At 66.1% G+C, this 57,671-nt stretch carries 43 protein-coding genes, 1 tRNA gene and 1 pseudogene (1 of these 45 running past the window's edge); 8 read left to right on the top strand and 37 right to left on the bottom strand.

The window, feature by feature from the left end:
• The 16 genes from ACFPAH_RS21155 to ACFPAH_RS21080 form a co-directional block, all read right to left on the bottom strand.
• Nucleotides 1-690: the 5' portion of a glycosyltransferase gene (locus ACFPAH_RS21155; RefSeq protein WP_379749301.1), read on the bottom strand. 588 nt of this gene lie to the left of the window's left edge; only the first 690 of its 1,278 coding nucleotides appear in the window; its start codon is at nucleotides 688-690; its stop codon lies beyond the left edge, outside the window.
• A 124-nt stretch (nucleotides 691-814) separates the two neighbouring features.
• On the bottom strand, nucleotides 815-3,133 hold the full coding sequence (locus tag ACFPAH_RS21150) for a heparinase II/III domain-containing protein (protein ID WP_379749299.1): 2,319 nt from the start codon (nucleotides 3,131-3,133) through the stop codon (nucleotides 815-817).
• Nucleotides 3,134-3,605: 472 nt separating this feature from the next.
• Nucleotides 3,606-4,370, bottom strand: a complete 765-nt coding sequence (locus ACFPAH_RS21145) for a glycosyltransferase family 2 protein (RefSeq protein WP_379749297.1) — start codon at nucleotides 4,368-4,370, stop codon at nucleotides 3,606-3,608.
• Entirely contained in the window at nucleotides 4,348-5,565 is a 1,218-nt protein-coding gene (locus tag ACFPAH_RS21140; protein WP_379749295.1) for a glycosyltransferase family 4 protein, read from the bottom strand. Before ACFPAH_RS21140 ends, ACFPAH_RS21145 begins: the two co-directional genes overlap by 23 nt.
• Before the next feature lies 1 nt (nucleotide 5,566).
• On the bottom strand, nucleotides 5,567-7,087 hold the full coding sequence (locus ACFPAH_RS21135; protein ID WP_379749293.1) for a lipopolysaccharide biosynthesis protein: 1,521 nt from the start codon (nucleotides 7,085-7,087) through the stop codon (nucleotides 5,567-5,569).
• Between the two features lie 222 nt (nucleotides 7,088-7,309).
• A complete protein-coding gene (locus tag ACFPAH_RS21130; RefSeq protein ID WP_379749291.1) occupies nucleotides 7,310-8,764 on the bottom strand; it encodes an O-antigen ligase family protein in 1,455 nt (484 codons plus the stop codon).
• Nucleotides 8,761-9,597: an exosortase-associated protein EpsI, B-type gene (gene epsI / locus ACFPAH_RS21125; RefSeq protein ID WP_379749289.1), complete on the bottom strand. Its 837-nt coding sequence runs from the start codon at nucleotides 9,595-9,597 to the stop codon at nucleotides 8,761-8,763. The genes ACFPAH_RS21130 and epsI overlap by 4 nt, the downstream gene beginning before the upstream one ends.
• Complete coding sequence (gene xrtB, locus ACFPAH_RS21120) at nucleotides 9,594-10,499, bottom strand: exosortase B (protein WP_379749570.1); 906 nt, start codon at nucleotides 10,497-10,499, stop codon at nucleotides 9,594-9,596. Before xrtB ends, epsI begins: the two co-directional genes overlap by 4 nt.
• Nucleotides 10,500-10,664: 165 nt before the next feature.
• Complete coding sequence (gene epsG / locus ACFPAH_RS21115; protein ID WP_379749287.1) at nucleotides 10,665-11,531, bottom strand: chain length determinant protein tyrosine kinase EpsG; 867 nt, start codon at nucleotides 11,529-11,531, stop codon at nucleotides 10,665-10,667.
• A gap of 12 nt (nucleotides 11,532-11,543) precedes the next feature.
• On the bottom strand, nucleotides 11,544-12,953 hold the full coding sequence (epsF, locus tag ACFPAH_RS21110; protein WP_379749285.1) for a chain length determinant protein EpsF: 1,410 nt from the start codon (nucleotides 12,951-12,953) through the stop codon (nucleotides 11,544-11,546).
• Nucleotides 12,954-12,968: 15 nt separating this feature from the next.
• Nucleotides 12,969-13,757 carry a polysaccharide export protein EpsE gene (epsE, locus tag ACFPAH_RS21105; RefSeq protein WP_379749283.1) on the bottom strand — a complete coding sequence of 263 codons (789 nt, stop codon included), beginning with the start codon at nucleotides 13,755-13,757 and terminating at the stop codon, nucleotides 12,969-12,971.
• Between the two features lie 43 nt (nucleotides 13,758-13,800).
• Nucleotides 13,801-14,865, bottom strand: coding sequence for an EpsD family peptidyl-prolyl cis-trans isomerase (locus ACFPAH_RS21100; RefSeq protein ID WP_379749281.1), 1,065 nt, complete (start codon nucleotides 14,863-14,865; stop codon nucleotides 13,801-13,803).
• A gap of 73 nt (nucleotides 14,866-14,938) precedes the next feature.
• Nucleotides 14,939-15,919 carry a GDP-L-fucose synthase gene (gene fcl, locus ACFPAH_RS21095; RefSeq protein ID WP_379749279.1) on the bottom strand — a complete coding sequence of 327 codons (981 nt, stop codon included), beginning with the start codon at nucleotides 15,917-15,919 and terminating at the stop codon, nucleotides 14,939-14,941.
• 293 nt (nucleotides 15,920-16,212) lie between these two features.
• Nucleotides 16,213-17,592: an undecaprenyl-phosphate glucose phosphotransferase gene (locus tag ACFPAH_RS21090; protein WP_379749277.1), complete on the bottom strand. Its 1,380-nt coding sequence runs from the start codon at nucleotides 17,590-17,592 to the stop codon at nucleotides 16,213-16,215.
• Between the two features lie 13 nt (nucleotides 17,593-17,605).
• Nucleotides 17,606-18,802 (bottom strand): XrtB/PEP-CTERM-associated polysaccharide biosynthesis outer membrane protein EpsL, encoded by a 1,197-nt coding sequence (gene epsL / locus ACFPAH_RS21085; protein WP_379749275.1) that lies wholly within the window; start codon nucleotides 18,800-18,802, stop codon nucleotides 17,606-17,608.
• A 384-nt stretch (nucleotides 18,803-19,186) separates the two neighbouring features.
• Nucleotides 19,187-21,103, bottom strand: a complete 1,917-nt coding sequence (locus tag ACFPAH_RS21080; RefSeq protein ID WP_379749273.1) for an ATP-binding cassette domain-containing protein — start codon at nucleotides 21,101-21,103, stop codon at nucleotides 19,187-19,189.
• Between the two features lie 237 nt (nucleotides 21,104-21,340).
• On the opposite strand from ACFPAH_RS21080, the gene ACFPAH_RS21075 reads away from it, so the two are divergent.
• Both ACFPAH_RS21075 and ACFPAH_RS21070 read left to right on the top strand, forming a co-directional pair.
• Nucleotides 21,341-21,415 (top strand) — tRNA-Arg (locus ACFPAH_RS21075).
• Nucleotides 21,416-21,591: 176 nt separating this feature from the next.
• Nucleotides 21,592-21,774 (top strand): annotated as a pseudogene (locus ACFPAH_RS21070) (Arm DNA-binding domain-containing protein); the annotation flags it as partial.
• 77 nt (nucleotides 21,775-21,851) lie between these two features.
• Here ACFPAH_RS21070 and ACFPAH_RS21065 read toward each other — a convergent pair.
• Genes ACFPAH_RS21065 through ACFPAH_RS21050 form a run of 4 tightly spaced genes read right to left on the bottom strand, consistent with a single transcriptional unit; the run spans nucleotide 21,852 to nucleotide 28,180 of the window.
• Nucleotides 21,852-22,118: a PAAR domain-containing protein gene (locus ACFPAH_RS21065; protein ID WP_379749271.1), complete on the bottom strand. Its 267-nt coding sequence runs from the start codon at nucleotides 22,116-22,118 to the stop codon at nucleotides 21,852-21,854.
• 3 nt (nucleotides 22,119-22,121) lie between these two features.
• Entirely contained in the window at nucleotides 22,122-23,609 is a 1,488-nt protein-coding gene (locus ACFPAH_RS21060) for a T6SS immunity protein Tli4 family protein (RefSeq protein WP_379749269.1), read from the bottom strand.
• Nucleotides 23,610-23,619: 10 nt separating this feature from the next.
• Nucleotides 23,620-25,416 carry an esterase/lipase family protein gene (locus tag ACFPAH_RS21055; protein WP_379749267.1) on the bottom strand — a complete coding sequence of 599 codons (1,797 nt, stop codon included), beginning with the start codon at nucleotides 25,414-25,416 and terminating at the stop codon, nucleotides 23,620-23,622.
• A gap of 19 nt (nucleotides 25,417-25,435) precedes the next feature.
• On the bottom strand, nucleotides 25,436-28,180 hold the full coding sequence (locus ACFPAH_RS21050; protein ID WP_379749265.1) for a type VI secretion system Vgr family protein: 2,745 nt from the start codon (nucleotides 28,178-28,180) through the stop codon (nucleotides 25,436-25,438).
• 603 nt (nucleotides 28,181-28,783) lie between these two features.
• Here ACFPAH_RS21050 and ACFPAH_RS21045 point away from each other — a divergent pair.
• Together ACFPAH_RS21045 and ACFPAH_RS21040 are read left to right on the top strand one after the other, a co-directional pair.
• Nucleotides 28,784-28,957 (top strand): hypothetical protein, encoded by a 174-nt coding sequence (locus tag ACFPAH_RS21045; RefSeq protein ID WP_379749263.1) that lies wholly within the window; start codon nucleotides 28,784-28,786, stop codon nucleotides 28,955-28,957.
• Between the two features lie 158 nt (nucleotides 28,958-29,115).
• Complete coding sequence (locus ACFPAH_RS21040; protein WP_379749261.1) at nucleotides 29,116-29,748, top strand: DedA family protein; 633 nt, start codon at nucleotides 29,116-29,118, stop codon at nucleotides 29,746-29,748.
• A 6-nt stretch (nucleotides 29,749-29,754) separates the two neighbouring features.
• Here the strand turns inward: ACFPAH_RS21040 and ACFPAH_RS21035 are convergent, their stop codons facing one another.
• The 5 genes from ACFPAH_RS21035 to ACFPAH_RS21015 all read right to left on the bottom strand — a co-directional run bounded on the left by ACFPAH_RS21035 (nucleotide 29,755) and on the right by ACFPAH_RS21015 (nucleotide 38,385).
• A complete protein-coding gene (locus tag ACFPAH_RS21035) occupies nucleotides 29,755-30,441 on the bottom strand; it encodes a response regulator (protein ID WP_379749259.1) in 687 nt (228 codons plus the stop codon).
• Between the two features lie 52 nt (nucleotides 30,442-30,493).
• Nucleotides 30,494-34,732, bottom strand: coding sequence for a hybrid sensor histidine kinase/response regulator (locus ACFPAH_RS21030; protein WP_379749257.1), 4,239 nt, complete (start codon nucleotides 34,730-34,732; stop codon nucleotides 30,494-30,496).
• Between the two features lie 190 nt (nucleotides 34,733-34,922).
• Nucleotides 34,923-36,719, bottom strand: a complete 1,797-nt coding sequence (ggt, locus tag ACFPAH_RS21025) for a gamma-glutamyltransferase (protein ID WP_379749255.1) — start codon at nucleotides 36,717-36,719, stop codon at nucleotides 34,923-34,925.
• A 99-nt stretch (nucleotides 36,720-36,818) separates the two neighbouring features.
• The gene (locus ACFPAH_RS21020) at nucleotides 36,819-37,577 is read right to left on the bottom strand and encodes a 3-hydroxyacyl-CoA dehydrogenase (RefSeq protein WP_379749253.1); all 759 of its coding nucleotides are present in this window, start codon (nucleotides 37,575-37,577) and stop codon (nucleotides 36,819-36,821) included.
• Between the two features lie 160 nt (nucleotides 37,578-37,737).
• A complete protein-coding gene (locus ACFPAH_RS21015) occupies nucleotides 37,738-38,385 on the bottom strand; it encodes a hypothetical protein (RefSeq protein WP_379749251.1) in 648 nt (215 codons plus the stop codon).
• 177 nt (nucleotides 38,386-38,562) lie between these two features.
• On the opposite strand from ACFPAH_RS21015, the gene ACFPAH_RS21010 reads away from it, so the two are divergent.
• On the top strand, nucleotides 38,563-39,861 hold the full coding sequence (locus ACFPAH_RS21010; RefSeq protein WP_379749249.1) for an acetyl-CoA hydrolase/transferase family protein: 1,299 nt from the start codon (nucleotides 38,563-38,565) through the stop codon (nucleotides 39,859-39,861).
• An 83-nt stretch (nucleotides 39,862-39,944) separates the two neighbouring features.
• On the opposite strand, the gene ACFPAH_RS21005 is transcribed toward ACFPAH_RS21010, so the two are convergent.
• On the bottom strand, nucleotides 39,945-40,139 hold the full coding sequence (locus tag ACFPAH_RS21005) for a DUF1059 domain-containing protein (RefSeq protein ID WP_379749247.1): 195 nt from the start codon (nucleotides 40,137-40,139) through the stop codon (nucleotides 39,945-39,947).
• Between the two features lie 85 nt (nucleotides 40,140-40,224).
• On the opposite strand from ACFPAH_RS21005, the gene ACFPAH_RS21000 reads away from it, so the two are divergent.
• On the top strand, nucleotides 40,225-40,752 hold the full coding sequence (locus ACFPAH_RS21000) for a DsbA family protein (RefSeq protein ID WP_379749245.1): 528 nt from the start codon (nucleotides 40,225-40,227) through the stop codon (nucleotides 40,750-40,752).
• A 168-nt stretch (nucleotides 40,753-40,920) separates the two neighbouring features.
• Here the strand turns inward: ACFPAH_RS21000 and ACFPAH_RS20995 are convergent, their stop codons facing one another.
• The 7 genes from ACFPAH_RS20995 to ACFPAH_RS20965 form a co-directional block, all read right to left on the bottom strand.
• Nucleotides 40,921-43,143, bottom strand: a complete 2,223-nt coding sequence (locus ACFPAH_RS20995; RefSeq protein ID WP_379749243.1) for a sodium-translocating pyrophosphatase — start codon at nucleotides 43,141-43,143, stop codon at nucleotides 40,921-40,923.
• A 295-nt stretch (nucleotides 43,144-43,438) separates the two neighbouring features.
• Nucleotides 43,439-44,095: an adenylate kinase gene (adk, locus tag ACFPAH_RS20990; RefSeq protein WP_379749241.1), complete on the bottom strand. Its 657-nt coding sequence runs from the start codon at nucleotides 44,093-44,095 to the stop codon at nucleotides 43,439-43,441.
• Between the two features lie 280 nt (nucleotides 44,096-44,375).
• Nucleotides 44,376-45,128 carry a 3-deoxy-manno-octulosonate cytidylyltransferase gene (gene kdsB / locus ACFPAH_RS20985; protein WP_379749238.1) on the bottom strand — a complete coding sequence of 251 codons (753 nt, stop codon included), beginning with the start codon at nucleotides 45,126-45,128 and terminating at the stop codon, nucleotides 44,376-44,378.
• A gap of 24 nt (nucleotides 45,129-45,152) precedes the next feature.
• Nucleotides 45,153-45,323, bottom strand: a complete 171-nt coding sequence (locus tag ACFPAH_RS20980; protein ID WP_379749236.1) for a Trm112 family protein — start codon at nucleotides 45,321-45,323, stop codon at nucleotides 45,153-45,155.
• Entirely contained in the window at nucleotides 45,304-46,338 is a 1,035-nt protein-coding gene (lpxK, locus tag ACFPAH_RS20975) for a tetraacyldisaccharide 4'-kinase (RefSeq protein WP_379749234.1), read from the bottom strand. Before lpxK ends, ACFPAH_RS20980 begins: the two co-directional genes overlap by 20 nt.
• 80 nt (nucleotides 46,339-46,418) lie before the next feature.
• Nucleotides 46,419-46,859, bottom strand: coding sequence for an ExbD/TolR family protein (locus ACFPAH_RS20970; protein WP_379749568.1), 441 nt, complete (start codon nucleotides 46,857-46,859; stop codon nucleotides 46,419-46,421).
• Complete coding sequence (locus ACFPAH_RS20965; RefSeq protein ID WP_379749232.1) at nucleotides 46,859-47,467, bottom strand: MotA/TolQ/ExbB proton channel family protein; 609 nt, start codon at nucleotides 47,465-47,467, stop codon at nucleotides 46,859-46,861. Before ACFPAH_RS20965 ends, ACFPAH_RS20970 begins: the two co-directional genes overlap by 1 nt.
• 1,356 nt (nucleotides 47,468-48,823) lie before the next feature.
• On the opposite strand from ACFPAH_RS20965, the gene xseA reads away from it, so the two are divergent.
• Nucleotides 48,824-50,191 (top strand): exodeoxyribonuclease VII large subunit, encoded by a 1,368-nt coding sequence (gene xseA / locus ACFPAH_RS20960; protein WP_379749230.1) that lies wholly within the window; start codon nucleotides 48,824-48,826, stop codon nucleotides 50,189-50,191.
• Between the two features lie 130 nt (nucleotides 50,192-50,321).
• Nucleotides 50,322-50,900 (top strand): superoxide dismutase [Fe], encoded by a 579-nt coding sequence (sodB, locus tag ACFPAH_RS20955; RefSeq protein ID WP_379749227.1) that lies wholly within the window; start codon nucleotides 50,322-50,324, stop codon nucleotides 50,898-50,900.
• Between the two features lie 257 nt (nucleotides 50,901-51,157).
• Here sodB and ACFPAH_RS20950 read toward each other — a convergent pair whose 3' ends face one another.
• The 4 genes from ACFPAH_RS20950 to czcI form a co-directional block, all read right to left on the bottom strand.
• Nucleotides 51,158-54,301 (bottom strand): efflux RND transporter permease subunit, encoded by a 3,144-nt coding sequence (locus ACFPAH_RS20950; protein WP_379749224.1) that lies wholly within the window; start codon nucleotides 54,299-54,301, stop codon nucleotides 51,158-51,160.
• A gap of 15 nt (nucleotides 54,302-54,316) precedes the next feature.
• Nucleotides 54,317-55,561, bottom strand: coding sequence for an efflux RND transporter periplasmic adaptor subunit (locus ACFPAH_RS20945; RefSeq protein WP_379749222.1), 1,245 nt, complete (start codon nucleotides 55,559-55,561; stop codon nucleotides 54,317-54,319).
• On the bottom strand, nucleotides 55,558-56,844 hold the full coding sequence (locus ACFPAH_RS20940; RefSeq protein WP_379749219.1) for a TolC family protein: 1,287 nt from the start codon (nucleotides 56,842-56,844) through the stop codon (nucleotides 55,558-55,560). Before ACFPAH_RS20940 ends, ACFPAH_RS20945 begins: the two co-directional genes overlap by 4 nt.
• Nucleotides 56,845-56,935: 91 nt before the next feature.
• Nucleotides 56,936-57,295, bottom strand: a complete 360-nt coding sequence (gene czcI / locus ACFPAH_RS20935) for a cation efflux protein, CzcI family (RefSeq protein WP_379749217.1) — start codon at nucleotides 57,293-57,295, stop codon at nucleotides 56,936-56,938.
• Between the last annotated feature and the right edge of the window lie 376 nt (nucleotides 57,296-57,671).

Below are 57,671 nucleotides of genomic sequence, written 5' to 3'. Positions count from 1 at the left end.
CACGCGCCCCAGGTAGAGCACGACGCGGCGGCCGTCGAGGCGCGGGTCGGCGCTGGGGACGATGGCGCCGCGCTCGAGCAGCGCGGCGTCGACGCCCATCGGCACGGCCGTCATGCGCGCGCGGGCGATACCCTGCCCTGCCAGCCAGTCGCGCATCGCCGCGCTCTGCACGAACACGTGGTCGGCGCCGGGCAGCACCAGCCGGTAGGCGGCAAAGCGCGCGGCCCGGGCGCGCGCCGCGTGCGCGAGCCAGAGCGCCCGCCCGCGCGTGCCCCTGGCGCCCCCGGCCAGCGCATCGCGCCGCGCCTCGAAGCCCTCGACGATCGGGAACGACATCCAGTAGACAAAGGGCACGCGCAGGATGCGCGCGGCCACCCGGGCGAGCAGTGCGCTGGCGACCTTGTCGCGCACCTGGATGCAGTCGGGGCGCGCACGGCGCGCGGCCCGCAGCAGGCCCAGCGCGTCCCATGCCGGTGCGAGCACGCCGGCGAAACGGCTGCGCAGGCTGCCGACGACATGCATGCCGCCCGCCCCCCAGGACGCGCCGCGGGCCTCCCCGCCCTGCCCGACCAGCTCGGTACGGATGCCGTGGCGCGGCATCTCGACGCCGAACAGGGTCAGCACGTCAGCGCGCAAGGGCGGCAGCGGATCGCGGACGATGAAGGCAATGCAAAGCGGACGGGTAGCCATGGGATCCCTGTCGAGGTGTCGCCGTCGATACTAGCGCAGCACCCGGCAGGAAGCCCCCGCGCACGCAAACGCGCGCCCGCCGGTTTGAGGGCGATCAAACCGGGCCGCATCCGCGCGCCGGGGCTCAGAGCGATGCCTGGGCCTCGGCGTCGATATCGATATGCACGCTACCGGTCGTGGAAAGCTGCAGGGCCGGCCGCGCGCCGCCGTCGAGCGTGACGGTCTGCCCGGCAACGGTCACGGTACGCACCGTGCCCGAGGTCGATACCCGTACCTCCGGCGACTTGCAGCCGACGTCGAGCAGCACGAGGAACTCGGCCTCCGACTTGCCGTCGTTCGGCAGGTAGAAGGCACCGTGGTCCTCGACCACGTTGGTCTTGGCGCCGGGACCGATCCACTTGGCGAAAGTGGCGTCCGGATTGAGCGAGCGCACGCAGACCGACTGGCCGTTGTGCGCGATTTTCACGGCGCGCGGGCTCTGCACCGCGATCTCCACCGGGGCATGCAGGTTGAACTCGTAGGTGTGCGGCACGGTCGCCGCCAGGCGGTCGCGCACCAGGATGGCATTGCCGGCATTGCGCAGGTGCCAGACGTGGCGCCGCGCCATCGTCAGCTGGCCGCCGTAGGCGGCAGTGGCATCGCCTTCGGCAAAATCGTAGCCCGGCTGGGCCGCGTAACCGATGATCTTGCCGTTGCGCTGCAGCTGCTCGCGGTAGCCGTTCACCAGCTGGCCCTTGCCGCCGTCGAAGGTGATCGCATTTTGCGAGCGCGTCTGGCGGTACCAGTCGCTCCAGTAGGGCGAGCCGTACCAGTCGTACCAGCCGGCCTTGACCAGCAGCGGCTGGCCGGCCACCGACAGCAGTAGGCCGTTCTGGTCGCCATGGCTGTGGTTGAACGAACCGTAGGGACTGGACTTGAAGTACAGCGAGCTGCGCGCGCTCGATCCGAGATCGCTGTGCATCGAGACCCAGCCGATGCTCGGGTAGTAGGCGGTGTTCGAGGGCGGCGTCTGCAGCTTGGTGTCGGCCACCGGCATCGGGTACGGCGCCTGCAGCAGCGACAGCGCGTCTTCGGTGCCGCCCAGGTTACCCACGTACCAGGCCGCGCGCGGCGAGAACATGCGCGAAGCGAAGGCGTGGAAGACACGGGGGTCGGGCCGGGTCTCGGAGGCGTCGCCGAAGGCGTGGACCTTCGAGCCGGGCGGCGTGAACTGGGTCGCGAAATCGAGGAAGCCGAGCGCCCATGGCTTGCCATAGAAATTCACGCCGGTGGCCTGGGTCAGCGGGTCCCACAGCTGCACCAGGTAGCCGGCGGCGTATTCGGCGTAGGCGGTGCCGTTGGCGAAGCCGCCTTCCGGGCCGGACCATGGCGACGGCGCATTCGCATAGGCGCGGAACGAGAAATCGAACCATTTCTGCGCTTCCGGGATGTCGCCCAGCGACAGCGTGGAGATCAGCACCAGGAACACGAGGCTCGTATTGCCGTGCGAATCGAAGGGATACTGGTCGAGGCGGCCGTTGTCGCCGGCCAGGTTGCGGTAGATCTCTTCGGTGCGCACGCGCACGGTCTCAAGCCACCTGGCCTTGCGTGCGCCGTCGAGGTCGCCGGCGAGGATGTCGGCCGCCTTGATCAGCGACAGCGCGATCTGGCGTGTGGCCTGGTCCTGGTTGGCGTAGCTGGTCGGGCCTTTGGGATCGAGCGCGGCCAGCTGGTCGCCCTTGCGCAGCGCTTCGGTCAGGAACACCGGGTCGCGCTTCATGCGCCACATGACGCTGGCCGCTTCCAGTTGGCGGCTGGCCTCGTTGATGCGCTGGCGGATGTCGGTCTGCTGGGTCGCCATGGCGGCCGTGAGCGGCGTGGTGATGACGATCGGCCAGCGCCGGTCCGACAGCGCCGGCAAGGCATTGATCTGCAGCTTGACTTCATTCGTCATGCGGCTGACGTAGGGGTCGAGCTCGGCCTTCTTTGCGGCGTTCCAGGTCGCATACGGCGTGAACGTGGGCGGCAGGCCGCGCGGGCGCGCCTTGGCGCTGATGCGCGCACGCAGCGCGACGTTGTCGGGCACTTCGAATACGGTCGAGCGCGACGTCAGCGAGAAGCTGCGTGGAACCGACCAGTCGTTGCTGCCCTTCGGCCGCACCCGCCAGCTGTAATTGCCCAGCGGGAGGGCGCGGCTCGGCAGGTACCAGTTGCGCTCGACGACGGCCCGCATCGGCGTGCCGCCGGCAGGCGTGATTTCGATCTCGTAGGCGGCCGGGCCGGCCGGGTGGCGCGCCCAGGTAAATCCGGGTGGGTTCTGGGCCTGGATCGCGCCGCCTGCCGGGCCCGGCTGGACGATCAGCGGATCGGCCGCTTGCGCCCAGTCGGCATGCGCGTTCAGCGAGCATGCGCATAGCGATGCCAGGGCGAGGGCCTGGAGCAGGCCCTGTCGGTTGAATTTCATGAATGGGACTCCGAACGATGGGACTCTCGAGGCAGGCCGGCCAGGGAGGACGGCCTGCGGTGCTGCGTGCAGCGGCGCGTGTTGACTGCTGACCGTACTGCTGACGCCGCTTGAAAAAAATGATGTTACCGCAATAAGAAATTGAACAAATGCAACTTCTTTTCATCAATCATCCTTTTTTTTGTTTGCATCGCAGAAATCCCACGTCAAAGCGCCAAGCTTGTCGAACCGGCATGTTCAGTCTTTTAACAGCTGTGTGTTGTTCGCAAACTCGCGGTGCCGCCGGGCTACAAAAGTGTCCGCCAGGCGCCGTGGCGCCGGCCCACTACGTGACCGGACATTCGTCTGGCAATGGCAAGCAGAACCGCATGCGGTACCGGGCGGCGCGTGCTTGGGGTGCAGGCGGAGGAGCGCCAAGGCGGCAAGGCGCCGGTCCTGGCAGCCAACAACACGGTGATGTATGACCGACTAGTCAAGCAAGACCTGCAGTAGGCAGCGCCCGCCTGCGCTTGAGGTAGCGCAGGCAATACACGGCGAAGGCCAGCGGCGCATGGCGCAGGTAGCGCCGCCGCACCGCGAACTCTTCCTGGCGTGCCTGGCGCTTGTTGGCCGAGGACAGGCTGCCGGCGTGCTCGCGAAACACCGTTAATGTGCGCGCGAGCATGGCCGGCGGCGTGACGGCCGCCAGGCGCAGCCACAGATCGATGTCCATCGCATAGCGCAGCGACGTGTCGAAAGCGCCGACGCGCGCAAACCATTCGCGGCGCACGAAGACGGCCGGATGGGGGATCGTCGCGCGGCCGGCCACATAGGCGCGGTAGCTGAACGGGGGCATCGCATGGGGCGGCGCCAGGCGGCCGTCGCGCAAGACCTGGATGTTGCCCACCACCCAGGCCGCGCCGGTTTCGTCGAAACGGCGCGCGACCTGCTCCAGCACGTCGGGAGCGGCGTAATAATCGTCGGCATGCAGGTGGGCGACGATGGCACCGCGCGCGGCCACGATGCCGGCATTCATGGCCCGGCTGATGCCGCCCCGCACTTCGTGCAGCACGCGCTTGTTGCCGGGACAGGCGGCCAGCATGTCGAGCGTGGCGTCGGCCGAGCCGCCGTCGACGAAAATGTGCTCGAAGTCCCGGCAGGTCTGGGTGCGCAGCGAAGCGAGCGTGTCGCCGAGGGTCGCGGCACTGTTCCAGGTACAGGTGACGATGGAAAATTTAGGGTCGGCAGGCATAGACATCCAGTATCCGGGGCAAGGCCTGGAACACGTCCATGCCCGCCTGTTGCGGTAGCGGCGCAGCCTGTGGCGGCTGCGCCAGTTCGGCCAGCAGCGCGGCGACCAGGCCCTCCATGGCCGCGGACAGGCGCAGCTGGCCGGGCCAGGCCACGTAGGCGGCCAGCTCGGGGTTGCCGCCGCGCGCCAGCGCGAGGCAGGGGCGGCCCAGCGCGAGCGCTTCCAGGATCGTGGTGCCGCAGGGCTCTTCCCACACCGAGGGCACGACGCAGGCATGGCTGCTGGCGGTAAGGGCCACCACCTCGGGGTTCGGCCGCCAGCCGAGGAACTGCACCTGCTCGCCGGCAAACCGGGCTTCGAGGGCGGCGCGGCCGGGTCCGTCGCCGACGACCAGCACCCGGGCGCCAGGCGGCAGGCGTCCCCGCGCCGCGGCCAGGAACTCGCCGAAGCCCTTGCCGGTGTCGATGCGGCCGGCGACCAGGACTTGCCCGGCGCGCGGCGGTCCCGCTTGCGCCGCCTGGGCCGCGAGCATGCCGCAGTCGACAAAGTTGTGGATCACGCGGGAACGCCCGAGGTCGGCCGTGGGCAGTGTGCGCAGGAACTGGCGGCGCAGGAATTCCGACACGAAGACCGTCTTGTGGCGCGCAAAGGCGCGCGCGGTCTCGATGCGGTAGCGCGACACCGCGTGCGCCGATACGAGCGTGCGGAGCGCTCCCGGCTGCGGGTGGGCGCAGCCGGCGCAGGCGCGCGCGTCGAGCCGTCCGCACACGGCGCCATCCCTGAAGCGCAGGTGGGTCACGCACTCGCTGCCCTGGTCATGGCGGGTCTGGACGAAATTCAGGTCCGGATCGACATACAGGCCGAGCAGCGGCAGGTGGCCGTGGTAATGCACGACCTCGGCATCGCCCGCATGGCGCGCGATGGCGCGCGCGATCTTGCTCGCAAACCAGGGCCGCTTGAACGGGTTGAAGATGCCCAACTGCGCTTCTTTCCAGCCCGGGCGGGCATAGTCGAAGCCGGGCAGGAAGCGGCCCTCGAAACCGATCTGCCTGGCGCAGTCGGCGACGCCACGGTCGCTGCGACCGAGGATGCTCACCTCGTGGCCTGCGGCCAGCAAGGCATTGCCGAGCGTGACGACATGCTTGCCGAGGCCACCGAGCTGTTCGCCCGGCAAATCTTCCGATACCAGCAGGATGCGCACGCTAGCTTCCTCCCGCGACGCTGAACTGCGCCTTGACGCGCGCCCAGGCCCAACGCCGGTCCTCGCCCTCGACCACGAACAGCATGCCGAGCACGGCGAGCAGGCCGGACGTCGCGCCCAAGGCCAGGGCAAAGCCGAGCGCGCTGTGTCCGCAACATGCCTGGGCCCAGCCGGCAACCAGGGCGGCGCCTGCGGCCGCGCCCAGGCCCGGCAGGTAGCCGTGCGCGCACAGCCGGGCCAGCCGCGTCGGCACCGTGCGGCCGTGCACGACAACGAGGAAGACCGAAGTGAAGACGAGCGATGCGGCCAGGTGTCCCCAGGCGGCGCCATCGATGCCCCAGCCGGCCACGCCCAGCCAGACGCTCCCCAGCCCGGCCAGCGCCCGCCCGACCGCGAACAGCCCGGACAGGCGCGGATAGCCCATGCCGTCGTTCACCAGCGACGGCAGGCTGGTCAGCGAATCGACGAATTGCGACAAGGCCATCACCGCCAGCACGGTCGCGCCGCCCTGCGCGAAGGCCGGGCCCATCCAGTAGGCCAGCAGCGCATGGGCGAACACGGCCAGCAGCACCAGCATTGCCGCGTTCAGGTACACCACGTAGCGGGTCGCCTTCAGGTAGGCACGGTCGAGCCGCGCCAGTTCGCCGGCGGCGGCCAGCGCGCTGGCCGCCGGGAAGAACACGCCGGACAGGCGGAAGGTCAGGCCCAGCACCCGATTGGCCAGCGTCGCCGCCACCGTGAAGTAGGCCAGGCCGGTCACGCCCACCAGCGCCCCAATGATCAGCTTGTCTCCATGCGCATACGACAGCGTCGCGAAGCGCGACAGGAAGGAATACGCCGAAAAGCCGAGGATGCCGCCGCGCAGCTCGCGACCCGGCCAGCGCCAGCGCAGGCCAGGCAGCAGCCGCCCTACCCCGCGCCACAGCACCAGGCAGTGCGCGGCGCTGGCCAGCACGCGCAGCAGGATCACTTCGAACAGGCCGCCCCCGAGCAGCAGCACGGCCACCGTCAGCGGCGGGACCAGGGTGCCGAACAGCATTTCGAGACGCCCCGACACGTCGAATCGCATCAGCGCTTGCGGCAGGCTGTGCAGGTAGCTTTGCAGCTGGCCGAACAGGAAGCCGAGCGCCGCCAGGCGCAGGCAGGCAATGGACTCCGCCGTCAATCCGGGCGGCACCGTGAACACGCGGGTGACCAGCCATCCGGCGCTGGCAAGCAGGGCGAGCGCACCGAGGGTGCCGATGGCGGCATACACGGCAAGGCCGAAGCACAGCGTCTCGCCCACCCGCTCGTGCTCGCCGCGCGCATGCTGTGCCGAGATGAACTTGACCGACCCGGCAGTGACATTGATGTCGATCACCGCGAAATAGCCGACGATGGCCGTCACCAGCGAATACACCCCGTAGCCCGCCTCGCCCAGGCCAGCGACAACCAGCGGCACCGTGGCCAGCGCCACCAGCGCAGGCACGGCGGCGCCGAGCAGGTTCGACCACGCGTTGCGGAGCAGGCGCAGATCCATCATGCAGGGCGCGCGGCTGGCGCGGGCAAGCGGGCGGCCCGCCGGCCGCACCGCTCCTGGGCCGGCGGCGCAGCGGCGGTGGGACCGATGGGGCCGCCCGGCCGGACGCCGCATCCGGTAGCGGGCGGCGGCCCGGCTGCGCGAGGGCCGGCCTGGATGCGGCCATGGGTGCGGACCTCGATGCGGGCATGGGTGCGGGCAGAGTCGCGCATCGGCTTCCCTCGCTCAGGCCGGCGCCACGTCCGGGCGCAGGCGCATGCGGACCGCCCCCCGCCTGATGGCCGGTACGCCGCTGGCGGCCAGCGCCACATACGGCAGCGCCAGGGCGACGGCCAGCATCTGCGTCGTCCGCACCTGCGGGAACGGCGTGCCGATCAGCATGTCGGGCACCATGAAGGCCAGCCCCGCCACCCCGGCCGTCCCCAGTCCCAGCAGCTCGGGCGGCAGGTGGCGCAGGGCGCGGCGCGCGACCACAACGAAAGCCCAGGCCGTCCCGGCAAACAGGACCAGGCCCGGCAAGCCGCTCTTGAGCACCACATGCAGCACGCCGCTGTGCAGGAACAGTCCGCCGTCCGGATTGGCCTGCCACGAGATGTGCTGGTAGCCCGTGTAGCGGCCCCAGGCGCCGATGCCGGTGAACGGGCGCGCCAGGATGTCGGCCAGCACCAGCTTCAGTTCCAGCACGCGTTCGCTTTCGGGACCGAAGCGGCCCGACTGCATGTCGTACAACAGGCCTTTCATGCCGCCGCGGCCCTGCGCCTGCCCCAGGCGGCGCAGGGCCGCATAGCCGAGCGCCGCCCCGGCCAGCGGCAGCGCCGCCAGCGCTAGTTGCAGGCGCCGCCGCAACGGGAAGCGCCAGAGCACGATGATGGCGCCGAACACGAAGCCGATCCACGCGCTGCGCCGGTAGGACAGCACGATGCAGGCCGTGGTGGCCACCAGCGTCAGCCCGGCCAGGATGCGCCAGGCGCGGGAATGGTCCTGGCGCTCGCCGAACAGGCCGACAGCGGCGATGGCGGCAGCCATCATGCACAGCAGGCTGTCGTTGATGTCGAAAAAGGTGAGGCGGATGCGGATCGCGTTCATGTTCGCATATACATTGTTCGGGTCGCCCCCGAAAGCGGCCCAGCGTCCCAGTCCGAACAGGGCGCGCACCAGCCCGGCCAGCATGATGAAGCGCGCCAGCTCGATGGCCTCGGCCCGGGTGCGGAAGGACAGCAGCATCAGGGCCACGAGCGGCCCCATCCAGACAATGTTCGAGAAACCCGACGGGGCCAGCGCCTCCTTGATGGGCACGCCGGCCACCACGGCCGCGCCGGCGTGACAGGCCAGCAGGACGGTCCAGCCCCAGAACCAGGGGTAGAGGTTGCAGCCGGCAAGGGTGCCGCGCCGGAAACCGGCCGCCACGCGGGCGCAGCACCAGGCGCCGAGCACGTACCAGAGCACCACCGGGAACCACAGCAGGCCGGAGCCGCGGCTATAGACGCCGGGCGTGGCGAACACGGACAAGCTGCCGTAGCTGGTCGAATTCACCCAGAAAAAGACGCACAGGTAGGGGTAGACGAGCAGGCGCGGCCATACCAGCCCCAGGCCGACGCCGGCGACGGCCAGGAGCGCGAGCAGCAGCGCCGCCAGGAATGGCAGCGTGGTGAAGAAATACCCGAGCCAGGTCGCGCTCATGGCTGTGCGGCGGGCGCGGCGGACCCGGCGGACCCGGCGTCCCCGGCGGCCGCGGGGGGCGCGGGCGCAGGGCCGAGGGCGGCAGCACGGGCGGGGCCGGGCGTGGCGGATCCGGTACTGGCGGGCTTGGGACTGGCGGCGCCGGGACCGGCGGGCGCGGCGCCGATGAGGCGCTTGCGCCATGCTGCGTCGAGCGAATCGAGCAGATCGGCGGCGAAGCGGTCGTGCAGGCGCCAGGCGCCCGGTTCGTCGGTCGTGATGCTGGAAATACGCACCAGCATCCCGTCCGGGATCTGGCCCGACAGTCCATAGGCGAGGCGGCGCAGCTTTTGCTCGATGCCGGAACGGGTGGCACGGTCGCCGATCGTGATCCAGTAGGTGATCGGCTCGTTGCGTTCACCCTGGGTGGCCACGAGGCGCTGGACCGGCAGCGTGCCGAACCGGGTCGCCAGCTCGCCGCTGCCCTCGCCCGCCACCTGGAAGCCCTGGGCCACGTAGCAGACCTCGGGCAGGTGCAACTGCAGTGCCCGGCTCTGCTCCCCGCCATAGGCGATCGACAGCATCACGCGCCGGCCGGCAGGGTCGACATAGGTGCGCGACAGGGTCTGGTCGTAGATCCTCGCAAGCGCGCCCTGCTGCTCCGGGCTCGGTGTCAGCGGCACGATGGTCGGGTCGACCTTCCAGGACCCGAAACGGGACGGGATCATGGCCTCGAGGCGAAACCCGGCCTGGACCGCATTGGCTGCCGGCGCCGGCGTCAGGGCCACGGTCAGGGCCGAGGCGCCGGCCATGGCGATGCCGAGCACCAGGCTGGCGCCGAGGCCGCGCTTCATGCGGCCTCCCCTTTCGTCCGGCCTTGCCCGGCCGGCGTCCCGCGCCCCAGCGCGCGCCGGCGTGCCGCCCACTGCAGGCTGGAATCGACCGCCAGGATCAGGGCCAGCGCGGTCAGGAACAGCACCATGCCGGCGAACCCGTGCAGAAAACCCTGGCCCGCGGCATCGCCCAGGTAATACGTCACCAGCGTCAGCACGATCACGCGCACGACATTGGCGCAGAAGGAAATCGGGATGATCAAGAGCGCCAGCCCGACGTTGCGAAAAGCCGACGGGTGGCGCATCAGGTTCAGGTAAAACAGGCCCAGCGCCTCAAGGGTGAGCAAGGTCTGCAGGCCGGCACAGGCATCTGCCACCAGCAGCTGGTACTGGCCGATCTGCAGTACCACGCCGGAACGCCCGATCGGGTAACCGGCTGCGAACAGCAAATGCTCGGTTGCCCAGGACACCGCCATCTTCATGGGCATGGTCACGGCCGCCACGAGTTCGCTCGGCAGCGGAATCATGAACAGCATGAAGAAAAACGGGAACCAGAGCACGCGCAGCGCGCGCCTCCCGCGCTTGACCAGCACGACGGCGGCCAGGACCAGCAGGATGGCCCCGATCTCGAACATCAGGATGTGCTGCGTGCGTCCGAGCAGGTGCAGGCCGAGCCCTGCCGCGAGCACCGCCCAGCCGGCGGCGGACGAGCTCCGGGGCAGTTGCGCGACCTCATGCCATTTGCGGTAGATGAGCCACAGGGCGAGCGCGAAAATCATCGGCCCGTGCCCCTGCTCCTCGCCGATCCAGGCGTCGCTGAACAGGTCGGCAAAGGTCGGCAGGAACAACACCGCCAGCCCGAGCCAGACCGGCCACCACTCGGGCCAGGCAGACCGGACGGAGATGCGCATCCGGGCGAGCATGCCGCCGGCCACGCTGGCAGCGCTCGCGGAGGTTTGCGCGAAGGCGCCTGCAGGGGCACTGGCGGCAGCGGTGGCCGGACCGTCGACTGCGGCCGGCTGCCCGCCCTGGCCCGCGCCGCCAGGGGAGCCACGAGGACGGTTGCGCGAACGCGCCTGGCTCGTCATTCAGAACTCCATGACGACGGCGCCGACGACCTCGACACCGGCCGCGACGAACTGGCCGGCCATGTGCGCCGCGTCGTGCACGCGGGTATGGTCCTTGCGGGCGACCAGCAGCACGCCTCCCGCGCGCGCGCTGGCCGCCAGCGCATCGGCGCCGGATCCGAAGGGCGTGAGGTCGTAGAGAACGATATCGTAGCGGCTCTCCAGCAGCGCGTGCAGGTTGCGGAAGGCTTCGCGGCTGAGCAGCTCCTGTGGGTTCGGCGGCAAGGTGCCTGCCGCAAGCACCGACAGGTCGCCAAAGCCGGGGACGCGCGCGATGGCGTCGAGGTCGGCGCGGCCGGCCAGCAAGTCGGACAGTCCCGGTCCGGGCTTGAGCCCGAACAGTTCCTGCTGGCGCCCGCTACGCAGGTTGGCATCCACCAGCAAGGTGTGCTCGCCGAGCTGCGACAACACCACCGCCAGGTTGGCAGCGAACAGCGCGGCGCCATCCTCGGGATCGGCGCCGGCAACGGCGAGCGCGCGGCGCCCGTGCGCGAACCAGCGCAGCATCAACTGGCTGCGGATCGCGCGCAAGGACTCGACCTGCGCCGAAAACGGTGCATGGGCCGCAGCCAGGCGCGGCGACAGCCCCGCCTCCCCCGGCTGCAGGTAGGGATAGCCGAACTGGCGCGCCAGCACTTGCCGGATATCGTCTTCGCTGGCCAGGCCCAGGCGCATGGCGGCCTCGCCGTAGCGGATGCCGAGTTCGCGCTGCATGCGCAGTACGCGTTCGGCGTCGTCGGCGGTGAGCTTGCCGGAGGCGACCAGGAGCGTGCCCATGCGCGAGTCGAGGGGGTCGGCCGGCAGCGGTGACAGGATCGGTGAATTCATCGCCTACTCCGTTCAGTTCAGGCGCAAGGGGCGGCGCGGCCCGATGAGGGCGCGCAAGCCGCCGCGCGGCTGCGGCGTGCCCCATTCGATGGTGCCGAGCACCGGGATACCGAGCAGCTCCGGCAGGTCGCTGCTCGAGCGCACCGGACGGTGCAGCAATTCGAGCACCAGGGCCAGCCCGAGCCCGAGCACCGTACCGAGCAGGATCGCCACCAGCGTGTTGAGCAGCACGCGCGGCCCGGACGGCTCGGCCGGGACGGCCGCGGGATTGAGCACGGCGATGTCGGACTGCTCGGCCTGGGCCTCGATGCGGGTCTGGGAAAAGCGCGTGCTGGCCGCGTCGAAGGCGCGCTGGGCGCTGTCGAGGTCCTTCAGCAGCACCCCGAGTTCGTCGCGCGAACGGTTCAGCTCGAGCACGCGCTTCTTTTGCGCGGCCAGCGCCGCGCGCAGTTCGGTCTCGCGCTGGCGCAGTACCTGGGCGTTTCCGCCGACGCTCTTCGACACCGTGCCGAGCGCGACCTTGAGGTCGGCGCGCATCTTGTCGGCCTCGGCCCGGGCGGCCTGATACTGCGGGTGGTTGCTGCCGTAGCGCGCCGCGCCCTCGGCCAGCTTGGCTTCGGCCTGTGCCAGCGCCACGCGCAGGTTCTGGATCAGCGGATTGTCGGCCACGTCGGGCGAGTTGACGGCGGCGCCGCCCGCCATGCGCTCGCGGGAAGTGGCCTCGAGCGCGGCGGCCTGCGCCGCCACCAGCTGGGTCGACAGGTCGTTCAGGCGCGCCAGCTCGACGTCGAAACGACTGTTATCGAGGCTGACGATGCCCTGCTCCTGCTGGTATTTCGAGAGGCGCGCCTGGGCGGTTTCCACGTTGTCGCGTAATTGCTTCGTCTGCTCGTTGAAATAGGACGCCGCCTTTTTCATCGGATCCGTCTTGAGCTGCACGCTGGCGTTCTGGTATTCCTCGGCAAAGGCATTCGCCACGGCAGCGGCGAATGCGGGGTCGGCGCCCTCGAAGCTGATCTCGACGACGCTCGACTCGCGTGCCGGCTTGATATCGAGCTTGCGCAGCAGCAGTTCGGCCAGCCAGTCGCGTACCGTCCCCTTGCCGTCGGTGGCCTCATGGAATTGTTCGATCACGACGGGGTTGGTGGCCAGGCGCAGGCGGTCGACCACGCGCAAGGCCACGTTCTTGCTGCCGATGATATCGATCTGGGTCGCCATGTAGCCCGGCAGCAACTGGCCCGGCATGGTCAGTCCCGTCAGCGGGTCGACACCCTTGTAGTTCAGCAGCACCGAAGCGGTCGCGGTATAGGACCTGCCCTGCACCAGGCTCCAGCCGAGCGCGAGCAGGATGGTGGCGAACAGCGTCGCCAGGATCAGCCGCCTGCGGGCACGCAACAGCATCAGGAATTGACGGACGTTCATGGAAGCTCCAAGCGCTCAGAACCAGCTTTCGCGCACGGTGATGACGTCGTCGACGAGCACCGGGTCGCTTGCCTTGGCCTCGAGCGTGACGGCGCGTCCGGCCGCATCGCGGCGGGTGATGCGCATGCCGTTGTCGCTGCCGCGTGGCGTCAGGCCGCCCCCGGCCGAGATGGCCTGCTGGACCGTCATGCCGCGCTCGATGCGGAAGGCACCGGGCCGCTGCACCTCGCCCGTGACATAGGCGCGCGGGGCCCGCTCGACATAGATGATGTCGCCGCCGGCGACCTCGACATCCTTGTCGAGCTCGCCCTTGCGGACCATGTCGACCACGTCGATCGTCTCGCGCACGGTCTTGCCGTCGCGGCTGCGCACCAGGGTGATGAGGTCGCTTCCTTCAGGCGCCACCCCGCCCGCCATGGCCAGCAGGTCCAGTACCTTGCGCCGCCCTTCGACGGGATAGCGGCCGGGCCGGTTCACCTGGCCCAGCACCGACACCTGCTGGCTCGCCAGCGTCGTGACGAGCATGTTGACCTCGGCTTTCTTGAGGTAGCCGCCCTTCTCGAGCAAGCCGCCGATTTTCTTTTCGGCGGCCGCCACCGACATGCCGCCGACGCCGACCTGGCCCAGCAGCGGAAAGGTAATCGTCCCGCTCTCGCTGACCCGGGTTTCGACCGAGAGGTCGGGGCTGCCGTACACCGACAGGCGCACGACGTCGCCCGGCCCGAGCAGCACCTCCGCGGCGCAGGCCATGCCCGCGCCCAGCGCCAGTACGGCCGCTGCAATCCAGTGTCCAAGTCGTTTCATGATCGCTCCTGTTGATGGGTCGCTGTTGTGCCGGGTGTTGCGCTCACTTGAGGCCGGCGACGCCGCGCTCGACCGTGCCCTGGTCGGGCGCCGCCGGCCTGGCCAGCTTGTCGGCAGCTGCCTCCGCCGCCCTGGGCGGCGCGGCGCCAGGCGTGGCGGCCTTCGCCTCGGGCAGCGCTGCCGCGCCCGGCGCGGCGGCGCGCGGCGTCGTCATGCTGGCCGGCGCCGCCCTCGCGCCCTGCGCCAGCTCCGGGTTCAGGTATTCGATCTTCGCGCTCTTGCGCAGCCGCTCGACCTCGGCCGCCGCGAGCTCTTTCTGCTTGCTGGTGGTCAGGAACTGGGCAATCTGGGGCGCGGCCACGCTCAGGGGCACGGGCGCCTCGCGCACCTCGGCAATCGACAACAGCATGGCGCGCTCGCCTTCCCTGACGCTGAACAGCTGGTTCCTCGACATGGCGAGCAGCTTCTTCGTCAGCTCCGGACCGAGTTCGGCGGTACTGCGCGTGACCTGGGAGCGGCCGTACTTGACGTCATGCGCATCGAGCCAGACGGCCAGCTCCTCCAGCGAACGGGCCTTGTCGGCCTCGGCGCGTACCTCGGGCGTCAGCTCGGCCGTCGTCATGACGAGCTGGTCGAGGCTGAACTGCTTGCGCTTCTCGAACAAGTCGGGATGGGCCCGGTAGTAGGCCTCGACCTCGGCCGGCGTCGGCCTGGCCACGTTGGCCAGCCGTTTCTGCATATAGACCTGGGCGACGATGAGCGAGCGGGCGCGCTCGATCGCCGCGATGACTTTCGGGTCGCGGTCCAGCCTTTCCTGGATGGCCGCATGCTCGATCAGCTCACGGTCGATCAGTGCCTGCAGCAACTGCTTGCTGGCCTGCTCCTGGCGGGTGGCGGGCACGCCGGCGCGCTGCAATTCGTCGTTCAGCTGCAGGACCGTGATTTCCTCGCCGTTGACGTTGACCAGCGCCTGCCCGGGCTTGGCAGGCCGCGATTTGTCGCCACAGCCGGCGAGCATCGCTGCCGCCAGCAAGGCCAGCAGGGCGGCGACGGGGAAGGCGGGCCCTCCCAGCCCCGATCCGCTTCCCCGGCGCGACTTTCGAACCATGTTCAACATACGTCTCCAATCAAGAAAAAAACGGCAGTTCCCGCCGGGCGACCCCGGCGCCGTGCTTGCCGGCTCATGCGGCTGCGGCTGCGTCTGCGACCTGCACCGCGAGAAACGCGGCATACGCGCGCTGCAGGCCCTCGCGCAGCGGCGTGCTGGCGCTCCAGCCGAGGGCACGCAGTTTCGAGACGTCGAGCAGCTTGCGCGGCGTACCGTCCGGCTTGCTGGCATCGAACACGATGCGCCCTTCGAAACCGACGACGTCGCGCACCAGGTGCGCAAGTTCGTCGATGCTGACATCGGTGCCGCTGCCGACGTTGATATGCGAGTGCATCGGGGCGGTGACGGCGGCATAGCTTTCCGGCGCCAGGTCCATCACGTGCACGCTGGCCGCGGCCATGTCGTCGACGTAGAGGAATTCGCGCATGGGTTTGCCGCTGCCCCAGATCACGACTTCGGGCGCACCCTCGGCCTTTGCTTCGTGGAAGCGCCGCATGAGCGCCGGGATCACGTGGCTGTTTTGCGGATGGTAGTTGTCGCCGGGGCCGTACAGGTTGGTGGGCATGACGCTGCGGAAATCGGTGCCGTATTGCCGGTTGTAGCTCTCGCACAGCTTGATGCCGGCGATCTTGGCGACCGCGTAGGGCTCGTTGGTCGGCTCCAGCGCCCCGTCCATCAGGTACTCCTCGCGGATCGGCTGGCGGGCCAGGCGCGGATAGATGCAGGAGGAGCCGAGGAACAGCAGCCGCGCCACGCCCGCGCGCCAGGCCTCGTGCACGACATTGGCCTGCACCATCAGGTTGTCGTAGATGAACTCGGCCGGATAACTGTTGTTGGCGTGGATGCCGCCGACCCGGGCAGCGGCAAGGTAGACGAGGTCGATGCGTTCGGCACGAAAAAAGGCACGTACGGCGGCCTGGTCGGTAAGCTCGAGCTCGTCGTGGGACCGCGTGACGATCTGCGTATGGCCGCGCGCGCGCAGGGCGCGCACGATGGCCGAACCGACCAGGCCACGGTGGCCGGCAACATAAATGCGGGGATCTGGATTATTCAAGGCTTCACTCCCATCCGGTAGCGGCACAGACACGGCACAGACACGGCGCAGACACGCCACGGACACGCCACGAACACGATGCGGCCCTGCCGGCGCACGGCCGCTGCGCTAACAAAATTCGCTAAGCCAGCATCAACGACGCCGCTGCCAGCGTACCTGTCGTGCGCTGCGCACCGCTTGACTGGCGTCGAGGGATTTCGGGGAACTAAACGGTCCTGTAGCGAACCATGCCGGGGATGGCGGGTCCTGCCGCGCGGCCGGGCTTGCGTTGGCGGGGCATGCCCGGGCGGGTCTCAAAACGCGTTCTCTCGCGTCAGGATGACGCGGATTGTCTTCAGGATGATCCACAGGTCCAGCCATACCGACCAGTTGCGCAGGTAGTCCAGGTCAAACTGGATACGCGCTTCCATCCGCTCGAGGGTCGCGGTTTCGCCGCGCAGCCCATTGACCTGGGCCCAGCCCGTAATGCCAGGCTTGACCTTGTGGCGCAGCATGTAGCCCTTGATCAGTTTTCGGTATTGCTCGTTGTGGGCAACGGCATGCGGACGCGGGCCGACGATGCTCATGCTGCCCTGTAATACGTTGACGAACTGCGGCAATTCGTCGAGCGAGGTCCGGCGCAGGAAGCGCCCGATTGGCGTCACCCGCGGATCGTCCCTGCGCGCCTGCACGATCGTGGTTCCATCGTCGAGCACCCGCATCGAGCGGAACTTGTAGACCAGGATCTCCTCTCCATACAGGCCGTAGCGGCGCTGGCGAAACAGGACCGGCCCCGGCGAGGTGCATTTGACGGCCACGGCAATGGCCAGCATCAGGGGCGCCAGCGCAACCAGGATCAGGCTGCCGAGCACGATGTCGCTGGCACGCTTGATCATGCTGTTCAGGCCCATGAACGGGGTTTCGCAGATGGCGATGACGGGCATGCCGCCGACATTGTCGAAGCGCGCCTGCATCAGGTCGAAGACATACACGTCGGGCAGGAAATACACCGAGGCGGTGGTGTCCTGCAGCTCGTCGATCAGCTGGCGGATGCGCGGCTGGGCCGAAATCGGCTGGCTGATGAAGATCAGTTTGATGTTATGGCTGCGCACGTACTGGCTCAGCTCGGACATCCTGCCCAGCATCGGATGGTGCAAGCCGCGCGCATGGCGTGGGCCGGCGCGGTCGTCGAAGAAACCGTGCATCTGCATGAACAGGTTCGGGTGGCGGTCGCAGATGCCGGCGAACTTGACCCCCACCTCGTTGGCGCCGACCACCACGACCGAACGCACTTCGCGGCTGCGGTCGGGCCGGCCGGCGGCGCGCCGCACGACGATATGGCTGGCGAGCAAGGTGGCTGGGGTGGCGATGATCCAGGCCAGCAGGACGCGCTCGTCGTAATAGTACTTGAGGCCGCTCGCCGAGCCGAGGAAATACAGCACGCCGATGGTGACGCACCAGCCGAAGACGATGTCGCGCGCGTAGGCAAGCATGCGTCCGCTGCGCCAGGTACGGTAGGGATCGATGTGCTGGTAGACGGCCGACGAAATGAAAAAGGCGAGGATCATCAGGACCAGCGAATAGCCGGAAAACGGCTCTTCGAAGGCCATCGAGGACACGTAGAGTGCTCCCATGATGATCAAGGGATCAAGCACGCGCTGGAAAAACGAGATGATCGGGATATCGTTGACCATCGCAGGTCGAAGTTCAGAACTGTGCGCTGGCGTCGAGGGCGACCGTATTCGCCTTGAAGTTGCCGATCCCGAGCACGGGCGAACCGCTGCGGGCCTGGTGTGCGAACGCCGCCGACAGCAGGATCTTGCGCCTGACGGCCCAGCTCGCCTTTAAGGTCGCCGAACGCAGCGTGTCGTCCAGGCCGCCGGCGGCATCGAAGCCGGCGCGCGGGTTGTAGTTGCGCCGTTCGTAGACGACGTCGGCCTCGACCCGGACCTTGGCGCTCGCGTTCCAGGTGGCACCGGCGCCGACGCCCTTGTTGAGCGTATAGCTGACCAGCGTGCTCTCCAGGGGCGCGAAATCGCGCCATACCGAGGCCCGGTAAGCAAGCTTGCCATGCGGTTCGTACAGGGCGGTGACGCGGCCATTGAAGCCGCTCGTATGGCCGCTGCCGAAGGAAGGCTGGCTGCGCCGCGCATAGCCGGCGAGCGCCTGGATGGTGAGGATGCCGCCCGCCTTCCAGTCGACGCGCGCCTTGAGTTCGTCCTGGGTGAAATCGTCGGTCAGCAAGCTCTGCGTGAACGGACGGCGGTTCGGGAACCTGCCTTCGATGCGCCGCAGCACCAGGCCGACGGAACTGTCGCCGCGCGCCAGGTAGCGCCCTTCGAGTTCGAACACGTCCTCGGTGCGATCGTTGTACGACTGCACGGCCAGTTCGTAGTCGAAGCGCTCGCGCGACAGCGCCGTGCGGGCTTCCCAGCGCGGATGGAGCTTCCAGGCGCCTTCGAAAAAGCCGCGGCGCTGCCTGCGCAGGTTGCGCTGGTCGCTGCGGAAATCGGTATACGGCGCCAGTGTCTGCACATAGGTCGCGCCGAGTTGTCCCTCGAAACGCTTGCCGAGCTGCCAGAACCAGGTTGCCTGCAGGTCCTTGCCGTCGTAGTCGAGTTGCCGGAAATGGTCGAATTTGACCTTCGACAGCTTGGCCGCCGCCAGCAGGCGCTGGCGGCGCCAGGTCTGGTCGTAGACGGCCCCGAATTCGGTCGTGATCCAGGCGTCGGCACGGCGGTTGTCGAAAGCCGGCGCGTTCTCGGCAATGCGCAGGAGGTTGTCGTCGCGCGCCCAGCCGATGCGGCCGTACAGGTCGAGCCCGGTGCCGGGGATCGCGCAGGCCGGCATGGACACGACGGCGCCGACCAGGAAGGCGAGCGGATGCAACCGGATTCTCGACATGGCGTTTGTCTTTCAAGGGCGATGCGCTGACCGGCGCTGCGGCGGCGCCGCACAACACGGGTGACTTGAAATGAGACCGGGCACGGTAAGCCTGAGTTCCGTGAATGGTGTTGACGAACCCGGGAAGGTGCGATCGGGAGCGTGCCAAGGCGGCTGGGCGCTGCACGCATGCGAGGAACAGGGATGCGAGGGCACACACGCTGCTTGAACGCGGTGGGGCGAGGCGGGCCGGATGCCCGCTCACGCGAAGCGGCGCCGCCGGCGCGCGAACGCCAGCGGGTGGCGCCGTCCACCCTGCCGGTTTGTTTCTGCTCGCGTGGCGCCGCTACGAGCGGTCGTACCTGGGAGAAGCGACGCCACGGGAAGTGTCCGTGGCGCCGATCATTACGCTTCGCCGCGCGAGCGTGCCTCGATCCGTTCCCAGCGATCGAGCAGTTCGAGCAGCAGCTCGTCGATCTCGGCATACCGGGCGTTGATGCGGCGCGCGTCGGCCGGGCTGGACTTGTAGAAGTCCGGCGAGTTGAGCTGGGCCGTGATGGCCGACTGCTCGTCCTCGAGCAAGGCGATCTGCTTCGGCAGCTCGTCCAGTTCGCGCTGCTCCTTGTAGCTCAGCTTGACCTTTTTCGGTGCTGCGCTCTCGCTCGGTGCGGCCTCGGGCGCTTTCGCCGGCGCCGGCTTCGCGGGGCTGGCGGCCGGCTGCGGCGCGGCGGCCCGGACGCGTTCCCAGTCGCTGTAGCCGCCGACGTATTCGCGCCACAGGCCCTGCCCTTCAGCAACGATGACCTGGGTCACGACGTTGTCGAGGAAGGTGCGGTCGTGGCTGACGAGGAACACGGTGCCCGTATATTCCTCGAGCAGCTCTTCCAGCAGTTCCAGCGTATCGATGTCGAGGTCGTTGGTCGGTTCGTCGAGCACCAGGCAGTTGGCCGGCTTGGCGAACAGGCGCGCCAGCAGCAGGCGGTTGCGCTCGCCGCCGGAGAGCGATTTCACCGGCGAACGGGCACGCTCGGGCGCGAACAGGAAGTCGTTCAGGTAAGTCATCACGTGCTTGCGCTGGCCGTTGATCTCGACCCAGTCGCTGCCCGGCGCGATGGTGTCGGCCAGGCTCGCTTCCTCGTTGAGCTGGGTGCGCATCTGGTCGAAATAGGCCACGTTCAGTTTGGTGCCGAGGCGGGTGGTGCCGCTGTCGGCCGTTTCCTCGCCCAGGATGATCTTCAGCAGCGTGGTCTTGCCGGCGCCGTTCGGGCCGATCAGGCCGACCTTGTCGCCGCGCAGGATGGTGCCGGTGAAGTTGCTGACGATGACTTTCTCGCCAAACGATTTGGACACGTTTTCGAGTTCGGCGACGATCTTGCCGGAACGTTCCCCGGTGCCGACGTCGAGCTTGATCTGGCCCTGGGTATCGCGGCGCGCCTGGCGTTGTAGGCGCAATGCCTCGAGGCGGCGCACGCGGCCCTCGTCGCGGGTACGGCGCGCCTGCACGCCCTTGCGGATCCAGACTTCTTCCTGCGCCAGGAACTTGTCGAACTTCGCGTTCTCGACTTCTTCGTTGGCGAGCAGCTCGCGCTTGCGCTCCTGATAGGTGGAGAAATTGCCGGGGAAGGACAACAGCTTGCCGCGGTCGAGTTCGATGATGCGGGTGGCGACGTTGTCGAGGAAGCTGCGGTCGTGGGTGATGAACAGGACCGAGCCGCGGAACTCGCGCAGCAGGCCCTCGAGCCACATGATCGACTTGAAGTCGAGGTGGTTGGTCGGCTCGTCGAGCAGCAGCACGTCCGGCGCCGACACCAGGGCCACGGCCAGCGCCACCCGCTTTTGCATCCCGCCCGAGAGCGTGCCCATCTTCGCTTCGCGCGCCAGTCCCAGGCGGTCGAGCGTGGTGTCGACCTTGTTGTTGAGATTCCAGCCATCGGTGGCGTCCAGCTTGACCTGCAACACATGCATGCGCTCCATCAGGGCGTCGTCGTCGCCCTGGCCGAACTGCCCGGTCAGGGCCTCGTATTCGGCCAGCATGCCCTGCAGTTCGCCCATGCCGGCGGCGACCGCCTCGAACACGGTCGACTCGGGATCGAAAGTCGGCTCCTGCTCGACATAGGCGATCTTGACGCCCTGTTGCATGACGAGCAGGCCGTCGTCGAGCTTGAAGCGCCCGGCGATGGTTTTCAGGAGCGAGGATTTGCCGGTGCCGTTACGGCCGATCAGGCCGACACGCTCGCCGGTTTCGAGGGAAAAGTCGGCATGGTCGAGCAGCGCGACGTGACCGAACGCGAGTTGCGCGGACGAGAGGGAAATGACAGCCATAATCTTGTGAGCGGGCCGGCCGTGCATGTCCTGACAGACCTGCGGCGCAGCGGGGATGTGAAAGAAGCCGCCATTGTACCGATTGCGGCGCGTTCACTTCCAACTAAGCTTCCAATTAACACGCTTTCCTCGGCTATAATTGCAGTCGGTTCACGATACCGGCCTGCCCTGCAGGGTCCGCTCGCCGAACTGCAGGCCCGCCTGCGTTGTCGTGGCGCCAACGGCGTCACATGCGTCCTCCCCGTAGCACAATGGATAGTGCACATGCCTCCTAAGCGTGGGATACTGGTTCGATTCCAGTCGGGGGGACCACCTCTTTAAATCGGGATGTTTCACGGCATCTCAACATTCCGCCTCACACTCTGAGGCAGCGCAAAACGCCAATCTCATCAGGAACCATCCTGAGTCCGGCCATCTCAAAATACTGTTGGTACTTTTTGTTGGTACCTTCATGTCGACGTCAAACACATACCAACAGGGCGGACGAGATGGCACTTACAGACACGTTCATTCGGCAGGCGAAGTGGAGCGGCACGAAAGCCGGCGACAAGCACAGTGACGGTGGTGGGCTGTATCTTCTGGTCAACGCAGTCGGCAAGTATTAGCGCTTGAACTACCGTTTTGCCGGCAAACAGAAGACGCTCGCCATTGGCGTCTACCCTGCCGTAAGTCGTCGAGCTCGGATTTACGTGTGGCCCAGGCGCTCAAGGTAGTTCAGCACATGCCCTTGAGAAATCAGGAGGCCGGGTCATTGCCCGCTGAAGTTTCCGATAGACGCTATCAAGCTTGCTCCACAAGTCGTCTTGTGCCCATCGTAGGCAACAGCAACGCCGTTGATAACGTGACTCGGATCGCCTTCGGCAATCGTGCATTTGTCATGCCCCTTGATGGGACAACTGCATGCGTCACCGACGCAGGCGACCGGTATTCCGTCGACCGTAAAATACGTGGCGCTCACACTTTCGACCTTGCCACCATGGGACGTCGCGTCACCTAATCGAATCACGTTGGGCATCGCTCAGCCTTTCGTATTGGGCGGGGTCCCTTCGCCACGGCCAGCTTCGTGCCTGGTATCGGTAGCGTCTTTCGGAAGGTCATCAGGGGAAGAGATTTGCGGAATTGAGCTTGGCTGCGCCGTCATGTCTGCAAGAGAAGGCGCATCTTCGTAGCTGACCAGTTTCCACATGGTCGCCGTCCGGTAAGAAGGCCGTTCTCCCTTGAGCTTTTGCCATATCGACGGCTCGCCCAGCGAAACCACATGTGGCATGCGTTCGCCGGCCTTGATGTGTTGCCTCCGCTCACCTTGTAATTTTCCCGATGCGTCGCACTCCCACCAGCCAGTCTGTGGGCAGGTGCGGCCGGTTGCCGCCAGTTCGCCGAGCGGAAGATGCTGTTGCGGGTCGGCTCCGGCGGTCCTGGCAGGCATGGCGCTCGTCGGGCGCACACGGAAGGTGCTGGTGATCTTGTCCCAGAGCGCGACGGCCTCCTCGTCGGTGAGGCTGGCTTTGATGGCGCCCGCGGCATTGTCGCCGACGCCGGTCTGGAGCTGGAAGCTCGCATAGGGCTTGAAGGGGTCGTTAGGTACGCCGGTGAACCTCAGCTCGAAATCATGGAAAGAATGGACGCCTTCCTCATCGGGTGCGCGCATCAGCACCTCGTAACCGGTTGTCCAGTCCCGGATCTGGCGTGGGCTCTCGCGGAAGTATTTGACCTTGGCGAACACTTTATCCAGTTCGGGCGTCAACGGCTCCTTCATGCGTTTCCATTGGGCCTTAAGCGAAGAGCCTTCCGGGTCGCGGGGGGTGGGGCGGACTTCAACCGACAGATGCGCGTCCGGAAATTCCTTCAGGCGGAAGCCGATGCTGACGAATTCGCCAGGATGGTTCTTCTCGTCATCCGGCGAGTCCGGCAGGAAGGCCCTCTCGAGGCAGTTGCCGGGTTCGGCAGGGGCTTCGTCGTCCGCACGTTGGCGCAGGCGCCGGGCCATGCTTTTGATGTCTGCGATGACTTCGTCTTTTTGCCTTTTCAACGGACGCGCATCAATAATGACGCCGTCATTGTTTAGTCCAAAGAAGCCACTAATTTTCAGTTCAGCCATCGCTTCAAAGCCTTCGTAGCCTGTGACGATTTGCCCTTCAGGCTGCCGCATCTCGTCCACTGAAATCAGCAAGGGGATGTTATTAAGGTAAATGGCCTTTTCACTTTTCAGCTCGTCGACGAACTTCTGGGCCAATCCCTTCACTTCATCCACGCCATCACGGTAGATGGTGACGCCCAGCGGGACGTCCGTGGCCCCCCAGACGACGGTAGCCGATGCCGGCACGTCGACCATGAACCGGCCGAAGCAGACGGTTTTCGTTTTCTCGAACAAGGGTTGCAGGCGGGGCGTGAGGGCGGTCATGTTCGGCGTCTTCCATTCTTTCGGGTGAGGGTCGCATGCCGCGAGCAGCAGGCTCGCGGCAGCAAGCGGAACAAGGATGAGGCGTCTGCGGGCGGTCGGGTACATGGTATTCCTTTCAGCATTTCCAGCTTGCGTTCTGGGCGATGCGCACGATGCTGTACAAGGTCGAGGCGATGGCCCGTGGATCCTTGAAACTGGACTGGTGTTCGTAACCGGTCTGCCGGAACACACCTTTGAACATGCCGCTGTGCAGCTGGTGATCGGCGGACCTGGCGGGCACCGTCTGGTCGCCAGGTGCGCTTGCTGGAAGAATTGTCGCGTGAATCGATTTATTACCACCTGGGTTTGAAATCGGGGCGGCAGAAGCCTTGCTGAGATTAGGACCGGGGATGGAGGGGCTCTCTGCGAATGTCTTGCCACGGTAGTTGACATCCCAACGGACCAGTTCGAGCTTCCCTTGTCTCGTATCGCTGATAATAGGCCAGTCCTGCCACCCACTGGGGTCGGCACAGTTCCTGATGTCCCATACCACTTCGCCAAAGCTTTGTCGCCCGCGGTCGGCGCCATAATGGGCGTAACTGTTGGGGTGATAGGTGCCCGCGATCGTCTGATGAAATTGCTGCACCCGATCCAGATATCCGCATGTCCGCTCGAATGACCCGCCCCCTTGCTTTGGCGTGCGGTTGGATGGATTGATCCAGTCCTCCCGGAACAGCGCATACCATTTGCCCTGCAGCTTGTAGATTTCATTGTAGGGATCGCCCCGCTTCGGCCAGGCTTCCAGGTCGCGCCCGTTGTGGCGCACCCGCAGCCAGCCGTTGCCGTAGGATTCGGTCGGCAGCAGCTGCAGTGCGCCCTGAGCGTTCGCCAGCACTGCCGTCACTTCGTCGCCGTAATTGCCGGCCACCTTGGCGGCAAGGCTTTCCTGCGGCGAACTCATCAAGCCCGGATCCTTGAATCCCGCCCGCATGCGCTTGTAGGCGGCCGGCGCGCCGACAGCCGGCATCACGCCGTGCACGATGCCCAGCACCTTGTCCTGCAGATTGCCATAGGCCGGATGCACCAGCGCCCGGCCGACCAGCCCGCCCATGGAATGGGTGACGACGATCACCTGCTTGCACTGGTATCCGGAGCCGTTCAGGTCGTCGATGACCTTGTTGATGCGCTCGGCGATGATTTTCGCGCTGTCGCCGTTCGACTGCAGCCAGTTGTAGCCGAATGCATACACGGCAAACCAGCAACCGGTGGCAACCTTCTTGAGCTCGTCCTCGGTCAGGGCCTGCTGAGGCAGCCTGGGGTCGGGATTCCATGCCTGTGGATCGACGCCGACGACGTCGCGCCACTCTTGCCGGACCTTGCCACCGGAAAAAGTATTGTTCAGGCGTGACTCCAAATGCTGCAGCAGCTCGCCATAGCTCTTGAAGAAGACTTCGCCCCAGCCCCGCTCTCGTGCCTTCTGGACGGCGGTGCGCCGGTTTTTGGCTGTGGGGGGATCGTCCATCAGCAACGGCGAATTGAGGCTGTCATCGAGTTCGACGTTGGCGTGCCGTCCGTCGCCGCTGACGTCCGACGGTCCGGCAGGATCGTAGATGTCGACCGTGGTTTGCAAGGGGTCCAGCCGCAGCTGGCGTTCATCTGGCGGAGTCCCCGAATTCTTGGTTATGTTTGTTGCTCCCAGGGTATCCGGCCGCCATGCAATGTTGTCCTTCCGGCGGAGTTCGCGCTGCCGCTGGGCGCTCATGCGCAGGTTCGAGCCCATGATCCCGGGCAGGAAGATGACCGGCAATACCCGCTTGGGCAGGAGCCTCGCGCACTGTGGCCGCTTGTCCTGCTTCGGTGTGGCAAAGCCTTCGGCCTTGCCAGCGGCGCCGGGATTCAGTTGGGCGGGTAACGGATGTTCTGCGGTCGCCATCGGTTTCGTTCTCCTGTAATCAGTCGTCGAGCGTTTCGATGCTGTAGCGCCCGAAAGGAACGGCGCTGTCAACCCGCTCGGTCAAGCCAGCCGCATCGGTCCGTCCCTCGAACGTCCGGCCGTCTTCCGTGGTGATGCGATAGCGCTGGTTTGTCATCGGCTCGTCGGTCCCCATCCAACGCAAGACGGTCTGCAGGTCGTGTGCGGACTCGCTTTTGGGCAGCGTTACCGCAGCCGGACTGCCTCCACCTGGCTTGACGTGGGCGAACTTCGACGATTTGATGGTGTGCTCGCCGCTGCTTTGCTGGGTAATCGCGCCGCCGCCAATGTCTACCTGCGCGCCTTGCGCCACGAAACGCAGCTTGGGCGCCTGCAGCACGATCTCGTCGGTGGCAGTCAGAACGATGCGTTTGGCGGAAGTGACCTCGATATCGTCGCCGTGCGTCTGCAATTCGAGCTTGCCGCTGGCGGCAATCAGCTTGATACCGAGTCGGTGTGCAAACAAACTGATGCTTTCCGAAACGCGCGCCAGCAGCTTCCTGCCGACCGACAGCTGGGTATTGCCGATGCTGAGCACATCGATATGCGTCTGCGCGCCGATCGCAATGTTGTCCTGGCTGGTCATGGCGACGCCGGCCGGCGCGGACAGCGCCACCACGGGCTGGCCGCCGGCCCCGTCCTTTTCGGTATTGCTGCCGGCTTCCCATTGCTTCAGGTAGCCGATCAGTTGTTCGAGCTCCCTGTCGTCGGTACTGTCCGCGTGATGCGTCGACGCCAGTTCAGCCAGTTGCTTCTGCAATCCCTGCAAGGCCTCGGCCAAGCCAAGAAGCTCGCTGCGATCCAGCTGTTTTCCGCTCGCATTCTGGCGCGCGGCGGCACTGATCAAGACGCCTTGCGCGCCCCGGAGCGCGACGGCATGGTCGCTGCGCAGCTCCGCACCTTCGCCGCGCGCCTCGCCTTTGCCGTCCTTGCGCGGGTGGGTCAGCCACCCCAAGTTCAACTCGCTGTGACCGTGCTGGGACGACAGCTGTGCATTGATCTGGCCCGCCGTGTCATCCAACCGCAACTGGTTGTAGCGGTTGCCGCCGATCTCCTTGCTCTTGATGCCAGCCACATATCGGTTTCCAGGCAGCGCTCCTGCATGACTGAACGCAGGCGGCGGTGCCATGCCCCCGTAGACTTGCCCAACGATGATCGGCTTGTCCGGATCGCCGCCAAGGAAGCCAACCAGGACCTCATCGCCGACGCGCGGCAGCGTGATCGTTCCCCACTGATTGCTGGCCCAGGTGCTGGCGACCCGTATCCAGGCGGAGTCCCGGTCGCTGCCGCTGGCACCGGGGCCTTGCGCATGCGCGTGGTCTTCGACCCTGGTGCCGGGAAAGCGTACCTTGACCCGCCCGTATTCATCACAATGCACTTCTTCGCCGGGCGGGCCGACGACGATTGCACTTTGCAGTTGCGGACGCGGGAGATCGGTACGCGGATCGAATGCCGGCACGATCGGAATGCTGCGGCGAACGCAGGCAAAGCGGTTCGTGTAGCGCATGCCGCGTTCGGCGCTGGCCTGGCGCAGACCGCTGTCGAAATGGGCTTCATGCCACCGGTTGAGCGCGAATAGCCGCTCTATCCGCTCGTCAAGTGTCTTCGGCAGGTTGTTCTCCGCATCGACCTCCAGGCGCGTGATGACAAATTCCCGTTCCTGCGGCGAGTGGGTGTCGATATCCGGATGGCCGCTCACGGCAATCCATTCCCCGACACAAAGCGCGCGCACACTTCCCTCGCCATAAAAGCACTTGGAGTCGTACTCATGGCGCTTCATGCGCAGTTCGCCAAGCTCGCGGTAATCGTCGCAGTCCTCCCCAGCATGCGGCACGTCGACCAGGTAGTCATCGAGACCGAGCGCGAAACGGTTACCGGTCGCGCCCTGGTCGATACATGACGGCGTATTGGCGGTCATCGGCCGGCCCTGCAGGTAGTCCCAGCTGAGACGGTTGAGATTGCCCGGGACGAGCTTGCGTACCGGACTCCACGCGAAGATGGTATCGCTTTGCTCGGTACCGTCGTCCCGGTGGTAGCGCACCACGCCGGCGGCATTTTGCGGCAGCGTAAATCCGTCGTTGAACAGCACCAAGGTGTGTGCCGGCATGTCCTCGCGCTGTGATTCGCTGGCGAGCCCTGGCCGCATGAACCACGCGATGCCGCGCCGTTTCCACAAGCGGCGCAAGAAGTCGGCATCGGACTCGTTGTGCTGCATGGTGAATTCGCGGGCCGGGAAGCTGCCTTTCACGTGCGACCAGTCCACGTCGAATGCCCTGGCCAGCACCGGATTGTTCTGGCGCCACTCGTCCACAATGACTTGCGTGATGTCCAGTTCGTTCATGTTGCGGAAGACCCGGGTACTGGTGCGCTGCTCCATCAGTGCCAGTGCATCGCGCAGCACCAGTTCATAGGTCGCCAGGCCACCATCGCTCTCGCCGGCAGCCGCTTGCGCGACGATGCCGCATACCGCGCGCATGTTGCCGCGGTCCGTCACGAACTGCAGCTCGACCGGCAGTGCGATGAACTCCTTCAGAGGGAGATCGGCACGTGTCGACACGCACAGGAGCCGGTATTCGAGTCCGCCGCAGAGTGTTTCGGCTCCGCTGACATGCTTGACTAGCAGGACGTCGCTGTGCGCTTGCTGTCCTTGCGAAAGCCGCAAACGGATGGGGCGATTCAACTCGGTCAGGCCAGTAAATCCTTCAATCAGGTCCTTGAGGTTCATTTAGCCGCCGTTGAGACTGCTATAACCCGATGACGAAATAGGGCGACAATGAGCATTCGGCCTCCGATATATGTGTCTTCGCAAGACATTCCAAAAATCAATGGTATGTACTCGGAACGACAATATCTTTGACATCAAACAAGCTCGAGCTTGTTCATGCTTGTAGCGTGGCCGCGCGGATGTACAGGTGGGCGATTCAAAACATCCGATTGCAACAACTTAACCAGCGGCTGCGGTTGTTGGTACTTTTGTTGGTATTCGACTGACGACGCTCAGCCAAATAAAGCGCCATGCGGGATTGCAGAGGCTCTTCGATTCCAGTCGGGGGAGCACCGCTTCCCTTCCGGGCTTACAGGCCCTCCGCCGTCTCCGATCTTCTCCTCCCGCAAAGCTGCGCGCCTGCTGTCCTCCAGACCGCGCCCTGTCGAGGCCTGCTCAAACGTGTCATCCTGCCAGGCCGATTGTAAATTTATTTCAAGCAATATATAATATTCTTTTAGGCAACAAACTTTGCGGCGCGATACGGCGCGAGCCGGCATCGCACGACATCCGCCTTCGCCCTCCGGTCCACGCCAGCTTCCGCATTCTTACCGTACCAGCGATATGAGCAATCTCAGCGACATCGAGCACCTCGGCGACGCCTTCGACACCTGCACCACCACACCCGGCGGCGACGCGCCCGCGGCGGGCCACACCTATCCGTGGGTCGGCCTGGCCCTGGTCGTGTCGAGCGCGGCCCTGAGCTGCGGGGCGGCCTACTTCGTGCTGGCGGGCTGAGCGAAGGGGGGAGTCCGCGCAAGCGCCGCCTCCCCGGCACGCATCCGTTCGAGCGGCGCCCGGCGCCGCATTGACACGTATTTCCCAAACACATCGAAGCGGGGACGGCCGCCGGCCCGGTATATGATCGTTCCACCTGTGCCTGCCTGGAGCGTGCAATGTTTGAATTCATCACCGGGTTCCTGGAAAAGAGCGGCTACCTCGGCGTCTTTGCGCTGATGGCCCTGGAAAATATTTTCCCGCCCATTCCGTCTGAAATGATCATGCCGTTCGCCGGTTTCGTCGTTGCCCGCGGCGACCTGAACCTGGTCGGCGTGCTGCTGGCCGGCACGGCGGGCTCGGTGGCCGGCGCCCTGCCCTGGTATTACGCGGCCAAGGTGTATGGCTGCGAACGGCTCAAGAAGCTGGCCGGGCGCCGCGCGCGCTGGCTGACCATCGACGCCGCCGATATCGACAAGGCGCTCGACGCCTTTCGCCGCCACGGGCGCAAGACCGTGCTGTTCGGCCGCCTGATTCCGGCCGTGCGTACCCTTATCTCGGTGCCGGCCGGCCTGGCCGAGATGTCGATGGGGCGCTTCCTGTTGTATTCGAGCATAGGCTCGCTGGCCTGGACCGGCCTGCTGATGGCGGCCGGCTTCCTGCTCGAGGACAAATACACCGAGGTCGCGAAATATGTCGATCCGGTATCGAAAACCATCTTCGGCGCCATGCTGGCCTGGTACCTGTACCGCGTGGTCACCTGGCGCGCGCCGGCCAAGGCGGCCAAGCCCGCCGAGCACGAAGTGCCCTGACCCGCCCTAGGGGGCTTCGCCGGCGGCCAGCAATCCGGCCTGGCGCGCCACCGCCGCGCGTGCCGCGGCCAGGCCGTTCTCCACCGTGGCGGGGCGCGGGGCCGCTTCCGCCTGCGCCAGCCGGGCCGCCGCCGCGTGCAGGCCGAGCGTGGAACAAGCGCCGCGCAGCCGGGCCAGCCGTTCGGCACATGGGCCCAGCTCGCCCTGGGCCATCCAGGCCTCGATGGCGGGAGCGGCCTCCTGCAGCTGGCGCTCGAGTGCCTCGAGGTAGAGCGCCAGGCGGCGCAGTTCGACGCCGAGCCGGCGCGCGCTGGCCGCCGGCGTCTCGTCCGCCTGGAGTGCCATCAGGTGCGGGCGCACGCCTTCGATCCGGAACGGCTTGACCACGTAGCCGGCCGCGCCGAGCGCGTCCGCTTCCTCGATCGTGGCGCCGTCGTTGGCTGCCGACACCAGCACGAAGGGCACGGCCGCGAGTTCGGGGCGGGCCTTGACGCGCGCCAGCAGTTCGGTGCCCGACAGAGCGGGCATGCGCAGGTCGCAAAAGATGAGGGCCGGACGCAGCCCAGCTTCGAGCTGGCGCCAGGCATCCAGGCCGTCCTCGGCTTCGAGGATCTGGTACGCGCCGCAACTGTCGACCAGGTGCATCAACATCATGCGCGATACCACGTCGTCGTCCACCACCAGCACCTTCATTGCCTCTCCCCGGATTTTGTTGCCCTGGAGAACATTATAGAGACTTTCGGTATCAGGCGGGTAACTGCTCGAACGGTGCGAGCAAGCCTTCCAGGTCCGGCAAGCCGGCCCGGACTTCGGCCAGGTTGCCGGCGTCGGCCGCCGCTTCGAGTCCGGCGCAGCGCAGCGCCAGCTGGTCCGCGCCGAGATGGACGGCGCTGCCGCGCAAGCCGTGCAGCACGCGTCCGGCCGCCTCCAGGTCGCCCGCCTCGAGCGCGGCGCGCAGCTCGCTGCGGCGGCGCGGCAGGTCGCTGGCGAACGCGGCGCGCAGGTGCGCATGGAAGGCAGCGCGGCCGGGCACCGGCATCGCGGGCGCCGCGCGCGCCGGCTCGGTGACGCCGAACAGCGCGTCGAGTTCGGCGGTGCTGGGCGCGCGCGGCGCACGGGGCGCCATCGGCGGCAGGTCGATGCCGCGCTGCAGCTGGCGCTCGATTGCCCGGCTCAACTGGAAGTGCAGTGCCGCCTCGTCGATCGGCTTGGCCAGGAAGGCGTCCATGCCGCAGGCAAGATAGCGGTCGCGGTCCTCGTCGCTGGCATTCGCGGTGAGCGCGACGATCATCAGGTGCTGGTCGAGCACCGCGGCGTCCAGGGTGCCGCCGGCGCGGATCAGGCGGGTGGCGGTGGCGCCGTCGATTTCCGGCATGCGCCCGTCCATCAGGATGATGTCGTAGCGCGTGCGCGCGCAGGCCGCCACCGCCAGCGCGCCGTTGTCGACGATGTCGATCTCGTGGCCCATTTCCTCGACCATCATGCGGGCGATGATCTGGTTGGTGGCGAAGTCCTCCGCGCACAGCACGCGCAGGCGGTGCGTGTGCGGGGTGCGCGGGGCCTGCTCGACCGCCGGCGGCTCGACGCCATCGTGCAGCGGCAGCACGAAACTGAAGGTACTGCCTTCTCCCGGGCGGCTTTCGACGCCGATCGCGCCCTGCATCAGCTCCACCAGCTGGCGGCAGATGGCCAGCCCCAGGCCGGTGCCGCCATAGCGGCGCGTGGTCGTGGTGTCGGCCTGCTCGAACTTTTCGAACAGGCGCGGCAGCGCGCTCGATTCGATACCGATTCCGGTGTCCTGCACCGAAAACCGTATCATGTGCGGGGCCAGCCCCGGGGCCTGGTCTTCGGGGCGGCGCTCGACGCTCAGGGTCACCATCCCGCTCGGCGTGAACTTGAAGGCATTCCCGACCAGGTTGATCAGGACCTGGCGCAGGCGCGTCGGGTCGCCCACCACGAAGCGCGGCAGGTCGTTGTCGAGCTCGATGGCGAAGCCGACGCTCTGGGCTGCCGCCTGCTCGGAAAACAGCCCGGCCACGTTGCTGATCGCCGCGTCGAGCGCGAAATCGATGTTTTCGATGGTCAGCTTGCCGGCCTCGATCTTCGAGAAGTCGAGCAGGTCGTTGATAATCGCCAGCAGCGACTGGGCATTGGCCTGTCCACGCTCGATCTGCTCGCGGGTCGCTTCGCGCAAGCGCTCGTCGCGCAGCGCAAAGCCGAGCATGCCGATCACCCCGGCCAGCGGCGTGCGCATCTCGTGGCTCATGTTGGCGAGGAATTCGGACTTCTGGCGCGCGGCGTCCTCGGCGCGCTGCTTGGCCAGTTGCAGGCGCTGCTCGTTCTCGTACAAGGCGCGGTTGGCTTCCGCCAGCTCGACCGTGTTGCGGCGCACCTCGCGCTCGCGTTCGCGCAGCTCCTCGGTCTGGCGCTCGAGCAGGCGGTTCTGCAACGCGATCTCTTCGGTGCGGGCGCCGACCTGGCGCTCCAGGCGCGCCTTTTGGCGGGACAGGCCGCGCACCCGCAGCCCGTAGGTGGCATAGCACAGGCCGGCAAACAGCAGCAGCGCGCCGAAGCGGAACCACCAGGTACCCCAGACCGGCGGCTCGACCGTGATCGCCAGCGTGGCCGGGGTGTCGCTCCAGACGCCGTCCTTGTTGGCTGCGCGCACCCGGAACACGTACCGCCCCGGATCGAGGTTGGTGTAGGTGGCGAAGCGCTTGCCGGCATCGGCCTGGACCCAGCCCTGGTCGAATCCCTCGAGCTGGTAGGCGAAGCGGTTGCGCTTCGGGGCCGCGTAGTGCAGGGCCGAGAATTCGAGCGAGAACACCGAGTGCTCGCTCGACAAGGTGATGGCGCGCGCACTTTCGACCGGTCCCGTGAGCAGCTCCGGATAGGCGCTCTGCACCGGGCGGTTGAAGATCTGGATGCCGGTGATGACGGCGCGCGGCGCCACCCCGTTGTTGCGCAGCGCGCGCGGGTTGAACGCGGTGATGCCGTTGAAGCCGCCGAAGTACAGTGTGCCGTTCGGCCCGCGCACGCCGGAGCCGTCGAAATAGGCGCCGTCGATGGTGCCGTCGGCCGCGCTATAGCTGCGCCAGCTGTTCCTGGCCGGATCGAAACGCGACAGGCCGCTGGTCGTGCTGACCCAGATGATGCCGTCGAGGTCCTCCAGGATCGAGGCGACCGAATCGTCGATCAGGCCGTCGCGCGTCGAGTAGCGCACGAAGCTGACCGAGCCGTCGGCGGCGGTGACCATCTTGTTCAGCCCTACCGCGGTGCCGACCCAGATGTTGCCGGCCTTGTCTTCGAGTAGCGCATGGATTTCGTCATGGCTGAGACTGGACGGGTCATAGGCGTCGTGACGGAAATGGCGGAAGCGCTGGTTGGCGCGGTCGAGCAGGTCGAGGCCGTGGAACGACCCTACCCAGATCCTGCCGCGCCGGTCGTGCAGCACCGGGCGCACCATGTTGTCGGACAGGCTGAACTGGCGGCCAGGATCGTGGCGCCAGGTTTCCAGCGCGCCCGTGCGCGGTTCGAGCCGGTGCAGGCCGCCACGGGTGGAAATCCAGACCGCGCCGTCGCGCCCGAGCGTCATCGCGCGGACGTTGTTGGCCGCGGTGTCGCCGGACACGAGCACGCGCCGCCTGAACTGCCCGGCAGCGACGTCGAAACGGGTGATGCCGCTGCGTCCGCCGACCCAGACCACGCCGTCGCGATCGCGCACGACCGCGTTCACCGAGGCGTCGATCAGGCTGTTCGGATTGCCCGGTTCGTGGCGCCAGATACGGTAGGCATCCGCTTTCGGCAAGGCCGGGTCGAACAACTGCAGGGTACTGGCCGAGGCCAGCCAGAGGCGGCCGCTGCCGTCGTTGTCCATGTCGCGCACGCGGTTGTCGGCCGGCTTGCCGGGACCGTCATGCTCGCGCACGATGCGGGCGAAGCCGCCGCTGCCGAGGTCGACGCGCGAGACGCCGGCATACCAGGTGCCGACCCAGAAAGTACCGAGGCGGTCGCGGTACAGCGAGGAAATGTGGTCGTCGGCCAGGCTGTTGCGGTCGGTGGCCACCTTGCGGTAGGACTCGAAGCGGCCGGCCTGGGCATCCCAGCGGTAAGCGCCGTCGTCGTGGGCGCCCGCCCACACCTGCCCGTGGCCGTCGTCGTAGAGGATCGAGATCCAGGCCCGCGGAATACCGTCGGCCGGCCCGAGGTGGCGGCGCTTGCCGGCGCCGGGGCCCGCCAGCGGCATCCTTTCCAGCCCGTCGAGCAGCCCGATCCACAGGGTGTCCGCGCCGTCGACCAGGAGCGCCTGCACCGGCGGCCGGCGGCCTGCGCCGCCCCGGTGGTGCTCGAAGCGGCCGCTTGCGGGGTCGAGGCTGTCGAGGCCGGCCTCGGTGCCGACCCACAGGCGGCCGCGCCTGTCGAGGGCAAGCGCGAGGATGTCGTCGCTGGCCAGGCTTTCGCGCTCGCCGGGGACGTGGTGCCAGGTCGTGAAACGGCCTCTGGCAATGTCGAAATGCTGCAGGCCGTCCCCGGTGCCGAGCCAGAGGCCGCCTTTGCCGTCGTCGATGATGGCGCGCAGGTGGAGGTTGCCGTTGCCGCGCCGCGCCGGCTCCTCCGGCAGGAAGTGACGGAAACCCTGGGTCGCGGGGTCGTAGCGCGCCAGGCCGCCGTCGGTACCGATCCACAGGCGCCCGGCCGGATCCACGTGCAGCACCTTGATCCAGTTGTTCGGCAGCGTGGTCGGGTCGCCGACGACGTTACGGAAATTGACGAAGCGGTAGCCGTCGAAGCGCGACAGCCCGTACTGGGTGCCGAACCACATGAAGCCGTCGGGGTCCTGGACCATCGACAACACCGATTCCTGGGCCATGCCGTCCTCGACGCTCAGGTGCTCGAAACGCAGGGTCGGCGCCGGCGCGGCGGCGGCCGGCACGGCCAGACAGCCGGCCAGCGCCAGCAACAGGGCGAACAGCAAGGCCTTCATACGTGCGCGAAGGCCGAGACGAGGACAGGCCTGCCCTGCCCGCTTGCGGGGCGCGCGTGCAATAAAACCGGCCGGAAACGGTTGTCACCGCTTCCGGCCAGCGTCGGTCCGGTAGGTCGTTTGCTGTCCACGCCATAAGGTTAGCAAACAAACTTGACCGTGAGGGAAATTATTGCCTGTCGGTTACTCTTTAGTCACCTTTTGCAACGCCTTCGCGTCGCGGATCCGCACCGCCGAACCACCACGGCTCGCCATGAATCGGCAGCAGCATGATCCCGTGCAGGCCGGAATTCTGTTCGCTCTGGCGTACCGCATGGCCACGCGCCTTGAGCGCATCGACCGTCGCTTGCGGGAAGCGGGCCGCTTCCAGTTCGGTCGGCCCGTTGCGGCTGCCGAAATTCGGCAGCGAAATGGCCTGCTGCACGTTCAGGCCCCAGTCGAGCGTGCCGACCAGCACCTTGGCCACGTAATTGATGATGGCCGGGCCGCCGGGGGAGCCGACCGCCAGCACCAGTTTCCCGGTCTTCTTGTCGAACACGATCGTCGGCGACATCGCGCTGCGCGGGCGCTTACCGGGCTCGACCCGGTTTGCGATCGGCCCGTTGGCATCAACCGAGTCGAAGGAAAAGTCGGTCAGCTGGTTGTTCAGGAGGAAGCCGCCCACCATCTGGCGCGAGCCGAACGCGTCTTCGATCGTGGTCGTCATCGACAGCCCGGCGCCCTGCCCGTCGACCACCACCAGGTGCGAGGTCGATGGGGTTTCGATGGCGTTGTCCGTGCCCCAGGCGACCTCCATGCCGGGCGGCGTGCCGGCCGGCGCTTCGCCCATCGAGCGTTCCTTGATCAGGCCGGCGCGCTGGGCGAGATAGGCCTTGTCGATCAGGCTCGGCACGCCGCGTCCGGGCAGCGGCACGAAGTCGGCGTCCGCCGCGTAGCGATTGCGGTCGGCATAGGCGAGGCGCCCGACCTCGGAGAACAGGTGCACCGCGTCCACGCCCGGCACGCCGTCGACCGGGGCAAGCCTGGCCATGTCGCGCGTCTCGAACATGCCCAGCATCTGGGCTACCGCAATGCCGCCCGAGGACGGCGGCGGCATGCCGCAGACCGTGAAGGCGCGGTAGTCGCTGCACACCGGCTCGCGCACCTTGGGCCGGTAGTTGGCGATGTCGGTGCTGGTCAGCAGGCCGGGGTTGGTCGGGTGCGACTTGACCTTGGCGGCGATGTCGCGCGCGATCCGGCCTTTATAGAAGGCATCGGCGCCGCCGCGGGCGATGTCGCGCAGGGTTTTCGCCAGCGCCGGGTTCTTCAGCACATGGCCGACCGGCCAGGGCTTGCCGTCCTTGTCGTAGAAATAGCGGGCAGCGACCGGATCCTTGCGGATGTGGGCGTCCCAGGTCAGGAGGCCATTGAGGCGCGCGCTGACCGCGAAGCCGCGTTCCGACATCCGGATCGCCGGCTCGAACAGCGTCTTCCACGGCAGCTTGCCGTGCTGCTTGTGCGCCAGCTCGAGCATGCGCAGCACGCCCGGCGCACCGACCGAACGTCCACCGACCACGCCGGCGGTGCGCGAGACCGGGGTGCCGTCCGGGTTCTGGAACAGGTGCTCGGTGGCCGCCATCGGTGCCGTCTCGCGGCCGTCGAAGGCCTGTACCTTCCTGCCGTCGTAGTGCATGAGGAAGGCGCCGCCGCCGATGCCGGAGCTTTGCGGCTCGACCAGGGTCAGCATCATCTGCGTGGCGATCGCCGCATCGATGGCGCTGCCGCCCTTCTTCAACATCTCGTAGCCCGCCTCGACGGCGAGCGGGTTGGCGGCGGCCACCATGTACTTGCGGGCGGCCCAGCCGGCCTTGTCGGCATAGCCGGTGGCAATTTCCGGCGCGCGCTGGGCCACCTCCTGGGCCAACGCCGGCGCCGCGGGCAGGGTCAACGCCAGCAAGGCGGCAGCCTGCGCCAGGCTCGTCAAGGCGAGCGTCTTGAACTTGATCATCGGGTCTCCAAAAGCAAAACGGGCGTGCACGGCAAGCCGCCGCGCACGCCCGATACCGTTGGCATCCTACATCAAATTGCCGAACGGTTCCTTTCGGCTTTATTTTGGCTGCATGCGGATGGCGCCGTCGAGGCGGATGGTTTCGCCGTTGAGCATGACGTTCTCGATGATGGCTTTCGCCAGGTGGGCGTATTCCTTCGGCATGCCCAGGCGCGGCGGGAACGGTACCATCTTGCCGAGCGAGTCGCGCACTTCCTGCGGCATGCCCATCAGCATCGGGGTCTCGAAGATGCCCGGGGCGATCGTCATCACGCGGATGCCGCTGCGCGCCAGGTCGCGTGCCATCGGCAGCGTCATGCCGGCCACCGCCGCTTTCGAGGAGCCATAGGCCGCCTGGCCGATCTGGCCGTCGAAGGCCGCCACCGAGGCGGTATTGATGATGATGCCGCGCTCGCCGTATTCGCCGGCTTCGGTATTGCCCATCGCTTCGGCCGCCAGGCGCGACATATTGAAGGTGCCGACCAGGTTGATGTTCACGGCGCGCTGGAACACGTCCAGCGGATGCGGTCCGTCCTTGCCGACGGTCTTGACGGCCGGCGCCACGCCGGCGCAGTTGACCAGGCCGCGCAGCACGCCCATGGCCACTGCCGCGGCGACGACCGCCTTGCCGTCTTCTTCAAGGGTGACGTCGCACTTGACGAACTGCCCGTTCAACTCGGCTGCCAGCGCGGCGCCGGCTTCGGCCTGCACGTCGGCGATGACGACCTTGCCGCCGGCTTCGGTGATCATGCGTGCGGTGGCCGCTCCCAGGCCCGACGCGCCGCCGGTGACGATGAACACATTGTTCTGAATTTGCATGGTTTTCCCTTTGTTGTCCCGTTGTGCCTTCGTTTTGACGTTTACGTTAACGTCAACCCGCGAGATTGTAGCGAACTTTTGCCGGGAAAAACCACGTTTGGACGAAAAGCCTTGGCACAGCGGCCGGCCGGGCCATCCTTTTTGGGCGCGCCGCCGCTTTTTAAAAGCATTGCATCGTATTGCCGGTGCGGGTGCACAGCCGTCCGGCGTCGTTCACGGCGGCGTTGCCGACCCCCGTGTTGTAGGTGCCGCCCGCGGTATCGGTGCAGTTGCCGCCGAGGCAACTGTTGATCTGCACCGGCCCGGCGACGGCCGGCACCGGTTGCGGGGGCGGCGGCGCCGCCAGCGGCAGCGGCCGGCTCGGCAGCACCTCAGGCACGGTGGCGATGCGCTGCTCCACCGAGCGGCGCGGTTTGCGCGCCGCCTGTTTCTTCGACGGTTTCCTGGTGTCGGTCTTGGCGGGGACGGCCTGCTGGGGCGCCGGCCGCGCCGACGGGTCGACCTCGTCGTGCCGGCCTGGCGGCTGCGCGCCCGCCTTTTCTTCCTGGGCTTGCGGGCTCTGCTCCGGCTGGGCGCCGGGTTCGGAACGGGTCGTCTGGGGGTGCAGTACCGGGCCGTAGCTGGGCCCGCTTGCGGGGGGAACGCGCTGCTGCGCGGTAGCCGGCGCGGCCGCTTGGCCGCTGGCCTGGGTGCGCTCCTGGGTGCGCTGCTGGCCCTGTCCTGCCGCGGTGCTGGCGGCCAGCGCGACGAGCAAAGCCAGCGCGATCTGCGCGATCCGGACAGGCTTCGAGTGTTTCGCATGCTTCATGATGGACCTCCATGCAGCCGATTCGGTCATGACACGATTATCTGCCCATCCAGGCGGCGGCGGCGCGCGCTTGTGCCCAGCCGTCAAGTCCACGTCAGCTTCGCGCGTTACGCTGGGGTGCGACCCGGGCAGCCCCGCCTGCCGGGCCACCGCGACCATCATCGAACGGAGACGGCAATGCAGACGGTACACCAGCAATACGAAGCCAAGCGCGTCGGCGCAACCGAAGCCCTGGCGCAACTGCGTGATAACGACATGATCATCGTGCCGACCGGCGTCGGCGAGCCGCCCGCCCTGCTCGGCGCGCTCTCGAGCGAGCGCACGCGCTGGCGCGGCATTCGCGTGGCGCAGATCCTGGCAATGCGCAAGTACGGGTATTTCGACCAGGACAGCGCCCACCACGTGCGCCATGCGGCCCTGTTCTTCGGCGGCGCCTCGCGCGCCAGCGGCCAGGGAGGTTGGTGCGACTTTATTCCGAACTATTTTTCCGAGATCCCGGTTCTCATCGAACGCGGCCTGATGCCCTGCGACGTCGTGTTCGCCATGGCCTCGAGCATGAACGACCAGGGTTTCTTCTCGCTCAGCCTCGGCACCGACTACACGATGGCCGCGATCGCCCGGGCGCGCCTGGTCGTGCTGGAAGTCAATCCGAACGTGCCCTTCGCGCACGGGCAGTGCCATGTGCACATCTCGCAGGTCAGTGCCCTGGTCGAGAGCAGCGACCCGATCCTCGAAGTCGGCCTGCCCGCCATCGGCCCGGTGCAGGAAGCGATCGGCAAGTACGTGGCCGACATGATCGAGGACGGCTCGACCCTGCAGATCGGCTACGGCGGCATCCCGGACGCGGTGGTGATGCAGCTGACCGGCAAGCAGGACCTGGGCGTGCATACGGAGATGATCGGCGACGGCATCCTGCGCCTGGTCGAGTGCGGCGCGGTGACCAACCGCAAGAAGACGCTGCTGCCGGGGAAGATGGTCGCCACCTTCGCCCTCGGCTCGCGCCGCCTGTACGAGTTCATGCACCACAATCCGATGCTCGAGATGCACCCGTCGAACTTCACCAACGACCCGTACATCGCCGGGCAAAACGACAAGCTGATGTCGATTAACGCCAGCCTGCAGGTCGATTTGCTGGGACAGTGCGGCAGCGAAAGCATCGCCCACCTGCCCTATTCCGGCACCGGCGGCCAGGTCGATTTCGTGCGCGCGGCGAACCGCTCGCGCGGCGGCAAGTCCTTCATCGTACTGCCCTCGACCGCCAAGGACGGGACCATCTCGCGCATCGTGCCGACGCTCACGCCCGGCACCCACGCGACGACCAGCAAGAACGACGTCAACTACGTGGTGACCGAGTACGGCGTGGCCCAGTTGCGCGGCAAGTCGGCCAAGCAGCGCGCGCAGGAGCTGATCGCGATCGCCCACCCGGACTTCCGCGCGCAGTTACGCGAGGAGGCGAACCGGATGTGCGTGTTCTGAAGCGCGGTTCGGCAGGCGCATGCGCGTGCGGACCCTGCGGGGCTCGGCGGGCCCGCCTTTGGCGTTGCGCCGTTCGGCCCGGTTCACTCCGGCGGCGAGCCTTCGTGCATGGCACCTTTCAGCTGCTGGCGGAACTCGGGCGTGTCGGGGTGTCCGTGGACGCTCGCGGCGTGCTGGACCGCCACCTCCATCAGCTCCTCTTCGCTGTCGGCCGCAATCGTCACCGAACATTTCGTGTCGCTCGGAAACTCGCGGCAATCGATGTATTTGCGTGCCATGATGCTCTCCAGTAGCGTGGTGTCGACGCTTCCAGTGTAGGCGGCCGCCCCGCATCTTCAAGCGAACCAGACGAGCGGAGGAAAGATGGAAGAACGGGTAAGGATCACAGAGAACGACCATATACGCGGCAACAGGGACGCGGAGCTGGTCCTGGTCGAATATGCGGACTTCGCATGTCCCTACTGCGCGCGCGCCCACAAGGCGCTGACCGATTTGCAGCGCCAGCACGGCGAACGCCTGACCCTGGTGTACCGCCATCTGCCGCTGACGGACCTGCATCCGTTTGCCCAGCCGGCTGCCGAAGCAGCCGAGGCCGCTGGCGCGCAAGGCAAGTTCTGGGAGATGCACGACGCCCTGTTCGAGAACCAGGGCATGCTCGACGAAGACGCATTGCCGGCGCTCGCCGCCAATCTGCGGCTCGATGCAGAGCGCTTTCGCAGCGAGTTCGAGGGCGGCCGGCACCGCCCACGGGTGCAGGCCGACATGCAGGAAGCGCATGGCGCCGGCGCGCGCGGTACGCCGACCTTCTTCATCAACGGAGAGCGCTACCACGGGGATTCCGATCATGCGTCGCTGTCGGCGGCGATCGGCAAGGCCCTGGACGGCGCCTGAGCTGCCGGCTGGGTGCGTGCCGATTGAGTGGCGGCCGTACCGCGTGCGCACGAGTGCGCACCCTACCCGTTGGTATGCGCCGCCGCCCGCACCGCCTGCGCCGGCCGCGCCCACACAAGGGGATATGCCGCTGGCAAGTTCATGCGAACACCAGCGGCACATTGCTCGTCAAGGACGCGCGGCGTGCGGCTCGGCGGCCGCGGTGCGCACGGGCGGCACGATGGTGGTCGTCGCGGCCGCGCCCGGCGCCGCCACCGAAGCCGCCGCCGGCTGCGTGACCGCATGCGCCGGCCGCCTGAGCTGGGCGATCTGCGGCTCCGACATCGCGATCCAGCCGGCCGCCGGCAACAGCGGCACCAGCAGCAGCGCCACGATGTTGATGATCTTGATGAGCGGGTTGACGGCCGGGCCGGCCGTGTCCTTGTAGGGGTCGCCGACCGTGTCGCCGGTGACGGCCGCCTTGTGCGTGTCGGAACCCTTGCCGCCGAAATGGCCGTCCTCGATGTATTTCTTGGCGTTGTCCCAGGCGCCGCCGCCGGTGGTCATGGAGATCGCGACGAACAGGCCGGTGATGATGGTGCCCATCAGCAGTCCGCCCAGTGCCGCCGGTCCCAGCAGCATGCCGACCGCGATCGGCACCACCACCGGCAACAGCGAGGGCAGCACCATTTCGCGGATCGCCGAGGCGGTCAGCATGTCGACCGCCTTGTGGTACTCGGGCTTGCCGGTGCCGGCCATGATGCCGGGGATGTCGCGGAACTGGCGCCGCACCTCGACCACGACGGCGCCTGCCGCGCGCCCCACCGCTTCCATCGCCATCGCCCCGAACAGGTAGGGGATCAGGCCGCCGATGAACAGGCCGACGATCACCATCGGGTTCGACAGCTCGAACACGATCGACTTGCCGACCGAGTCGAGCGCATGGGTGTAGTCGGCGAACAGCACCAGCGCCGCCAGGCCGGCCGAGCCGATCGCATAGCCCTTGGTCACGGCCTTGGTGGTGTTGCCGACCGCGTCGAGCGGGTCGGTAATCGCGCGCACCGCATCCGGCATGCCGGCCATTTCCGCAATGCCGCCGGCGTTGTCGGTGATCGGCCCGTAGGCATCGAGGGCGACCACGATGCCGGCCATCGACAGCATCGAGGTGGCGGCGATCGCGATGCCGTACAGGTGGCCGAGCTGGAAGGCGACCAGGATCGCGATGCAGACGGCCAGCACCGGGTAGGCGGTGGACTTCATCGACACGCCCAGGCCGGCGATGATGTTGGTGCCGTGGCCGGTGGTCGACGCCTCGGCGATGTGCCGCACCGGCTTGAACTCGGTGCCGGTGTAGTACTCGGTGATATACACCATCAGCCCGGTCAAGACGATGCCGACGACCGCGCAGCCGAGCATGGCGCCGCGCATGGCCGGGTCTTGCCAGACCAGCCAGGTGACCGCGACAAAGCCCAGCAGCGACAGGCCGGCGGCCCACCACAGGCCCGTGTACAGGGCCGACATGATCTTGCGCCCGGGACGCGCGCGCACCATGCTGCAGCCGACGATCGAGCCGATGATCGACACCGCGCCCAGCAGCAGCGGATAGAGCATCGCCTCGCCGACGCCGTCGGTCACCACCAGCGCGCCGAGCAGCATGGTGGCGATCAGGGTGACGACATAGGTTTCGAACAGGTCGGCCGCCATGCCGGCGCAGTCGCCGACGTTGTCGCCCACGTTGTCGGCAATGACGGCCGGGTTGCGCGGATCGTCCTCCGGGATGCCGGCTTCGACCTTGCCCACCAGGTCGGCGCCGACGTCGGCCCCCTTGGTGAAGATGCCGCCGCCCAGGCGCGCGAAGATCGAGATGAGCGAGGCACCGAAGGCCAGCCCGATGAGCGGCTGGATGACGTCATGGCGCATGGCGGCACTGCCGGCAGCGGCGGCGGCGCCGACGCTCACGTTACTGGTGAGGTACCAGTAGAACGCCGTCACGCCCAGCAGGCCCAGGCCGACCACCAGCATGCCCGTGATCGCCCCGCCCTTGAAGGCGACCCCGAGCGCTTCGTTCATGCCCGTCGCGGCCGCTTGCGCGGTACGCACGTTGGCCCTGACGGATACGTTCATGCCGATGAAGCCGCAGGCGCCCGAGAGCACCGCGCCGGCGAAAAAGCCGAGCGCGGTCATGGCGCCGAGCAGCGCGTAGATGGCGACGAGCAGCACGAGGCCGACGATGCCGATGGTGCGGTACTGGCGCCCGAGATAGGCCGAGGCGCCCTCCTGGATCGCCTGCGCGATGCCCTGCATGCGCGTATTGCCCGCGTCCTGACGCAGGATCCAGGCGCGGGCCCAGAGCCCGTAGATGACCGCGATGACGCCGCACGCCACGGCAAACGTGAGATAGTTTGCTGCCATTTCGTCCCCTTAGATTTTGATCAAGTATTCACAACCACACATTGAAAGATGCTTTGCCTCTTCGGCGAAGCAGTCTGCCTCACTGCGTACTGCATAACTTTGATACAAACCATTCGTGCGACTAGGGCGCCCAACAAAGCGTCCATGGCGGCGTTGCATTCGTCTCGCCGTACTGGCGTACTGTCTTCGACGTATGTCGCCGCGCCCTCAGGGCCTTGCCCTGAACATCTTGTTGGGCGCCCCCGGAAAGATCCGGGGACGAAAAAAAAGCGGACATTGCTGTCCGCTCCTGGTCTTACTCGGAGAGCGCGGCAAAAGCCGCGTCACGTACCTGTTCGACCGGTCCCACGCCCGTGATCTTGCGATACTTCGGGGCGCCGGGCAGGCCCGACTGGGCCCAGTTGTTGTAGTAGCCAAGCAGCACTTCGGTCTGGTTATGGTAGACCGCCAGGCGCTTCTTGACCGTCTCTTCCTTGTCGTCGTCGCGCTGGACGAGCGGCTCGCCGGTGACGTCGTCGATGTCGGCGACCTTCGGCGGGTTGAACTTGGTGTGGTACACGCGGCCCGAGGCCGGGTGCGAGCGGCGGCCGCTCATGCGCTCGACGATCATCTCGTCGGGCACGTCGATTTCGAGCACGTAGTCGACGTTGATGCCGTTGTCCTTCATGGCGTCGGCCTGCGCAATGGTACGCGGGAAGCCGTCGAACAGGTAGCCGTTGGCACAGTCCGCTTCTTGCAGGCGGTCCTTCACCAGGCCGATCATGATGTCGTCCGACACCAGGCCGCCGGCGTCCATGACTTTTTTAGCCGCCAGGCCCAGCTCGGTGCCGGCCTTGATCGCCGCGCGCAGCATGTCGCCGGTGGAGATCTGGGGAATATTATATTTTTCCTTGATGAAGTTAGCCTGGGTGCCTTTGCCGGCGCCAGGCGCTCCTAACAGAATGAGACGCATGAAAATTCCTAAGACGGATGTTGAAAATGTTTGTGGGGCAGCTCGAAAAACCTGTTGCGCCTTGCACGCGGCCGGGGGCGCCGGGCCGGTGACGCTGGCCGGTGCACGCTACGGTTTTTCGAGATGTCCTACGGTGTTGGCAAAGATGGTCGATTGATGCATATCTGATCACCTTGGTACGAAACTTACCACAAAAGTAATCGTCAACGCCAATCCCCGCAGGCCCAAAATCAGTTTCTTGATCTAGCGCAGACGGTCCGACAATCAATTGCCACACAGATCAAGACGCGTAATGCAATTGCACCCGAGCGAGGTCCGCGGGCGTGTCGACACCGGCCGGCGGCGCGCTGGCCGTGATATGGACCGCGATCGGATAGCCATGCCACAGGACGCGCAATTGTTCGAGCGCCTCGACCTGTTCCAGCGGTGCCGGTTCCAGGCCCGGATAGGCTTGGAGGAAGGCGTTGCGGTAGGCGTACAGGCCGATATGGCGTAGCGGCGCATAGCCGGGCGGCAGCGCGGCGGTCGAGGCGGCAAAGGCGTCGCGGTGCCATGGGATCGTCGCGCGCGAGAAGTACAGCGCCCTGCCCGCCTTGTCGAGCACGACCTTGACCACGTTCGGATTGAAGACCTCGTCCACCGCATCGAGCGGGTGGGCGCAGGTGGCCATCGGCACGTCGGGACCGATGCGGGCTGCGCAGGCGGCCAGCAGGGCCGGATCGATCAGGGGTTCGTCGCCCTGCAGGTTGACCACCACCTCGTCGTCGGCCAGGCCCAGCGCGCGCGCCACCTCGGCAATGCGGTCGGTGCCGGACGGATGGTCGGTGCGCGTCATGCAGGCCTCGACGCCGTGCGCCGCGCAGGCGTGCATGATGTCGGGGTGGTCGGTGGCGACGACGATGCGCGCGGCGCCCGATTCACGGGCGCGCTCGGCGACGCGCACCACCATGGGCTTGCCGCCGAGGTCGGCCAGCGGCTTGTTCGGCAGGCGGGTCGAGGCGAGCCGGGCCGGGATGATGACGGTGAATTTCATAGCGATGCGCTCGTCCTGCGGCGCTTACACCGGTTCGATCTTGCGCGCCTGGTCGGCCCACATGATCGGGATGCCGTCGCGGATCGGGAATGCCAGGCGGTCCGGGCGGCAAGTCAGTTCCTGCGCCTTCTTATCGTATTCGAGCGGTCCCTTGCACAACGGGCAGACCAGGATATCAAGCAGGCGAGCGTCCACGACATTTCTCCACAATTTGTTCCGCCAGGGCGGCATCGATGCGCGCCGTGACGGGGACGACCCACAAGCGCGGATCGTCCTTCAGGTTTTCAAGTTGCCCACATTTTACTGCATCCTTCTCGGTGATCAGGATGACATCGGCGTCGACATTCGCGAAAGGGTTGTCGCGGAAATCGTAGTGGTCCGGCAAAGGCAGTTCGGCAAAGCCCAGGCCGGCCCCGCGCAGCAGGGCAAAAAACCGGCCCGGATTGCCGATCCCGGCCGCGGCCAGCACCCGGCGCCCGGCAAACGCCGCGAGCGGCCGGCGCTCGTGCGGGGCCGCCAGGCGTTCTGCCGTGTCGCCGACCAGCTGCATCCGGAACGGCGCGCCGCCGACGGCGCGCGCCAGTTCCGGCGTCAGTTCGGGCGCATTCACCACCGTCAGGTCGCGCCGGCGCGAGGGCGGCTCGCGCAAGGGGCCGGCCGGCAGCAGCCAGCCGTTGCCGACACCGCGGCCGTCGAACAGCACGACCTCGATGTCGCGCGCCAGCGCGTAGTGCTGCAGGCCGTCGTCGGTCAGGATCACGTCCACCTCCGGGTGGCTGGCGAGCAGCGCCCTGCCCGCCTCGACGCGCTTTCTCCCGACCACGACCGGCACGCCGGCCCGGCGCGCGATCAGGAGCGGCTCGTCGCCCACGTCCCGGGTGTCGGAATCGGGGCGGACCGCGCGCGGGGCTTCGCCCTCGCCGCCGTGGCCGCGCGAAATCACGCCGGGACGAAAACCGGCCGCGCGCAGCGCCTGCGCCAGCCAGATCGTCAGCGGCGTCTTGCCGGTGCCGCCAATAAAAATATTCCCGACGACGATAACCGGGACCGGCAGCCGCCCCGCTTTCAGCACGCCTGCCCGGTACAGGCCGGCTCGCAGGGCGGCGAGCGCCCGGAACAGTTGCGACAGCGGCCACAGCGCGCAGGCAAGCGGGCCGCGATGCAGCCAGGCCCGGGTCAGTTTCGCTTCAAGGGAATTGTTCTTGGACATGAAGGGGAAGAGAATGGAAAAGAAACAGCCAGGCAGGCGTGCGGCGCCGGCCTGGCTGCTGTCCCGGGTGCTGCAATGACTTACTTTTTCCCGCCGGTCTGGGCAGCGAAGGTCAGCTTGTCGTAGCCGGCAATGCGCGCCGCCTCCAATACGTTGATCACCATCTGGTGCATCGCAAACTGGTCGGCATTGACGATGACGACCGGGTCCGCCACCGCTTGGCCGTTCGGGCCGCGGCTGGCGGCCGCCTTCAGGTCGCTGGCCAGGCCGGCCACGCTGGAAAAGGCAACCGGCGTGTTGTTCACCGTGTAGTTGCCCTTGGCGTCGATCGTGACGTTGATCTCGAACGGCTTGTTCGCCACCTGCCCGGCGTCGGCCGTCGGCAAGGTGATCTGCAGCTCGGTGAACTTGCTGTAGGTTGTCGACACCATCAGGAAGATGAGCACGACCAGCAGCACGTCGATGAAGGGGATCAGGTTGATCTCCGGATCCTCGCGCTTCTGGCCGCGGCGGAAATCCATCATTTGCGCGCCCCGTGCACGACGTCGACGAATTTCACGGCCTGCAGTTCCATGTCGACGATGAAGCTGTCGACCAGCGCGCGGAAGTGGCGGTAGGCGACCAGCGCCGGCATGGCGACGGCCAGGCCGAAGCCGGTGTTATACAGCGCGATCGAGATGCCGTGCGCGAGCTGGGCCGGGTTGGCGCCGCCGGTGGCGTTTTGCGATCCGAAAATCTCGATCATGCCGACCACGGTGCCGAACAGGCCCATCAGCGGAGCGAGCGAGGCAATGGTGCCGAGGGTGGTCAGGAAGCGTTCCAGCCCATGGGCGACGCCGCGGCCGGCTTCCTCGATCGACTCCTTCATGACGTCGCGCGGGGCGTCGACGTTGCGCAAGGCCGCGGCCAGCACGGTGCCGAGCGGCGAGTTCTGCTCGAGGGTGTGGACAATGTCGGGGGTGACTTTATTGTTGCGGTGAACCTGGATGACTTCGCCGAGCAATTGCTTCGGCAAGATTTTTTCACGGCGCAGGTAAATCAGGCGTTCGATGATCAAGGCCAGGGCGACGATGGAAGCGATCAGCAACGGCCAGATGGGCCAGCCTGCGGCTTGAATGATGGCGAGCAAGTGAACTCCTGACATTTAGAAACGAATTCGGCAATGTAGCAAGTTGGCAGCAATGCGGCAAGTACAGTTCTGCACAAGTTCTGTGGATAAAATTGTGCGCAAGGACGCTTGCTCGTCCAGAGCATGTTGATTCTTAAAGGAATTTTTCCTCTGCGCAAGAAACTGGCACGCGGAGCAAGTTTGGCCGGATCGACTGCACGCGGTGCAAGATACTGGCGACGCAACGGCGGCGCAGTTGTAAACATTTTCTGTGGATAAAATTGTGCGCAATGGTCCCGGCGGAGACTTAAGCCGTTGATTTACCTCAACAATATCGGCACGATGAAAAAAAGGGCGCGGCCGGACGGCCTTATGCGAGACGCCCGCCTCCCCAGGTTTCCCACATAAATTGTGGACAAAATTGTGCGCAAGCACCCTCGACCTCACCTAAGTGACTGTTTTTAAAGAGCAATGTTATTCTGTCCTAAAATTGAGCAGCGTCAATATAAAGCGATCTGATCCAGTCTTGAGGGTCGGCTGTTGACAAAGACGCGCTCAAGGTTCGCGTGTGCATGCTATGCACACGATCTGTGGAAAAGAATGTGTGCAAGGGTGCCCGACACTTGTTAAATGCATGATTTTAAACAGTTTAATTGTTCCGCCCGCTTTTTAGGCAGGCGCAGCCTTTTCCACAGCATGGTCCCCAAGTCGCCTGGCCAGCGGGGCCGGCATCACCTTGCCCCACCGTTTCGCCGCTCGCCCACCTCCGCGCCAAGCCGAATACATTCGGTGGACAAGGCGCAGGGTGCAAGCCCCCTTTCCCAGCCGTATCCGGGTGCCGGCCGTCCTCCGTTTGCCGCCCCTGTGTGTTTCCCCACATTTTCTGTGGACAAAATTGTGAGGAAGCGTGTTGAGCTATCGCAAGCGCCTTGATTTCAAAGGGAAAATACTGGCTGCACAAATTTGTCGCATGCGGGTCCAGGACAGAGAAAAGCCCCCTCAAACGTCGAAAAACATGATCAATCTGACCATTTTTTGAAAAGCCGGCGCAGCATGTGCAGACTCTGCACACAAATTGTGGAGAACAATGTGCGCAAGGCTATTCCTTAAACGCTAAGCCACTGATTTTAAACGAGATAATTGTCGTGCACGCTTTTTCATCAGCACGGCATTCAGTACTGTCGAGTTCCCCACATTTTTTGTGGATAACATTGTGTTCAAGTGCCCATACCGTCCCGTAACTTATTGATTTAAAACAATTCGACCTGTCCTGCCAGCAAAAAAGGCGCTTGCCGGCCCAAGACGATTTGTACCGAAAGCGCTTGTCTTGATGGCACGGATATGCCATAAGCTTCCCGCTTACGTTGTGGACACGCCATGCTCAATTTCTCCGAATCCGACTCCGACTCCGCCTACACCCCGCCTCCGGTCCTGACCGTGACCGCACTCAATGGCCAGGTGGCGCGCCTGCTCGAACGCTCCTTTCCACTGGTGTGGATCGGCGGCGAGATCTCGAACTTCACCCGTGCCAGTTCCGGCCACTGGTATTTCACGCTGAAGGATGATGCGGCCCAGGTGCGCGCGGTCATGTTCCGCGGCCGTGCCCAGTACGCCGGCTTCGTCCCGCGCGAAGGCGACAAGGTCGAGGTGCGCGCCCTGGTCACCCTGTATGGCGCGCGCGGCGACTACCAGATCAATGTCGAGACGATCCGCCGCGCCGGCGTCGGGGCGCTCTACGAAGCCTTCCTGCGGCTCAAGGAAAAGCTGACCCGCCAGGGCTTGTTCGACGCCGACCGCAAGCGTCCCCTGCCCCTGTTCACGCGCAGCATCGGCATCGTCACCAGCCCGCAGGCAGCGGCGCTGCGCGACGTGCTGACCGCCCTGCGGCGCCGCGCGCCGCACGTGCGCATCGTGCTGTATCCGGCGCCCGTCCAGGGCCAGTTCGCGGCCGACAAGATCGCCGACGCCATCATGACGGCGTCGAGCCGGGCCGAAGTCGACGTGCTGCTGGTATGCCGCGGCGGCGGCTCGATCGAAGACCTGTGGAGCTTCAACGAGGAATCGGTGGCGCGCGCGATCGCCGCCTGCAGCATGCCCGTGATTGCCGGCGTCGGCCACGAGACCGACGTCACCATTGCCGACTTCGCCGCCGACCTGCGCGCCGCCACGCCGACCGCCGCGGCCGAGCTGGCCGCCACCCCGCGCGAAGACTGGATGGCCTCGCTCGCCGCGGACGCCACCGACCTGCGCCGCGCGATGCGGCGCCAGCTGTCCGAAGCAAGCCAGGGCCTCGACAATCTCAGCCGCCGCCTGCTCAGTCCCACGGCCCAGGTCGCCCACCAGCGCCTCAAGCTGCGCGCCATGGCAGCCGGACTGACCCATGCGGTACGGGTGCCCCAGGGCCGCGCCAGCGTGCTGCTGGCGCAACTCCAGCAGCGCTGGGCGCGCCACCGCCCCGACCTGCGCACCCTGCGCGCCCAGATCCTGTCCGAGCAGCGCCACCTGAACGCCAGCGTCTGCAGCCTGGTCAAGCAGCGCCGCGACGCGCTGGGCGCCCTCGCCTCGCAGCTGGAATTGCTGAACCCGCAGCGCACGCTCGAGCGCGGCTATGCGATCGTCAGCCATGCCGACGGCCACGCGCTGCGTGCTCCCGGCGAGATCAAGGCGCGCCAGACGCTCACCGTGCGCCTGGCCGAGGGCAGCGCCGAGGTGAAGGTATCAAGCGTGCAGGCAAGGCTGGAATGAGCTGGAAGACAAGCTTGCCGGATTGAATAGACAGTCGAATACGCAGCAATCATGCAACGTCCGCCCATCCGGTTTAGAATATGCGCGCCCGGACGAATTCGACCGTTTCCAACCACTCAAGGAATAAGACATGGAACATACTCTGCCACCGCTGCCTTACGCGAAAGACGCACTCCAGCCGCACATCTCCGCTGAGACGCTGGAATACCACTACGGCAAGCACCACGCCACCTATGTAACGAACCTGAACAACCTGATCAAGGGCACCGAGTTCGAAAACATGTCGCTGGAAGAAATCGTCAAGAAGTCTTCGGGCGGCGTCTTCAACAACTCGGCCCAGGTGTGGAACCACACTTTCTTCTGGAACTGCATGAGCCCGAACGGCGGCGGCGCCCCGACCGGCAAGGTCGGCGACGCGATCAACGCCAAGTTCGGTTCCTTCGACAAGTTCAAGGAAGAGTTCACCAAGTCGGCACTGGGCAACTTCGGCTCGGGCTGGACCTGGCTGGTGCAAAAGGCCGACGGCAGCGTCGACATCGTCAACACCTCGAACGCCCACACCCCGCTGGCCTCGGACGACAAGGCCCTCTTGACCTGCGACGTCTGGGAGCACGCCTACTACATCGACTACCGCAACGCCCGCGCCAAGTTCGTCGAAGCGTTCTGGAACCTGGTCAACTGGGAATTCGTGAACAAGAACATGGCGTAAGCCTGGCGGTGTTTCGTCATAATCAAGTTCGGAACAACTTGAGCAAGATCGGAACAGACATCCTGAGCGCCGCCGACTTTGATCTAACAAAGTTCGGAACACGCTTCTAAAACATGGCCCGCCTTGTGCGGGCCATGTTTCTTTGGCGCGTACTTTCTACTCAGCCTTGGACCGATTTGCACCGTTCGCGAAGCGCATCCCCCGATACGCCGCTTGGGAGGCCCTACGATCTCGAAGATCCTCCCGCGCGTCGCAGCTTACGCCGTTTTGGTCTGCTCTGGCTTACGGTGCACCTGGTAGTACATCAAGGGCAGCAGCAACAGAGTAAGGGCAGTCGACGACAGGACGCCGCCGATGACGACGGTTGCCAGCGGCCGCTGGACTTCGGCGCCAGTTCCGGTCGCGATTGCCATCGGCACGAACCCAAGCGATGCAACAAGCGCCGTCATCAGAACCGGACGCAGCCTCGTCACTGCGCCTTCGTTCACAGCGTCGATCAGCGATCGCCCGTCATCCCTCAGGTTGCGGATAAAGGAAATCATCACCAGGCCGTTCAGCACTGCGACACCCGAAAGCGCGATGAAACCGACGGCTGCCGAAATCGACATCGGGATGTCGCGCAGCCAAAGGGCGAAAATGCCGCCGGTCAGTGCGAACGGAATGCCCGTAAAGACCAGCAGGCCATCCTTCACATTGTTGAACATGATGAACAGCAGGGCAAAGACCAGGAGGAGCGAGGCCGGTATGACGACCTGCAAGCGCTTGGCCGCCGTCTGCAGGTTTTCGAACTGCCCGCCCCACGTCGTCCAGTAACCGGTCGGCACCTTGACGTCGGCCTGGATGCGCTGCTGCGCCTGTGCGACGAACGAACCGATATCACGGCCACGCACATTGGCAGTGACGACGACGCGGCGCTTGCCCTGCTCGCGGCTCATCTGGTTGGGGCCAGGCGCCATCTCGAACGACGCGATCTCCCCGAGCGTGATGAAATGCTGCGCACCTTCGGCGGCCGGGGCTGGTAGTGGAACGGGGAGCCGCTTCAAGGCGTCGACATCGCTGCGTATCGCCTCGGGCAGTCGCACCACGATGTCGAAGCGCCGGTCTCCCTCGAACAGCGTGCCTGCTTCACGGCCGGCGGTTGCCGTCGCAATCATGTCCTGGACGTCGGCAATGTTCAGCCCCATCCTCGCGGCCCGCTCGCGGTCGACCCGAATCTGGAGCATCGGCAGGCCAGTGGTCTGCTCGACCGCAACTTCGCTTGCGCCAGGTACTTTTTCGAGGACCTCGCCGATACGGGCCGCCGTCGCGTTGAGGGTATCGAGATCGTCCCCGAACACCTTGACCGCAACGTCGCTGCGCACGCCAGAGATGAGCTCGTTGACCCTGAGCTGGATTGGCTGGCTGAATTCGTAGCTGTTTCCGGGCAAGGTTTCGACCGTTTGCCGGATTGCCGCGAGGAGCTCGTCACGCGTCTTCTTCGGCTTGGGCCATTCGTTCTCCGGTTTGAGCATGATGTAGCCGTCCGCGACGTTCGGCGGCATGGGATCGGACGCGACCTCCGCGGTGCCGATGCGGGCAAATACGCGGACAATTTCCGGAAACTTCTTCATCAGGGTGGTTTCGATCTGCTGCTGCATCGTGACCGACTGCGTCAAGCTCGTCCCCGGCACCCGTACCGTCAGCACGGCAAGATCGCCTTCGTTCAGGTCGGGCACGAATTCCGTTCCCAACCTGGTCGCCAGCAGTGCCGAAAGGGCGAGCACGATGCCGGCGAATGCCAGGGCCACCGGCTTGTTCGCCATGACATAGCGCAGGGCCGGCTCGTAAAAACGCCGCGCCGCGTGCATCAGGCGGCTTTCCTTCTCCTCGACGCGCTTGTTCATGAACAGGGCAACGGCTGCCGGAACGAAGGTAACCGACAGGATCATCGCGCCCAACAGGGCAACGACCACCGTGAACGCCATCGGATGGAACATCTTCCCTTCCACTCCTGTGAGGACAAAGATCGGAAGATAGACAATCATGATGATCAATTGGCCAAACAGCAGCGGCCGCCGGGCTTCCTGCGCAGCCAGGAATACCTCCTCGAAACGCTCTTGCATGGTCAGGGTTCGGCCGTGACGCGACTGCGCGTGGGCGAGGCGCCGGACGCAGTTCTCGACGATGACGACCGCGCCGTCGACGATGATGCCGAAGTCGAGCGCACCCAGGCTGAGCAGGTTCGCGCTGACGTTGTTGCCCACCATGCCGGAGAAGGTGAACAGCATCGCGAGCGGAATGACCATCGCGGTCAGGAGCGCCGCGCGTATATTCCCAAGGAACAGGAAGAGCACCGCGATCACCAGCACGGCACCTTCGAGCAGGTTCTTCTTGACCGTGTTGATGGCCTTCTCGACCAGTACGGTACGGTCGTACACCGTAACGGCCTTGACCCCGGGCGGCAGCGTGCGATTGATCTCGGCCATCTTCTTGTCGACCGCGGTCGATACCGCCCGGCTGTTCTCGCCGATCAGCATGAACACGGTCCCCAGCACGACCTCCTGCCCGTTCTCGGTGGCGGCACCGGTGCGCAGCTCGCGGCCGATCGACAGCTCTGCCACGTTGCGCACCCGCACCGGAGCGCCCTGCCTGCTCGACACGACGATGTTCCCGAGGTCCGCAATCGATTCCACCTGGCCAGGTGCGCGGATCAGGTATTGTTCCCCTGCCCGCTCGATATATCCGGCGCCGACGTTGCTGTTGTTGCGCTCCAGCGCAGTGACGACGTCCGCAAGGCTCAAGCCGTAGGACGACAGCAGGTGGGGATTGGGCGCGACCAGGAACTCCTTGTTGAAACCGCCGATGGAGTTGATCTCGGTGACGCCGGGCACGTTGCGCAGCTGCGGCTTGATGATCCAGTCCTGCACCTCGCGCAGGTCGGTTGGCGTATAGGGCGAACCATCCGCCTTCTTCGCTCCTGGAACGGTCTCGACAGTCCAGAGGTAGATTTCACTCAGCCCCGTGGCGATCGGCCCCATCTCGGGAGTGACGCCGGCCGGCAGTTCCTCGCGTGCGTCCTGCAGCCGCTGGCTGACCAGCTGGCGGGCGAAATGGACGTCGGTGCCGTCCTTGAAGACGACGGTCACTTGCGACAGGCCGTAGCGCGACAGCGAGCGGAACGACTCGAGTTGCGGCAAGCCCGACATCAGGGACTCGATCGGGAACGAGATGCGCTGCTCCGTCTCGAGCGGCGAAAACCCGGGCGCGGCCGTATTGATCTGCACCTGGACATTGGTGACGTCCGGTACCGCATCGATGGGTAGCCGCTGGTAGTTGTAGACGCCCGCCACCGCCATGACCAGGACGAGGAACATGACGATCCAGCGGTGCTCGATGGAAGCACGAATAATTCTATTAAACATGATCGTGATCCCCGTTTAATGCCCATGCTCGGCGTCGCCCTTGGCTTGCTCGGCCTTGATGGCGAAGCTGCCGGCGCCGGCGTAGTGCTCGCCCGCCTTCATCCCTTTGATAATCTCGACCAGGCGCCCGTCCGAGCGGCCAATCGAGACGGGCTGGGCTACGAAACCCTCGCCCACGCGCTTGAACACGACCTGGCGTCCCTCGACCGTCTGGATCGCCTCCCTGGCGACGGCGACCGGCACCTCCGCTGAACCGGTGACGATATCCACATTGACGAAGAGCCCCGGCCGCCACGCGGTCTTCGGATTGTCCAGGACGACCCGGGCCTTGGCCGAACGCGACTCTTCGCCAATCAGGCTGCTGACGAAACTGACCTTGCCTGGTGCCGTCGTGTCGGAGGCGACCGAGCGGATGACCGCTTCGGTGCCGACACGAACGATTTCCAGATCCTTGGCCGGCACGACCACGTCAGCCCACACGGTCGACAGGTCCGACACGGTGAAGATGCGCGTGTCGGCGCCGACGACTTCGCCCTGGGCCACATGCTTTTCCACGATCGTTCCGCCAAACGGTGCACGCACTTGCAGGCGGTTGCTTGCCCCCGAGCTGCCGCCCTGGCCCCCGAGTGCCGCCAGTTTCTGCCGTGCGCCCTGCACGGCGATTTCGGCTTCTCGCAGATCGCTTTCCGCCTTGAGATAGTCCTGGCGGGCGGAGATCTTCTCCTCCCAAAGCGATTTTTCCGACGCGTACACGCTGCGCGCGTAGGCGACGCGTTTCTCGGCCGCAGCCAGGTCCGCACGCTGGCCGGCGATCTCGGCACTGGCGATGACGACGAGGACATCGCCTTTCCTGACGTTCTGGCCCAGCGTTGCGGCAACCCGCTCCACCGCGCCCGGCGCACGTGCAGTAACGTGGGCGGTGCGATCCTCGTTGAGGGCGATCTGGCCCGGCATCCGGATGAACGTGTCGAGATGTGCCGCGGCCGCCGTTTGCATCGTGATGCCGGCGAGCTTGACCTGGTCGCCGGTGAAACGGATCACGCCTTCGGCTTCGTGCTTTTCGCCGGCATGCTTGTCGCCATTGTCCGACTCGCCGGCTCCTTTTGCTTGCTTGTGATCGTCCTTTTCGCCATGCTCGGCGGCTTCGCTGTGTTCAGCCTCTTGCGCGCCGCCACTGCGGCCCTTGAATACGACGTACCCACCAAACGCGATGGCCAGGGCCACCATGATCGCGATGACCTTCAACTGATGCATTTTCATTGTTGCTCCTGTGCCTGGATGGTTCCGGTAAACGGGCCTGTCGCGCCGACGAGTCGATCGATCTCGGCCGATGCCCGGTAGCTCTCCGCCACCGCCAACAGATATTGGTTTTTCGATTGGAACAGGGTGCGCTGCGCGTCAAGCACCTCGAGGAAGCTGAATTTGCCAAGCTCGAACCCACGGCTGGCTGCCTGGTAGGTACTCTCGGCTCCGGGAAGCATGTCCGTTGCGATCAAGGCTGCTTCCTCGAGGGCCGCGGCCATACGGGCATGGGCGTCATACAGCTCGGCACGCAGGCGCAACGATTCGGCGTCCAGCTCGTCGCGTGCCTTATCGGTGCGGCGTAAAGATTCAAGCAGGCTGCCCTGGTGACGGTTGAACAATGGCAGCGGAACCGACAATCCCACCACGGTCTGCCTGTGGCCATCCTCACGCTTGGTACCTACCGCGACCGTTACATCCGGCATGCGTCTTGTACGCTCGACGTCGACCACGGCCTGGCGATGCTCGACCAGTGCGCGTGCACGCTCTACGCCGGGCGCACGCTCGATCTGCGCGAGCAGCGTCGGCAACGCTGCGAGGCGCGGCAGCTCGATCGCATCCGGGCGCGCAACTTCGATGCTGTGCGGGTCTGCACCTACCATTGCCGCCAGCTTGCCCTTGGCGCGCGCAAGCTCGCGCTTGGCCTGCACTGCCTCGATACGCACGCTTGCCTGTGCCACCCTGGCCCGGGTCTCCTCGACCGGAGACACCTTCCCCGCGAGAACCCGTTTGCCGGCCACGTCGGTCGCTTTCGCGGCGATCGACGCGATCTCGCCGGCCAAGCGGCTGCGTTCCATTGCTGCGATCACCTCGTAGAAGGCCGCGATCGTTTCGCCGCGTACGCGCGCGCGTACGGCGCTGACCTCCAAGGCCGCAACGCGTTGCTCACGCTCGGCCGCACGAATGCGTGACGAGCGTTTGCCGCCAAGTTCGAGTGGAATATTCACCTGGACCGTCGAAGTACGGTTCGGCTCGTCAAGTCCCTCACGCAACAGTTCAAGTTCTGGATTGGGAAGGATCCCTGCCTGCTTTACTGCACCTGTCTGTGCGGCAACTTCGTTGAGTGCGGCGCTGATCTCCGGATGCACCCGCATCGCACGCTCCACGGCCGCGTCGACCGTCAGCGGGATTGTCGCGGTTTGACTTGGTTCAACCGGAGCGGCAGCCTCCGGCTGGGCTTGCGCAAGGAACGGCACGCAGACCGTCCCTGCTATCGCAAGCGATAGAATTGCTTTCTTCATTTTTTTCTCCGAACAAGGTTTTCATTCGGCGTCGCAGCACCCGTACCGCCCGGTCAGGTCGGGCGTTCGGGATGCGAGCGAATCCGCGGTTTCAGGCGCGGAATGACCAGTCGGGCCGGGGAATCAGGTCGGAGATATGCGAGGAATAGTGAGGAGAGTCAGTCTGAATATGCGTGCTCAAGCCAGGCTGCGCCAACGCGGGGGAGGCGGGGGCAATCGCATTCGATGGGACGTGATGGCAATAGTCGCAGTCGATATCGAGCTGGATCTTCTTTGTCTCGTGCTTGCCGTCGTCCTTGGTACCATCCCCAGTCGGTTCGTCGTGCTTGTGTTGGTGGTGACCGAAGTGTGTGGCAGCCGCTTCCTCATGCGCGCAATACGCTCCCGCGATCGCCCAAGAGAACTGGATCGGCAGTAACACGAGCAGCAAGATAAGGAAGTAGCGTTTCATCAGGTTTTTGACGCAGCAAGCGCAGGCCGTTGAACACAACCAGCAGGCTCGCGCCCATATCGGCAAACACAGCCATTCATAGTGTAGCCGAACCGGTGAAATCTCGGCGCATCGGGTTCATGGTTGAACTGCCGGGATGAGGTGGGCGTGCCGTTTTACCTGCGGCGAGTTCCGCACGGCTACGGCCGCGTGGAGTCAGGACTGTTCAGCACAGGGACATCCTAAACACTTGGCTAGGGACATAGGTAACACCTTTTATGATCATTGCACTGCTGACTTTGGGAGCGTGCGATGCCTTGGAAGGAGAGTTCGTGATGTTGGCGTTGGCTCCGGGAGCCAATGTACGGGCGCTGTGCCGTGCATTCGGCGTAAGTCC

The sequence above is a fragment of the Massilia sp. GCM10023247 genome, from assembly GCF_042653325.1.
Taxonomy (GTDB): Bacteria; Pseudomonadota; Gammaproteobacteria; order Burkholderiales; family Burkholderiaceae_D; genus Telluria.
This window is presented reverse-complemented; position numbering and strand designations above follow the sequence as displayed.

Excerpts from the sequence above, each read along its gene's own strand:
- ACFPAH_RS21150 (WP_379749299.1), bottom strand. The coding sequence starts at position 3,133 with ATGAAATTCAACCGACAGGGCCTGCTCCAGGCCCTCGCCCTGGCATCG.
- ACFPAH_RS21145 (WP_379749297.1), bottom strand. The coding sequence starts at position 4,370 with ATGTCTATGCCTGCCGACCCTAAATTTTCCATCGTCACCTGTACCTGG.
- ACFPAH_RS21135 (WP_379749293.1), bottom strand. The coding sequence starts at position 7,087 with ATGATGGATCTGCGCCTGCTCCGCAACGCGTGGTCGAACCTGCTCGGC.
- ACFPAH_RS21130 (WP_379749291.1), bottom strand. The coding sequence starts at position 8,764 with ATGAGCGCGACCTGGCTCGGGTATTTCTTCACCACGCTGCCATTCCTG.
- epsI (WP_379749289.1), bottom strand. The coding sequence starts at position 9,597 with ATGAAGCGCGGCCTCGGCGCCAGCCTGGTGCTCGGCATCGCCATGGCC.
- xrtB (WP_379749570.1), bottom strand. The coding sequence starts at position 10,499 with ATGCTCGCCCGGATGCGCATCTCCGTCCGGTCTGCCTGGCCCGAGTGG.
- epsG (WP_379749287.1), bottom strand. The coding sequence starts at position 11,531 with ATGAATTCACCGATCCTGTCACCGCTGCCGGCCGACCCCCTCGACTCG.
- epsF (WP_379749285.1), bottom strand. The coding sequence starts at position 12,953 with ATGAACGTCCGTCAATTCCTGATGCTGTTGCGTGCCCGCAGGCGGCTG.
- epsE (WP_379749283.1), bottom strand. The coding sequence starts at position 13,757 with ATGAAACGACTTGGACACTGGATTGCAGCGGCCGTACTGGCGCTGGGC.
- ACFPAH_RS21100 (WP_379749281.1), bottom strand. The coding sequence starts at position 14,865 with ATGGTTCGAAAGTCGCGCCGGGGAAGCGGATCGGGGCTGGGAGGGCCC.
- ACFPAH_RS21090 (WP_379749277.1), bottom strand. The coding sequence starts at position 17,592 with ATGGTCAACGATATCCCGATCATCTCGTTTTTCCAGCGCGTGCTTGAT.
- epsL (WP_379749275.1), bottom strand. The coding sequence starts at position 18,802 with ATGTCGAGAATCCGGTTGCATCCGCTCGCCTTCCTGGTCGGCGCCGTC.
- ACFPAH_RS21080 (WP_379749273.1), bottom strand. The coding sequence starts at position 21,103 with ATGGCTGTCATTTCCCTCTCGTCCGCGCAACTCGCGTTCGGTCACGTC.
- ACFPAH_RS21065 (WP_379749271.1), bottom strand. The coding sequence starts at position 22,118 with ATGCCCAACGTGATTCGATTAGGTGACGCGACGTCCCATGGTGGCAAG.
- ACFPAH_RS21060 (WP_379749269.1), bottom strand. The coding sequence starts at position 23,609 with ATGTACCCGACCGCCCGCAGACGCCTCATCCTTGTTCCGCTTGCTGCC.
- ACFPAH_RS21055 (WP_379749267.1), bottom strand. The coding sequence starts at position 25,416 with ATGGCGACCGCAGAACATCCGTTACCCGCCCAACTGAATCCCGGCGCC.
- ACFPAH_RS21050 (WP_379749265.1), bottom strand. The coding sequence starts at position 28,180 with ATGAACCTCAAGGACCTGATTGAAGGATTTACTGGCCTGACCGAGTTG.
- ACFPAH_RS21045 (WP_379749263.1), top strand. The coding sequence starts at position 28,784 with ATGAGCAATCTCAGCGACATCGAGCACCTCGGCGACGCCTTCGACACC.
- ACFPAH_RS21040 (WP_379749261.1), top strand. The coding sequence starts at position 29,116 with ATGTTTGAATTCATCACCGGGTTCCTGGAAAAGAGCGGCTACCTCGGC.
- ACFPAH_RS21035 (WP_379749259.1), bottom strand. The coding sequence starts at position 30,441 with ATGAAGGTGCTGGTGGTGGACGACGACGTGGTATCGCGCATGATGTTG.
- ACFPAH_RS21030 (WP_379749257.1), bottom strand. The coding sequence starts at position 34,732 with ATGAAGGCCTTGCTGTTCGCCCTGTTGCTGGCGCTGGCCGGCTGTCTG.
- ggt (WP_379749255.1), bottom strand. The coding sequence starts at position 36,719 with ATGATCAAGTTCAAGACGCTCGCCTTGACGAGCCTGGCGCAGGCTGCC.
- ACFPAH_RS21020 (WP_379749253.1), bottom strand. The coding sequence starts at position 37,577 with ATGCAAATTCAGAACAATGTGTTCATCGTCACCGGCGGCGCGTCGGGC.
- ACFPAH_RS21015 (WP_379749251.1), bottom strand. The coding sequence starts at position 38,385 with ATGAAGCATGCGAAACACTCGAAGCCTGTCCGGATCGCGCAGATCGCG.
- ACFPAH_RS21010 (WP_379749249.1), top strand. The coding sequence starts at position 38,563 with ATGCAGACGGTACACCAGCAATACGAAGCCAAGCGCGTCGGCGCAACC.
- ACFPAH_RS21005 (WP_379749247.1), bottom strand. The coding sequence starts at position 40,139 with ATGGCACGCAAATACATCGATTGCCGCGAGTTTCCGAGCGACACGAAA.
- ACFPAH_RS21000 (WP_379749245.1), top strand. The coding sequence starts at position 40,225 with ATGGAAGAACGGGTAAGGATCACAGAGAACGACCATATACGCGGCAAC.
- ACFPAH_RS20995 (WP_379749243.1), bottom strand. The coding sequence starts at position 43,143 with ATGGCAGCAAACTATCTCACGTTTGCCGTGGCGTGCGGCGTCATCGCG.
- adk (WP_379749241.1), bottom strand. The coding sequence starts at position 44,095 with ATGCGTCTCATTCTGTTAGGAGCGCCTGGCGCCGGCAAAGGCACCCAG.
- kdsB (WP_379749238.1), bottom strand. The coding sequence starts at position 45,128 with ATGAAATTCACCGTCATCATCCCGGCCCGGCTCGCCTCGACCCGCCTG.
- lpxK (WP_379749234.1), bottom strand. The coding sequence starts at position 46,338 with ATGTCCAAGAACAATTCCCTTGAAGCGAAACTGACCCGGGCCTGGCTG.
- ACFPAH_RS20970 (WP_379749568.1), bottom strand. The coding sequence starts at position 46,859 with ATGGATTTCCGCCGCGGCCAGAAGCGCGAGGATCCGGAGATCAACCTG.
- xseA (WP_379749230.1), top strand. The coding sequence starts at position 48,824 with ATGCTCAATTTCTCCGAATCCGACTCCGACTCCGCCTACACCCCGCCT.
- sodB (WP_379749227.1), top strand. The coding sequence starts at position 50,322 with ATGGAACATACTCTGCCACCGCTGCCTTACGCGAAAGACGCACTCCAG.
- ACFPAH_RS20950 (WP_379749224.1), bottom strand. The coding sequence starts at position 54,301 with ATGTTTAATAGAATTATTCGTGCTTCCATCGAGCACCGCTGGATCGTC.
- ACFPAH_RS20945 (WP_379749222.1), bottom strand. The coding sequence starts at position 55,561 with ATGAAAATGCATCAGTTGAAGGTCATCGCGATCATGGTGGCCCTGGCC.
- ACFPAH_RS20940 (WP_379749219.1), bottom strand. The coding sequence starts at position 56,844 with ATGAAGAAAGCAATTCTATCGCTTGCGATAGCAGGGACGGTCTGCGTG.
- czcI (WP_379749217.1), bottom strand. The coding sequence starts at position 57,295 with ATGAAACGCTACTTCCTTATCTTGCTGCTCGTGTTACTGCCGATCCAG.